The organism is Clostridium grantii DSM 8605 (assembly GCF_900129965.1).
Lineage (GTDB): Bacteria > Bacillota > Clostridia > Clostridiales > Clostridiaceae > Clostridium_AF > Clostridium_AF grantii.
The window spans coordinates 115,343-173,013 of record NZ_FQXM01000002.1 but is presented as its reverse complement, the minus strand read 5'-3'; the positions used below and the strand labels follow the sequence as shown (position 1 = coordinate 173,013).

The following is a 57,671-nucleotide window of genomic DNA, read 5'->3' as shown; positions in this document are numbered from 1 at the left end:
CACACCCTTTTTAGTTATAAATGAAATTAATAACCTTTATTATTGTCTTCGCCACCTTCTACAATTGCAATTGAAGAACTTGCCCCTATTCTACTAGCACCAGCAGTAATTACAGCCTCTGCATCTTCTCTAGTTCTAACTCCACCTGAAGCTTTAACTCCAATATTTACTCCAACAGTTTCTCTCATTAATTTAATATCTTCCACTGTTGCTCCACCTGTTGAAAATCCAGTAGAAGTTTTTACGAAATCTGCTCCAGCTTCTTTTGCTATTTCACTTGCTTTTACTTTCTCTTCATCTGTTAACAAACAAGTTTCAAGAATTACTTTTACTATTGCCTTTCCTTTAGCAGCATCAACAACAGCTTTTATATCCTCTCTCACAATATCATATTTTTTATCTTTCAAAGCCCCTACATTTATAACCATGTCAATTTCTTCTGCTCCATCTAAAATAGCTTTTTCAGTTTCAAAAGCCTTAACTTCTTTTATATTTGCACCAAGTGGGAACCCAACAACAACACATGTTTTTACATCGGTATCCTTTAGTCTTTCTCTTACAATTGAAGTATAAAAAGGATTTACGCATACTGAAGCAAATCCGAAAGTCTTAGCTTCGTCACAAATTTTCAAAACTTCTTCTTCAGTAGCTGCTGGTTTCAATATTGTATGATCTATAAATTTTGCTAAATTCATAAAAATCTCTCCCTTAAATTATATTATATTTTTTATATAATGGAATCGCTTCCATATTTATCATTTATTTTGCTTTTTTACATATTTTTCCGAACCTTTTAATACCAATTCTGGTATTAACGTTATTCTATTAAGATGTTTTTTTTCTTTATTTTCTAATCCATCTATTAACATTTCCATACCTATTTTCCCCATTTCTCTTGTAGGACCATTGATATAGCTAATATTCAGCCCTAAAGTATTTAATACATCTACTCTATCAAATCCTACTATGGCAACATCCTCTGGAATACTTAATTTTTCTTCAAAAATAGCTTTCAAACAACCTAAAGTCATCATGTTACTTGAAACAAAAATTGCTGTAGCTGGGTCATCCATTGATAGTATTTCCTTCGTTATTTCATAGGCTTTTTCCATTAAATAATCCCCATTAAAAATATATTTACTTTTTAACGGTAAATCGTACATATTTAATGCTTTTTCATACCCTGCTAACCTATCCTGTGCTGGTTTAGAGTTCATTCTCCCAGTTATTATAGCAATTTTTTTATGACCTGCTTTAATAAAGGCTTCCGTGCCTTCAAAAGCACCTTTAATATTATCTACAAACACTCCATCAAAATTGGTATAGCTCACATGTCCATCAACTAAAACTATAGGTGTCCCTAAATTTTCAATTATACGAAGATATTCACTATTAATTTCATCTTCTGATGAAGTAGGTACAATAATAAGTCCCTGAATTCTTTGCTCTTTTAGTAACTTCAAAGCTTTAATTTCTTTATTTAATTTTTCATCAGTATCAAAAAGAATCATATTCATATTATGCTCATCTACCACATCACTAATTCCCTTTATAACTTCCCCAAAAAAAGGATTATTTATGTCTGGAACTATTACGCCAATAGTATTTGTTTTATTCCTTGACAAGCTTCTTGCAATAGCATTAGGTGTGTAATTCAATTCTTTAATGACCTTTAAAACTTTCTCTTTTGTTTCAGTCTTAACATATCCTGAATCATTCAAAACTCTAGATATTGTTGCTTGTGAAACTCCAGCTACTCTAGCAATGTCACTTATGGTAATTGTCATATCAGTCCTCCTAAATAATCAGTAAGCGCTTCCACATGAGAAATAAAAAAAATAACCTCTGAAAATTATATCATAAGATTAAGCTAAATTACAAGCATGTGTTAGCGATTACATTTTTACTATACATCATTTCTAAAATTTATTCAAGAGTATTTCGGAAATTTAATTATTTACTAATCCTCTGAATTAATAGTTTAACAAGAAGATAGTATATTTCAATTAAAAACTTTTGCTATGTTAAAAGTTTTTAATTGAAATATATTTTCCAGTTTTCAGAATTATTGTTCAAAATTATTAATGTTAATGTTGAAATTCATGCATATTTTTTTTGATTGTCTCAATAAATTTTTTAGTCATTATGGGATCAAATTGAGTTCCACTACATCTTTTCAACTCTTCAATGGCTTCATCGTAAGTTTTTCTTTTGTTATAAGGTCTGTGTGATGTCATAGCATCAAAACTATCTACAATAGTAAGCACTCTTACAAGGAATGGAATGTTATCCCCTTTCATTTGATCTGGATATCCCATACCGTCATATCTCTCATGATGATGAAGAATTAAAGGAGCAATTTCTTGCAAAGAATTTACCGGTTTAATTATTTCTATACCATTTTCAGAATGCTGTTTTAAAATTTCCCATTCATCCTTTGTTAAAGGCATTTTCTTATTTAAAATTTCTTTTGAAATATTTATTTTCCCAATATCATGCATATAAGCGCCATAAACTAGATTTTTTTTATCCTCTTCACTTAAACATAATTCTTCTGCAAATAATCTGCTATAAGCAACAACTCTTTCCACATGTCCATAAGTATATTTATCTTTTGCATTTATCACACTTATTAAAGTTTTTATAGAGGTTATTAAATCAATATGTTCTTCTTCAATATCATTCTTTAATTCATCTAAAATTGAAGAATATATCTCCACTCTATTTTTATTAAAAAATTTAGCTCTATAAAGAGCATCGTCTGCACTCTTAATTAAATCAATATCACTTTTTGCTTTATCTGGATAAACAGAAATTCCTATGGACACTGTTACTTTACCATTTGGCTGATTTTCTTCTCCATGAAAATACGTTTTTTCAATACTTTTTCTTATTCTTTCACCAACTTCTGTTGCCTGTATTTCTGAATTATTAGGTAATAGAATTGCAAACTCTTCTCCACCATACCTAGCTACAATATCTTTTTCTCCAACGCTTTCTTTAAGAATACCTCCTACTGTTTTGAGAACTAAATCTCCCTTTTGATGTCCATTAAGATCATTATAATGTTTAAAATAATCTAAATCTATAAATACCATTGCAAGATATTCATTTTCTTTCTCTGCAATAGCGAACTTTTCTTTCATAGCCTCATAAAAATATCTATGATTATAAACACCGGTTAGTCCATCTTCATTAATTAAATCTTCTAGTCTTTTTATATGTTCCCCTTCGATTTTAACATAATAGCCTAGTGGCCAAGCTGTTAGAATAAATACTCCTGCTAAAACTAAATCATTTTGGAAATATTGATTAATTGTAATAGTTGGTACTAAAATCAAATCCATAGCCAATATTATGCTCGAAGCTGTTATTGCTACTATCATGCCATGTCTCATTCCATATTCAATTGTAGATGCTATTATAATAAATAAAAATAAAAATTTATAGTTACTTTGGTATGAACCTGTTACACATATAACTGCAATAAAAAAAATAACAAACAAACTACTATCGAATATTTTGAGTATATACTCGTACCTAACATCTATTTTATTAGAAGTAGAAAACACCCAAAATAAGTATGCTACCGCTAATAAGCCCATAGTTATAGTTACTAAATATGAAGCCAAAGTAGTAATTGCATATTTATTTGATAATTTTGATTCGAAAAAAAAGGTGAAAAATCCTATTATAGAAAATAATAATGATGTTATCTTAACAACTGAAATTATGTCTTGCACTTGGTTATTTCTTGAATTCTTCAAATTTCTCATAAAAAACCTCTTCCGAAAGTAAGTGTCATTAAAATAAGGGCGGAAATCCGTCCTTATTTTATTAGTCTCTTAATGATTTTGGTTCTTGAGGTTGGTAAGTAAAGAAATAGCACGCTGATGAAGCAGATGATACCGCTAATATTGTAAAAACTGTTGCTAAAAATTTAGGTAATGCTTTTTTGAATTTCATTATTGTTTACCCCCTTAATTTATTTATATTTTAAAGCTATCAAATAACTAAAAAACCTATCCACTTTTCCTACAGCAATGTGTCCAAGATTAGTCAATGTAAACACTTGCCATAGTACTCCTAATATAATACACCACGAATATATTAATAAATTTTTATTTAAAGTAAAATAATAACCTAAATAACTTAAAATGGTCAAAGATAAATATATATTTAATATACTAAAAGAAATTTTCTTTAATCTTTTACGTTTCTCAACTTTTTTTATTGGTTTAGATTGGCTATCTACTGGTGCTAGTTTAAAAATAAAATAATATGCCCATATAAATATTATTATTGATATACATATTATAAATTGCAAAGTTATTTGTGGCATAAGAAAATACTTGATTACCAATGCCTGGCTCATGCAAATTAAAGTTCCAATAAAAGTACATATACCCGGAGAACTAGCATGAACACCCCCTGAATATTTTCTCAACACACTAGTGGTTATTGTCAGAATTATAACTTCCTGAGTCACCTTAAAAGGAATACTAATCAATACAACAATAATTACAGAGAATATTGTTTGAACCAATATAAACGCCCCATATTCAACAATATCTCTATTTTCTTCTGTTAAACTTAATTCATTTGTTAACCTAATAGCTATATTTTTTGATATTCTATCCATTCTAATCATTTTTTTTACCTTTTTCTTTCAATACAATATAGAAAACACCATTAATAGCCATAAAAATCATTAGTGATGGTGCACCATATATTACTTTTGAAACCGGATTACCAAATACTGTATCCAAGTTTTTCCCGATAATATTTTCAACAACAAAAATATTAATCCATTCGCAAAAAAATTCGACTATAATTGTTATAAAAACACTTTTAATAATTTCAATTACTTTAGTATTATTGATTTTCACAACCAATCCAATAGCCACTATCATAGAAATTATTGTATTAACTCCAAAATTTATAGGTAATGTTCTAATAAAATACACCGCAGTAGCATAACTAAAACTAGTTAATACATATTTATTCTTTTCTATTTTGCTGTTTGAAAATAATAGGACAGCAAAAATAAATATAAATCCCTCTGGGATACCTCTAAAAAAAAACTCCACCGGTGACAATTTTAACATCTTATATTACCCCTTCTTCTCATGTTTGAAATATTAAAAACATTTCAATTTTAGTATATGCTTTTTTTCACTAATATTAAACTTTAAACTTGACAATATTTAAAAGTTATAAAGTTTCATTCAATGTTTTTATTGTACTTACTACCACAATAAAAACAAAAAATCTTATAAAAATATCGCCTAAGCTTAAAATCGAATATCCAACATCAAAAATATCAGATAAAAATTTTAGTTTCACACTACTGTCTCCAAAAATATGCAGCCCATCATTATAATTAGTTATTCCTTTTTTCACATAGCCTGTATAATAAGAAAAACTAGGGAACACAGGCATTTTGCCATTATTGGCATATATAACAAGCTTATTTAAAGCAGATCCAATTATTATAAATACTGCCCCAAAAGCACCTTGAAAATATCTTTTATATTTTATTATTAATATTAGATAAGCATAAAGATAAAGCAATTTAAATAATCCTGCATATTTAACAAAACTATAATTCCCCATAAAGGTGGAAATTTCTAAAATAATATAAACGCATTCCATAAATAATATGGGATAAAAAGCCCAAGATTTAAAAAGTGGTTTTAATTTATATCCTTTTATTTTACATACTAAAAGTGCCAACAATAAAGTTTCTGTCATTTAATCGCCCACCTTAAAAATCAATATATTTATAAATTCTACACCTGAAAAGGTTACATAATTAATATAAATATTCATATATTTAATTATACATATTTTGAGTAATTATTTCCATCTTTATTTGCTTAATTTTTGAATATATTTTTGAATATATTTTTGATTATATTTTTGAATATTTTTAAATTACATCTTAAGTTTGTATATATATGTAATTTTACTTTTCATTCAATTTATCTTCTAAAGCTTTAATAACTGTCTTCAATGCTTTTATCCGAGCATAGTACTTATCATTTGACTCAATTATTGTCCAAGGGGCATACTTTGTATTTGTTTTCACTAACATTTCACTTATTGCTTCTTCGTATAAATCATATTTTTCCCTGTTTCTCCAATCCTCATCAGTTATCTTCCATCTTTTTTCAGGATTGTTTTCTCTTTCTCTAAATCTTTCTAATTGTACATCCTTATCAATTTGAAGCCAAAATTTCACTACTACTGCTCCAAAATTCGAAAATTGTTTTTCCATTTCATTTATTTCTTTATATGCTCTTTTCCATTCTTCTTGGCTACATAACGCCTCTATTCTTTCAACCAAAACTCTTCCATACCAAGTTCTATCAAAAATTGTGATATGTCCACCTTTGGGAACTTCTTTCCAAAATCTCCAAAGATAATGATGTGCTAATTCTTCTTTAGAGGGTGCCGCTATAGGAACCACTTCATATCCCCTAGGATCCATTCTTTCTGTTAGTCTTTTTATGTTTCCGCCTTTTCCTGCTGCATCCCATCCTTCATAAGCAATAATTACCGGAATCCTTTTCATGTATATTTCATATTCTAACTCTCTAATCTTTTTTTGACAGATTTTCAATCGTTCTTTATACTCTTCTCTTGATAAGCTTTTAGTTAAATCTATATTAGACAATAAACTCGTTTTTACTTTATCTTTATTTGTTTCTTGTGCATTAAACTCTATATCTTTCTTATTTTTACTTTCTTTGAAATTAATTTTTTCTTCTAACACTTCAATTATTTTTGAAAATACTTTCACTGTTGCAAAATTACTATCAGTTGCCTCCACAGCAGTCCACGGTGCATATTCAAAACTGGTTTCTTCTATCATTTCTTCAATGATAGGAATATATTTTTCATATTCCTTATTGTGTTTCCAATCAGCTTCTGTAACTCGCCATTTGGTTGAATCATTCTTTTCCAAATCCTTAAATCTTTTTTTTTGTTCCTTTTTACTTATATGTAAATAAAATTTCAAAATAATGTTTCCATCATCCGCTAATTGTTTTTCAAAACTTCTTATATCATTAAATACACTATTTAATTCTTCACCCTCAATTCTATTATCCATTCTTTCAACTAAGGCTTTTCTATACCAACTTTTATCAAATATTGATATCATACCATCTTGGGGTGTTTTAGTCCAAAAGGTCCATAAAAAGGGTCTTAACTTTTCTTCTTCATTGAAATTATTTATTGTATAAACCTTAAAGAGTCTAGGATCTAATGGTAAAATAACTTTATTTATCAAAGTACCCTTTCCCGATGCTCCCCATCCTTCAAATACCAATATAACAGGGATTCCTAAATCCTTAACCTTTCTTACAAGAAATTCTAGTTTTTTTTCAAGATCATTCATAATTATTTTATAATTATTCTTTTCTATTTTTCTAGATAAATCAAGTTCATTCAACAAAATACCAACCCCAATTTAAATTTTTCTTTTATTTTTCTTTATTATAGCATAAGCAACATATTTTTCATATGAAGAAAAATATGTTGCTTAAATTATTGCCACTAAAAAATAGATTAAATTTACAATGTTTTTTAAAGAGATAAGTTTAATATTTTTTTTAATTAAATTCAAAAAAACTCTTCACAAACTTTGTTTGTACCTTTATAATATACTTATAATCAAAAATTATATTCTAAAATATAGATTTTATTTAATTGAAAAGGAGTGATACTATGTTAAAATACAGAAAAATATTTTTTACATTCTTTCTTATATTCTTTTTCCAAATATTCTTAAGTTCTTTTGCATATTCTGAGGAATATAACACTAAAAACAATACAACTACTTGGCTATGGGATACTTCACTTATAGTTAATTCTCAAGAATCTATCCTAAAATCTTTAAGTGATAATAATATTTCAGTAGTATATCTTCAAATAAACAAAAGAATTGACCTTAAATATTACAAAAGTTTTATTTCTGCTGCAACAGATTTAAACATTTCCGTATACGCTTTAGATGGTAGTCCTACTTTTATTAATCCAACTAATAAACAATACCAGTTATTTTTTGATTGGATTTCCAATTATCAATCTTCTGCACTTGATAAAGAGGAATTTCAAGGAATCCATTTAGATGTAGAACCTTACTTGCTTAAAAATTGGAGTAAAAACTCAAGATCTATATCATTAAAGTATCAAAACTTCATATTAGATTCAAAATATAAATCTGAACTTTTAGATTTACCTATTGGTTTTGATATTCCATTTTGGTTTGATTCAATTAGTTTTAATAATATTCATGGAAAAGGCAATCTAGCAGAATTTGTAATCAAAAATTCTGACGCCACCACTGTTATGGCTTATAGAAATATAGCTAAAGATATAATTGAAATCTCAAAAAGTGAAGTTGCTTTTGCAAATAAATATAATAAAAAGATAAATATAGCTATTGAAACACTTCCTTCCCAAGAAGGCTCATTTATAAGTTTTTACGGGTCTAGCTATTCATATATGGATGAACAATTAAATCTTGTAACTTCAACTTTTAGTTCTTCAAACTCCTTCAACGGCATGTCCATACATGATATTACTGGATTGATAAATATGAAAAAATAAAAAAAGGATGATTTCTGTTTTTTAAAGAAATCATCCCTTTTTATTTTTATATGTTACTGTATAATTGTATATTGTTTTATCTTTATTTCTTATTTTTTTACTTTACTTGTTTTTTTGTCTTGTTTCTTTTCTATTTTTTTATCTCCATTTTTAACATTCTTCTTGGTTGACCCACTTTTACTTTTCCCTTTATCTGGCATAATAAACCCTCCTCAATTAAGACTTGATTATTTATATGAAAAAGCAAATTTTATTATTACCTTTTTAGTGTTAATTTAAAAATAATTTTACCTTGAAATCAAATTCATTTATAATATAATTATACAACTATCTACTAATAAAACCACCTTATTAAAAATCGATTAAAAGGAGTATACATTATGCTTAAATACAAAAGAATATTTTTCATCTTGATGTTTTTGATTATTTCTCTATTATTTCTAGTTTCCTGCTCATACTCAACTAATAAATCAACTTCTATTAGTCAAAACACTTTATCAACTTGGTTATGGGATACTTCCTTAATTGAAAAGAAACCGGATTTAATTCTTGATTTTTTGAAAGAGGAAAAAATAACAGTATTATATCTTCAGATAGATAAAACCTTAGACAAGGAATATTATAGAAAATTCATCTCATCTGCAAAAGATTTAGATGTTTCTATTTATGCATTAGATGGACGCCCTGAATTTATTTATCCTCAAAAAAGTGAGTATCAATTATTTTTTGATTGGCTTGAAGAATATCAATCATCCGCATCAATTGATGAAATTTTTCAAGGAATTCATCTAGATGTGGAACCCTATTTACTAGAAAATTGGAAAACCAATATGACTTCAATAGTTCTAAATTATCAAACTTTTGTATTGAACTCTACCGAACAATCTCATTCTTTAAATTTAGATATTGGTTTTGATATGCCCTTTTGGTTTGACTCAATTGAGTATGATAACAAATATGGCCAAGGTAATTTAGCAGAGTTTGTAATAAAAAATTCAGAAGAAACAACACTAATGGCCTATAGAAATGTTTCTGATGAAATAATTGAGATCTCACAAAACGAAATTGAATTTGCAGATAACTACAAAAAAAAGGTGCATATAGGAATTGAAACCCTTCCTTCTGAAGAAGGAGATTTCATAACCTTTAATAAAGAAAGTTATGCTACTATGATTAAACAAATTGAAGAAGTCAAAGAATTTTTTAGCTCTTCAAAATCTTTCAACGGTATTGCTATTCATGAAATTACAGGTTGGATGAATCTCAAAACTAAATAATGCTTTATTTAATGAAAAATACCACATACATAATGTGGTATTTTTTTACTTTCAAATGAAAGTTTCACTTATTATCAATTATATTTTCCATATATTTCTTTCATTATATAATAGGATTGTTTTAATCTTTCATGTGTTATTGGCAATTCCCAATTTTCCCATGTATAAAAATAAGTTTGTTGACTTTTTAGTATATCTTTTTCTGGTTTTGGCAAAGAATCTGCTATATTTATATCTTCATTTCCATTAATAGCATTACTATTTTCATCTGGCTTATAAGTCACAACCGAAATATTAAATCCTTGAACAATTTCACTTCCTTCAATACCGCCATTCCATATATCTCCCATAATTTCTTTTGTACTAGGGTCTTTAAAGTTAAGCAAAGCCCAAGGAATTCGAATTTCAATTGTGTTGTTTTGTTCATCATAACAAAAATCTGACAAAGAATTATACTCTTTGCTTTCTGGATTACCGTTACCAAATAATAATTTTCCAGTTTCATAATCATCAAAAGGAATTATTTTGTTTTGATCTGGTATAAATAATTCTTTGTTAGTAGCTAATCTGATGGGATTGAAAATTCCGCTGTCTTTTACTGAAGCCGACTGATCTTTAGCTATAAACTGAAACTCTTCTGCATAATCATAATAGAAAGTGTCATAATATTTATCAACTAGAATTCTAGAGCTATCCTTTCCATTTAAATGAAGCATAAATTCACTACCTTCTTCTGTTTTAAGTTTCGTATTTAATGGAATGTTGGTATTTCCCTGATTCCCTTTTGTATTAAATAAAACTAAGGTATTCATCTTCGTCCAATCAATCACTCCACCAAAGTCTTTATAATTAATTTTCAAGTAAACATACTTGGCATCACTAGTTACATATAAATTCTTAATAGTTCTTCCATCATCATAACCATCATTAAATTTTTCCACTGGTTCTGTGTTGTCTTCATATGCAGCCTTTATATTTGCTTTTTCCCAATCTTCGCTTTTTCCGTCAATCCCTATAAGCAGCTTTTCTCCAGGGTCAAAACTTAAAAGCCCAAATTGTTGCTCATTTGTTTGATCATTTGACCAAAATGGTCTTCTATCAGGATTATCATAGTCCATAGTATTCCATGTTCTTTTAAACCATTCATCTTGCCATGAGAATACCATTCCACCAGCTAGACCTTCCTCCACAATGTTTTTAAATAACTTACTATCACTTTCTCCCTGTTGTTTTTCTGAATTAAATCCTTGATTTAAGTTATTAACATTTTCATGAGTTAATCCTCTTGATGCTGGCACTCCAAATTCTGCAACCAAAATAGGCATGTTGTGTGCTTTTTTTAAATCATTAATATATCCTGCATAACTACTATTCTCACCATCTTTATCAATATAATTAACATACTTTTCTTCATAATTCAAGAAATCAGGATAGTAAGGATAAATATGATAAGAAGCAAAAACACCTGCATAATTTTTTTCTGTTGAATAAATATGATTTGGATTTACTTCTACCATGTCTTCTTCAACTGAAGGTTCAGATGGATGTTCTAACAAGTCAGTAGTTACCCAATTTGTAAAACTCATAGGCCTTTGCCATTTATAATTTTCGTATTCATATTTCAATGTGAATTCCATATTTTCAGCTAACCATATTTCAAAAGGGGATGCATCTTTAGAATATATGTATTCTCCATTAAAATTTACTTTATCTTGGTTTTTTTCATTAGTGTTCATTACCATTTCCGGATCCCATTCTATTCCTATGATCCACCCTATAACATACTGAGATATATCATACTTATATATGCCACCCGCATGCCCTGTAACTTTTTCTATGTTTGCATTACCATTTATTATATCAATAGTGTCTTTAATGGCTTTCTGAAATTTTTCAGTATTACTTTCATCAAAAGCGTTTTGAGTAGATAAAAGATTTTCTTCCTCTGCCCATACCCCATGAAACAAGTATAATGGATTTTTAGCCTTTTGATTATATTCATAGAAAGCTTCATAGAAGGCTGGAGGGTGAATAGTATATATCCTAATAGAATTTGCATTCATTTCTCCTATATAATTGAACCATCTTAGATATTCTTCTTTTGTTATAGCCGCTTCACCTGGGAAATATCCCGGCTTTGCTATACCCATATTTACGCCTTTAATCAATAAATCATTCCATTGTCCATTCTTCAATATTTGAATTTCAGTTTTTCCTACCATGGCTGAAACTTTAAAATCTTCTATTTTTTTAACTTCTAATTCTTTTGGTTTTATCTTTTCACTTTCATCAAATAGGTCCAATAGAATTTTATCCATCATAGGCACATAGCATTTCCAATAAAAAGCTTCTGTATCTCCTTTAACATCTAAGCTAAATAATCTTTTTATTGATTTGATACCATATATTTTACTTATACCACTCACTTTATTATTATCAGCAAAATCTCCCGCAAAATAATAAGATTTATAAATATATTTATTATTTCTTATAACAGCTGGGAAGGTTATATTTATACCTATATCATTTAAAATTTTCTTTCCTTCATCATTAACATCCAATGTATAATTAGCTAAAACTTCAGCATTTTTTTCTGGTTCTAGTATTTCAAACCAATAATAATAGGGTATTCTATCATCAATACCAAATTCATTTTTATATTCATCATTAAATTCTAAAGTTAAATTTTTTTTACCTATGTGTTTATCTTTTTCCAAAACAACCACTTTATCTTCCTTAGAAATAAAAATAAATCCAGGTCCATTAAAATTCCATTTCAACTTGTACTGATTTTCATAATTCTCTATTATCCAATTGGGGATTTCTATTCCATTGGTCATATCATTATAATATCTTCCAATCCATCCTTTCCAATTAACTCCAAAAATTTCTTCAATCTGTTCTCTTTCTTCATCATTAGTTGGAGATGCCATTGTATTAAATTCACCTATTATAAGATTACCATCCCTCAAACTATTCTTAACTTCATCAAGTTCCTCTTGCTTAAATCCTCCATAAATTATTTGTGACCTTTCCCCTTTTAATTCTTCAGTAGAATAATCATCATAGTACACCCCGTAAGTATCAGCCAGATAAATCATTTTAGGAGTATTTACACCCTTTTCATATTCAACTGTTTCAAAATTATTTTTATCTTCTGGATAAAATCCATAATAATCTTTCTCATAGGAAAAAGGTTTCTTTGTTTTTATATTATCTATTTTATTATGATTTAATAACCAAATTAATCCTTTGTGCTCTCTATAGTCATCGTAAGGAACTGTTTTATCTATAATAACCGCCTCTATAAACTTTTCAGGGACTTTATTCCACCTCCAAAAAGGATAAATAATAATTGTAATTATAGAAAATATAATTAAAACAAAAACCACTCTCAATATAATTAATACTTGTTTGTTATTCAATATTATCACCTACTCACTTTTCAATTTGACCCGAAACCTTTTCTTTCTATTTTACCCCATGTGTTTTTCTTCTTCAAAGAATCTATATAAGCATAAAATCTCCATACGGAAGAAATTTGCCTAAATCCTAAATTTTCAATTATACAATAAAAAGCTAAAATAACAAACTCCTTTAACTTAAAATAACTCAACTCTTTTTCACTAAATATCAAGGAAAACATGGATAAAATTATTCCTTGAAACACTGTCACCGTGAACAATAAAATCAAAATTTGGCTATTCAACAAGCCTAAAAAAGCGGCTAAAAGAATCATAATATAACCTTGAATTTCTATTAACGGCCCCGCCATTTCAAATATAAAAAAATATGGCATGGTTATCATTCCTATCCTACCAAACTTAGGATTGAAAATCATATCTTTATGAAATAGCATAATTTCAATTAAACCTCTATGCCATCTATTTCTTTGGGTTTTTAAACTTTTGTATTGCTCAGGCACTTCCGTCCAACAATTAGCATTGAAACAAAAATCAATCTTATACTTTAATTTTTTCTCCCTCATATATTTAGATAATCTAACCACTAATTCCATATCTTCGCCCACAGTATCCTTGCTATAAATACCATTTTTAGTTAAATATCCTCCAACTTCTATTACTCTATCTTTCTTAAATACTCCAAAAGCTCCAGATATAATAAGTAAGCTATTAATATATGCCCAACCAATTCTCCCTACCATAAAAGCTCTCAAATACTCAATCATTTGAATCCGACCTAATATAGTTTTAGGTAAGTTAATTGAATTAATATGTCCATTATCTACTTCGCATCCATTTATAGGAAATACATTCCCTCCTACTGCTATAACTTCGTCATTACTTTCTGTTAGCATTGAAGCTATTTTAAGTAAGGATCCGTGTTCTAACAATGAATCCGCATCAATACCACAAAAATAATCCATACTTGATATATTTATCCCTACATTTAAAGTATCTGCCTTCCCACCGTTCTTTTTATCTACAACTATTAGTTTTGGAATATCTTTATTTAAGTATATACCAAATACTGGTTTTGTTGATATTTTGGTTTCCACCAGATAATCAACTTTATGGAGTTTAAAATTTTGAATTAATATATTCAGAGTATCATCCTTAGACCCATCATTTACTACTATTAATTCATACTCAGGGTAAGTTAAATTCAATAAAGAGGTTACACTGTCAATAATAGTTGCTTGTTCATTGTAAGCTGGAGCAATTATTGAAATTTTCGGAATAATTTGTTTCTTAAATAAAAATGTTTTCTTTTTCGATTTCCAATTCCGCATTTGTTTTCTTATACCAATATAAGAGAAAATCAATAAAATCATGTAAACTGTATTTATCATAGCCGTATAAAAAATCAAATAATAATTAAAATCAAAAATATATTGCTTTAAATGCTCAATATAACTTTTATCTTTCAAAACATCAAAGTATTTAATAAAAAATACAATTGGGAACATTAACACTGTAAGAATAAGCAGTAAGTATAGTAGCACTTCCTTGTTTTGCTCTTTTATTCCTTGTTTGTTATTTAACATCTCATAATTATAGTTTATTTTGTTTAAAATTCTACTATCTAGATAATAATAATATTCTTTAAAAACTTCTTTATTTTCCAGAAGTGCTTCTTCCAGAATAAAAATAATTTCATTTTCTAACTCTAAATTTATATTTTTATTCATAAAAGCAATAATTGCACTATTATAATTTAATATCATAATATTTTTAATAATTTGGGAAATTTGTTTTTTTTCATAGGATAAAAGTTTTAGCAATAAATATTCAATGTGATTAGCCATTACACTACATATACCATTTTTTACAGCTATATTTTCTTCCTCATAGAATTTTCCTATAAGAAATTTCAAATAACTTTTATCTCCTGTTATCATACTATTAATAGCATTACTTATTCCAGCATCCATATCAGTTCCATTAAATAAATTAATTAATTTTAGTACATTATCTCTAGAGTTTTCTTTTGCCAAAGATTTAAGCAAGTATTTTCTAATAAGTTTATTTTCACTTAAATAGTACTTATCCTCTTCAAATTCTTCGTTGTAAAATTGTAGAACATTACTTAAAGCTTCTTCTAATAAATATTCATTATACCCTTGGTTTTTATCATTAATTAAAATATCGATGTTTTTCAATAAATACTTCTTCAAATCTTCACTATAGTACAAACTTCCAAAATAAAATAATACCTCTTTTATTTCTATTTCTTCTCTATTATAGTATTTATGAATTACATATAAAAACTCATTTCCAAACTCTGATATTAATACTTTAATTTTATTTCTATACCAAATTGGTGCACCAATTACTGATTCGGTCATAATGTAAATAGCTGCCCTATAATTTATTTGACATAAAGAAGAAGCTATGTATAATTTTACTTTATAATCTTTTTCCTTGATAAATGCTCCTTTTAAAATTTTCCCAATCTCATTATCTTCAGTATGCCCTAAGTATATTGCTGCTGAAATCCTTTTATATTTAAAAATAGATTTAAGATTTTTTATTTGTCTTGTATATAATTTATTTGATTTAAAATAGATACTTATTTCTTTCTTTGTTTCAACAGGAAGGTCATAGACTTCTCGTAATTCTGAATAATCTTCAACAAGGTTTTTATTGTAAACTTTTAAATATTTTTCTTTTTGCTGTACAGTAATTTTTTTTTCTACAAAAGTATCTATTAAAAATTCTATATTACTGTTTTTCTTAGTATTTCTTATTAAATTCTTCATCCTGTTAATGGAAAAAGATAACATAAGCAGCACAAAAAGTATTAAGTATGCTATTATTAGTGGTAAAATGAAATCAATGCTACCTATCATTAGACCTAGCTCCTTTAAAAATTTTTTTTACCATTCCAACTATCTCTGCTAATAATAATGGTTTTTCAAAATAATAATCTACTTCCAAACCCATTGCTCTTACTACTAAATTATTATGTTTATTATGAGACATTACCATAAATGGGGTGGATTTAAACTTTGTATTCTTATTTAACTGTTCTTTTAATGTTAAACCATCCAATTTTGGTATCATTATCTCACAAATGATTAAGTCTGGATTATTATCTTCTATAATTTTCAAAGCTTCTTTTCCATCTAAAGCATTTAAAATTTCAAAACCTTCATTGATTAAACTTTTATTAAGAATACTAAGATTTATTGCATCATTATCCGCAATAAGGATTTTACCCTTTGAATCTCTAATAGCTGCTATATTAGATTCACTTACAACTTTATTCATTCCTGATTTCTTTGAAATATTCATTCTAAATTCTACTATTGAAGTAAAAATTTCAATTAAATCTTCTAATTTTTGTTTTTTTTCTACATATATTTCATTAAAAGTTGCAACCCCAATAGAAACCGTAATTTTTTCTATAAAACTCTCTGAACTTTCTACTTTATTGCGAATATTTTCAGCTAGCTCAACTACCTCACCTTTTTCTAAATCAGTTCCATAATAAGCAAATCCTGGTGATTTTCTTTTAAAAATTATATGTTTTTCACTTTTTATTTCTGAAAGAAGATAGGCTAAGTTTTTTATACTTTCATCCCCAATATTGCTACCATGCTTAATATTGATTTTATTTATATCATCAATATCTAAATAAATAAGGAATGCATTTTGATTTTCTTTTGCTATCATCGTTTCTAAATCATAATTTAAATATTTGTAAAACACATTTTCATTAAAAAATCCAGTTATTGGACATCTTATTCTCTTTTCGCTCATACTATCAATACATATTCTAATCTTTTCATCCATGATAATTTTATCTTTATCCTTTTGAATTTTTTCTTTATACTCTTCAATTTCATAAAAGTCTACTAAAATTTTTGGATTTTTTACCCCAAATTCTTTGGTCAATTTCACTATAAGTGGATCTATTAAAGTTATCCACCTAATGCCTTTTTTCCTATATACAGTTTGAAAAAATAATTCCCATAATTGTTCCCCGCTAACATTAAATTCATTAATATTCATAGTTTCATCATCAATATTCATATGAGACTCATTGAATACTTTTAATACTTCATCTTTACCAAAAACCCCTTCATATCTTTTTATAATTTCGTTTAGTAAAGCCACATACCCACCATAATTAGATAAACCTCTTTTTATTGGACTGCTATAAATTCCACATTGTAATCTTTTTAATTCATCAATATAGTAACCAATTTTATCAATGATAATAGAACCATGTTGTGGTGCTATATAATAAATTTCTAATAATGATATTTTTTCCAATGAAAATCTTATAATTTCATTACTAGGTGTATAATGCTCATGATAAGTTTTTATATTGTAAATATAATTTTGGGGAGCATATAAACTCCATTTTTTTGATATTCCCCCGAACATTTCTCCACTAAATAATGTATATGTTTTTGTATCATAGGTTGAAATTGAACCTGCTGAATTTAAATAAGGAGTATGAATAAACTTAAATTTTCTCCCAGATTTCATTTTTAATTCATACTTATTTTCATTTACTATATAATGTTTTAAATTAATTCCATAAAAATCGATTAAAGTAGCGGTTCTCCAGTGAGTGGCGATTTTTGCATTTACCCCCTTTTTTTCAAGTAAAGGAATACTAGCACAAACATCTATTGATTCATGGCTTATCACTATATATTTTATTTTGTCAATAGAAATCAATTCAATAATATTATTATACATATCTTCAAAAAATATTGCTGGACCTGGATCTATCAAAACAGCTTCTTCTTCATCAATAACTAAATATGAATTACAATATAGCCCTTTAACTGTTGATGAACTACCAATCCAATATACCTTTTCTGAAATTTCATGATAAGTTTTTTTTTCTTCCATCAAGACACTCACCTTTTCAAGTCATAAGTTTTTTCAGTAAATTTATCTTACCTAAATACCTTTATCTACTTTGTTTTCTGAAAAAAAGCCTTTTCTTTCCATCTTGCCCCAACCTTTTGGTTTTCTAAGTGAACTTATATAACCAGATAATCTCCACATACTTGCTAATTGTCTAAAACCAAAATTCTCAATAATAGAGTAAGCAATTAAGATAAAAAGTTCTTTTGTACTTATATAATTTATATTTTTTTCTGCAATAAGAATTGATGCAATTGAAATAAAAACTCCCATCAAAACCGTGGATAAAAAAAGTAAGAGAGCTATTTTTATATTTAAAAGCCCTAAAATTGCCGCAAGTATAACCATCACATATCCTTGAATTTCTACTAAAGGGCCCATCATTTCAAAAATAAAGAAATATGGCATCGAAACCATCCCAACTCTTCCGTATTTTGGATTAAACATCATTTTTTTATGAAATGTCAAAATATCTATTAATCCTCTATGCCATCTATCCCTTTGATGATGAAGAACTTTTAAATTTTCTGGAACTTCTGTCCAACAATTTGCATTAAAACTATAATTAATTTTATATTTCAAATTATTTTCTCTCATATACTTTGCTAGTCTCACCACTAGCTCCATATCTTCACCAACAGTATCTTTATTAAATTTACCGCTACTAGTCAAGTATCCTCCAATTTCTATAACTCTATTTTTCTTGAACACTCCAAAAGCACCCGAAATAATAAGTAAGCTATTTACTTCCGCCCACCCTATTCTTCCTGCCATAAAGGCTCTTAAATATTCTATCATTTGGAATTTACCCAGCGCCGAATTTGGCATTTTCACATTAGTTATATGCCCTTTATCCACATTGCATCCATTGATGGGAAATATATTTCCACCTAGCGCAACATTTTCTTTTCCTTCATCAATAACCAAAGAACTTATTTTTAATAAAGCATCCGGTTCTAACAGTGAATCCGCATCTATTCCACAAAAATACTCTTTAACAGATAAATTTATACCTGTATTTAAAGTATCTGCTTTTCCTCCATTTATTTTATCAACTACAGTAAGTTTTGGATAAGACTTATTTTTATAAACTGCCAAAACTGGTTTTGTTTTGATTTTGTAGTCCACAATGTAGTCTTTTTTTTCTAATTTAAAATAATTTATTAATGTGTTAAGAGTTTCGTCTTTTGAACCATCATTTACTACAATCAATTCGTAATCAGGATAAGTCAAGTTTAGCAAAGAATTAACACTTTCTATAATAGTCATTTCTTCATTATAAGCTGGTGCTATAATAGAAATTGTAGGAAGCATGTTTTTCTTAAATAAAAAAACCAATTTCTTAATATTCCAATATTTCATTTGCTTAGATACACCAACAAAAGATAATAATAAGAGAACAAAATAAATTACATTTATTATAATTGAATAATATATTAAATAGTAGTTAAAATCAATTATATATATCTTTAATTGATAAACAATAGAAGTAGAGAAAATAATATCATAATGCCTTATAATATAAATTATAGGAAATATCAATATAGAAATAATTAATAAAAAAGATAGTAATTTAACCTTAGCTTTTTCTGTTTTCTGTGGTTTCCCTTCACCAACACCACAATATTTTTCTTTCTTAAGCTTATTTAGTAGTCTTTCATCTAAATACATGCAATACTCATTGTAAATATTTGAATTTATCTCACCTGCACTTTTAACCAATGCAATAATTTCATTTTCTAATTCCATATTTTTATTTTTATTTAAAAAAGTTATAATACTACTATTCCTATCTTCAATTATAATTTCCTTTATAATTCCTTTAAATATCTTTATATCATTAGATAGAAGTTTTAATAATAAATAATCCACATTATAAGATAAACAAACTGCAATTCCTTTCTTTGTAGATATTTTAGATGTTTCGTTATATAAATTAACTAAAAGATTTATATATCTTCTTTCCGCATTAACCATTTCGTTTATTGCTTCCACTACAGTTTTTTCAACCTGCTTATCATCTAATAACTTAATAAGTTTCATTAAGTTTTCTTCATTCTTTTCCTTAGCTAATGATTTAATTGCTATTTTTCTCACATCTAAATTTTTGCTGTTAAGATATATATCATTATTTAACTCCTTATAATGAAATACACTAAGAGCTTGTACTGCTTGAACTATTAATACTTCATCATTATAATTATCTTCATTTCTTTCAGAGGTTAAAAAGTTAACATTTTCAATTAAAAACAGTTTTAAATCTTCCGCTACATATACTGATGAAAAATAAAATAGCAATTCCTTAATTTCTACTTCTTTTCTTACCTTTAATTCTTCAAAATATTTATAAAACTTTTGTCCAAATTCCGATACCAATACATTAACTCTTTTTTTATACCATTCTGGCGCCCCAATCAAAGAATCAACTATTCTATATATAGATTTTTCATCTTTTAATTTGCAAAGTGAAAATACTATATACAATTTAACTACGTAATCCTTCTCTTTTTTTAATGATTTTTTTAACAACTTGATACTATCTTTATTTTCAATATACCCTAAGTAAACTGCCGCTTGAATTCTTTTAAACTTAAAAAATGAAGATATGTTTTTTTTCAAAAGTATATTAAATCTATTATTATCAATTAGTTTATTAATATCTTCATGAATATTTTTGTTAAAAAGAAAATTCTGCTTTATAGCTAAATATTCTTGTAGAAGTCTTTTATCATTAACTTTAAACTTACTTTTATTATTTTCTTTATTATTTTCTTTATTATTTTCTTTATTATTTTCTTTATTATTTTCTTTATTATTTTCTTTATTATTAAAAAATTTCTTAATATAATTATCTAATAAAAATCTAGTAGTTTTTTTATTATCAATTTCATTTTCGTTGATTTTCACTTTATTTATTAAAATTTCTACTAGCAAAAGTATATTCATTGTCATTATTATAAAAATCAATACCAATACTAAATCAATCGTTATTCCCATTAACTGTCACCCCTTTGATTATTTTCTTTACCACCCCAATCATTTCCGATAACAAAAAAGGTTTTTGAAAATAATAATCAACTTCCAGGGCCATAGCTCTTATTACAGAATCTTCATTTTTTTGATGAGACATAACAATAAAGGGAATGCTTTTTTCTTTTGAATCTTCAATCATTTTTTCTCTTAATATAAAACCCTCCATTTTAGGTAGCATTATCTCCGATATGATTAAGTCCGGAGATTCTTTTTCAATAACTTTCAATGCCTCATACCCATTTTCTGCAGTTAAAACGTGGAAATTTTCATATTTAAAAGCGGTTTTCAATACATCCATATTCGTATAGTCTTTATCAACAATAAGTATCTTTCCTATTGTTTCTTTGTAATTTTTAAAATCAGAGTTTCCTACCACCATATTCATACCTAATCTTTTGGCTGCAATTAATCTATATTGAGTAGCCTTCATAATTTCTTTTAACAATTTTTCCTTATTTTCCTCAAAACCATCATATATCTCATCAAAACTAATCAATCCGATAGAAACTGTAATACTTTCGATAAATATTTCTGACTTTTCAACTTTATTTCTAATAGTCTCAGCCAATTCAATAGCTTCACTCTTACTGATTCCGGTTATAAAATAAGCAAATCCTGGCGCCTTTCGTTTGAAAATTAGATGTGTTTCTTCTTTCATAGAATTTAAAATATATGCTAGATTTTTTATAGTTTCATCACCAATGGCATTACCATAAATATTATTTATTTTATTAATATTATCAATATCAATATATAAAAGTGCTCTCTTACTTTTAAATTTTTCTTGCACTAATATATTCAATTCCTTACTTAAATATCCCGCGAAAAATTCTTCATTATAAAAATTAGTGATAGGACATTTCATAATACTATCACTTGTTTCCTTAATATTTTTATTTAACTGACTTATCCTATCAGTTAATTTTTTATTTTTATCCCTTAATTCTATCAATAAATTCTCTGATTCCATCATTTTTGATCTGAAAATTTCTGGCATCACAGTTTCATACTCAATTATCAAATTTGTGACCATAGGTTGGATAACTGTTATCCACCTAGCTCCTTTTATTGTATAAATAATTTCAAAAAAATTTTCCCAAAGTTCCAACTCTGTACAATAGAAATTGGTAATATTTAATGTGTCTTTGTTTAATTCTATATCTGTGCCCTCAAAACATTTTAGTATATCTTTTTCTTTAAAAGTTGCTTTCAACCTATCCAATATTTTGTTACACAAAAAAGTGTACCCCCCACTTTTCATAAGTTCTTTCTTAATTGGATTTAACAAAACACCACACTGAAGGTCTCTTAATTCCATTATATAATTCTTAACATTTTCTTTAATTATTGACCCATGTTGGGAAGCAATCATTGAAATATCCATTTTTAGAAACACTTCCATAACAGGTCTTAAAATTTGATTACCTGGCATATAGTGTTCATGAAAAGTTTTCATAACTTCCATATAACTCTCATCCGCATATAAACTCCATTTAGTTGATATTGCTCCAAACAAATCAGAGCTAAAAAGAATTTTACTTTCAGCATCATAGGTAACAATAGCTCCTGGAAAATGTAAATATGGAGTTGGTATAAACTTTAATTTCCTGCCTGACTTTAATGTTATTTCATATCTATTTTCATTAACTATATATTTTTTAGATTTTATTCCATAATGATCCGCTATAGTGCCTGTTCTCCAATGAGTAATTATTTTTGCGTTTACTCCCTTTTTTTCAAACAAAGGAGTACTAGAACAAATATCTGGGTCTTGATGGCTTAATACTATATATTTCAATTTTTCTATATCAATCAAACTAGTAACATTTTTATAAACAATTTCAAAATCAATCACAGACCCCGGATCAATTAATATAGCCTCATCCCCATCAATAATTAAATAAGGATTACAGTGAAGTCCATTCAACTTATCATAGGATCCTACCCAATAAATATTTTCATATATTTCTTCACAACCGTATTTTATATCCATACTATCCCCTTCATTACAACTGATGATTCGTTTTTATTTTTACTTTTATACCTAATTATGTGTTTAATTTAACACTAAAAATAAGCATAATTTAAATAAATATTATAATACTTATTCTATCAATTATTTTCATTTAGGGAAAGAAGTTTTTTTAGAATTTAATATTAATTATTCTTAAGCTAAAGAGGAGCCTCTAAAATATTAGGATAAACTTACTTTGAGGCTAAAAATTTTACTGTTCAGGGAATAATCAAATTTCCATTATTACCGGAAGTATTATAGGTCTTCTTTTTGTTTTATCAAACAAATATCTTTCTGTGGATTTTTTAATATTTGACTTTAATACACACCACTCTATGATTTTTTTATCTAAACACCTTTGTAATTCTTCATTAACTATTACTTTCACTTCTCTAATTAGTTCTTCCGATTCTTTCACAAAGATAAATCCCCTAGTTATAATATCAGGGCCCGCAATAATTGAATAAGATTCTCTCTCTATAGTAACTACAATTGTAACCATCCCATCTTGTGCTAAATGTTTTCTATCTCGTAGAACTATGTTTCCTACATCTCCTATTCCCAAACCATCCACAAAAATTGAACCTGATTTTACACTGCCACAAAATTCAGCGTGATTTTCACTTACAGATAAAATTTTTCCAATATCTCCAATAAAGATATTTTCTTTTTTCATGCCTAAATTTTGTGCTAATTGGCTATGATGTACTAAGTGTCTATATTCTCCATGCACTGGCATAAAATACTTAGGATGCACCAATGTATGTATAAGTTTAAGTTCCTCTTTATATGCATGCCCAGAAACATGTACTTCTTCTAGATCTTCATAAATCACATCTATACCCTTTCGAAATAGCTGATTTATCACTCTTGAAATAAGTTTTTCATTTCCTGGTATTGGAGATGCCGAAATAATAAATAAATCATCTGATTCAATTCGTATTTTTCTATGACTTGAAAAAGCAATTCTAGCCAGCGCCGCCATAGGTTCTCCTTGACTTCCCGTAGTTATTATAGTTATTTCATGATTAGAATAAGTTTGCATGTCATCCAAACTTATTAAAAATTCATTTGGTATATGAAGATAGCCTAACTCCATGGCAACTTTGGATACATTTTCCATACTTCTGCCACTAAAAACAACCTTTCTTTTATATTTTATAGATGCATCAACTATTTGTTGCATTCTATGAATATTAGAAGCAAAGGTTGCCACTATTACTCTTCCCACAGCACCAGAAAAAATCCTATTCAATGCTTCACCTATACTTTTTTCTGAAATAGTATGCCCTTCCCTTTCTACATTTGTACTATCCGCCATTAATAAAAGAACTCCATTTTTACCCAAAGTTGAAAAACGTTCTAAATTCATAATTTTCCCGTCTATTGGTGTATAATCAATTTTAAAATCTCCAGTATGTAACAAAACCCCCACTGGAGTATGAATAGCTATTGCACAAGAATCCGCTATACTATGTGTCACTCTAATAAACTCTATTTTCAAATTTTCTAGCTGAACAATTTCTTCAGCTGATATGATATTTAATTTACTACTAGAAAGCATATCATGCTCTCTTAATTTATTTTCAATTAATCCAATTGTCAATTTTGTTCCATAAATTGGAACATTAATTTCTTTTAGTATATAAGGAATACCACCTATATGGTCTTCATGTCCATGAGTAAGATAAATTCCTTTTATTTTTTCTTTATTTCTTTTCAAATAATCAATATCCGAAATAACTAAGTCTACCCCATACATTTCTTCATCTGGAAAAGCTATTCCACAATCAATTACTACAATTTCATTTAAATATTCAATTACCGTAATATTTTTACCTATTTCCCCTAATCCACCTAGTGGTATTATTTTAACAAAATTATTATCCATCCTGTTTCCTCCTCAATCTAAAAAAACACTATTAATATTTTACCTATTATAAGTAAAATTAATACAGATTATTTTAAATTCAGGTTTCTATTTAAATCTATTGCTATGAATTACCATTGAAGTCTATCTAAAAATTATGTACACTTTACAGTAGGGGGTGTATTTTAATGAATAAAATTTTTAATCATATTAAAATAATATCAATATTGTTATTGATTTTGTTTATCTCACCATTGACCATTAAACAAGTAAATAGTTTTTCTATCTTTGAGGAACACAAAAGTATTTCCACACTAAAATCTTGGTCAATTAATTTTGACTCTGAAGTTGATTTCAATTCCATAAATGCCGAATCTGTAAAAGTCACTGACAACAACAACCTAACAGTTCCAGTAAATATTTCTTTAAGCAAAAACAAAAAAACGTTAATTGTAGATCCCCCAATAGATAGTTATAGTCCTTTAAAGGAATACTATGTAACTATCTCTAATAATTTGAAGTCTGTTACTGGTAAAGCATTAGGCAATCCATTGGTAATGAAATTTACAACTAAAGGTAAATACGAAGACAGCTCCAATTTTTCTAGCTTCCCTAATATTAAAACTATTAAATATTCGCAGCAACCAATCATCAAAAACCAGAAAATTGATATACTTATAAATTCAAATTCTGAAGATTATGTTCAATATAGAGTTTTTATCTATAAATACTCTAATGACATCTTTGATGCAACTTATAAATATGGTACACCTAATTATACAGAGATAACAAAAGGCTTTTCTCCTTCAATAAAGGGTACAAGCACTTATGCTATATCTATTAATGAAGGCCTATCAAATGGAAAATATAGAGTATTAGTGTATATAAAAAATTCTAATGACACTGGAAAACATACTAGTGTTCATACTGATTACGATAACTTCACCACAAGCTATTTTAATGTATTAGATAAAGATATAACTGAAAATCCTTCTCTTAATGAAAGTTACACTTTTACAAATTATAATAAAACCTTGGATGAAATAGTCTCAAATGAATACTCAAATGGTGCTCCTGTACAAGACCATGACAAAGGTATCATCTGGCTTAATGCAACTTCAAATATAATCTCATATTATATGAATCCAAAAAACTTTTTGGATGATTACGGGAAATATATGTTTCTTGATTTACGTTATATGGAAGGTGTTTTATCAAGTGATTTAGACAATTTACTTAAAGGAAAAGGTGTTTTAGAAGGCAAAGGCCAAATTTTTCTAACTGCTGCTAAAACAGCAAACATAAACCCGCTTTACTTATTATCTCATAGTTTACTTGAAACAGCCCACGGAAAATCTATCCTAGCCAAAGGAGTCTTAGTTACTTCTGTCAATGGACAAGCCGTTGTTCCTAGAATAGTGTACAATCTTTTTGCTGTGGGGGCTTATGATAGTGATCCTGATAAATTAGGTTCTGAATTTGCTTATCAAAAAGGTTGGTTTTCAGTTGAAGAAGCTTTATTAGGTGGAGCATCTTATATTGGAAGTAGTTATATTAACAGCACAAAATACAAACAAAACACCTTATATAAAATGAGATATAATGTGAATGTGAGTTGGCATCAATATAGCACAGATATTGGATGGGCATATAAACAAATAAAAAATATAAAATATCTATTTGATAACGTAACTGGTGCTAAACCTTCTTTTGAAATACCTGTTTATAATTAGGTTTAACAAAACATTAATTAGCTCACAGAACTTTAGTTTCTGTGAGCTAATTAAATACATTTATTTTTAATAATTTGATTAAAGTTCTTTTCTTCTTTTAACACGTAAAACTTCAATTAAATTTTCAAATTTCTTAGATTCAGCTTTTGGATAGACTTTAAAAAATCTAGAGTAATGAACTGTTCTTTCCAATTCCCCATTGAAACGTCTCAAAAGAACATTTTGAGTTTCTGTTAATTTAACACCACTTTTTCCCTTCAAATAAATAATTTGCTCAATGACTTTTTCTTTATTACTTCCAACACTATCCTTAAAAGCCTCTTTACGACCCTCAAACGCTTCAGAAAATTCTCCTCTTTTTTGTTCTAAAGTCTCTTTAATCTGTTCTTTTCGGATTTCTATTTCTCCTGATAGTGATTCTATACTATAAACAACTTTACCAGATAACTCTTTAGAAATCATATGTAACTTAACCATTGCTTTTCTCAATGAAATAAGCTCTTTAACCGTTAAAAGTATATCAATTATTAAAGCCCCGTAAACTATACCTAAAACTGTTGACCCTATTTCGTAAGGTATAATTTTTATAAGTTTTTCTACCAGAGGGTTGATAAAATACCATATTAAAAAACCACCTATACTCCATCCAAATGAAATTCCTAAAGCTACACGACCATTTAAATTATATCTACGACCACTATAATCCCACCATCTAGTACTAAAAATCATTTCCAATAAATAAGAAACAGTATATTCCCACAAAGTACATACAAAACCTATATAAATAATACACGTTATAATTCTAATCCAATTTATAGTTGGCAACAATGATTGAATAGATTCTACTGACAACAAAATAGTGATTATTGAGCAAGCATAAATAGGTATAATAGGCCCATGTAAAAATCCTCTATTAATAACCTTCTTTTGCTTAAAAGAAACATAAGAAGATTCCCATATCCAACCAACATATCCGTAAATCAAAAATTGAAATAACAAACTATAAATACTCATTTTTTCCTCCTATTGATAGTAAATTAAATAAAAATTATTATATAATTTCATAGATTTTTTATAAATTACCCATTAATTATACCATATTTTTTTATAGTTAACTTATAGCGATAAATTTTTAGTTGTTCAATAATCATTATTCTTTGATAATTATTGTTTACTTTTAATGTTTTATATGTTATTATTACTTTACTACTAATTTAAAGGAGTGATTTTATGAAAAAACTAAATAAATCTAATGATTTTATATATGGACCTAAAGAAAGAAATTATTTAAACGCTTCACCTCAAACTATTTTATCTTGCTCTTTAAATGATTGTATAATTCTACCTGACCCTTTTACTGATCCCATTGTAACAAATGATATATCAACTTCCGAATTTGATTACACATTTAACGGCGGAGATTTAGTTGAGGATAAAGTATTTTAAAACAAAGAAAATGTATAGACCCAATGTAATCTTTGCTTGGTTTCTATACATTTCTTAATTTAAGTTTTATTTAAAATTCTTTATACATTTCTATTCCATTAACACATTCTTCAACCAATTTATCAATATCTAATAAAGCTTCTTCTTTTCTTATATTCTCTAAACGTGGTTTTGTTTTAGGATGTTTTGGCAAGAAAATCGTACAACAATCTTCATAAGGTAAAATAGATGTTTCATAAGTATCAATTTCTCTTGAAATAGCCATAATATCCTCTTTATCCATTGCAATCAGCGGTCTAAATACTGGCCTATCCGCCACATCATTACTTACAATAAGTCCTTCCATTGTTTGACTAGCCACTTGGCCAATACTTTCTCCTGTGGATACAGAATCAATATTATACTTTTTAGCTACGGCACAAGATACCCTCATCATAAATCTTCTCATTAAAATTGTGAGTTCATCTTCTCTGCATTTTTCTTTTATAGAAAGTTGTATATCCGTAAAAGGTGCAACAAAAAGAGTTAATTTTCCTGTATATCCTTTTAAAATTTTTGCTAATTCTTTAACTTTTTCTTTCGCTCTTTCACTTGTATATGGATGACTATGGAAATAAAGACATTTTAACTCTACCCCTCTTCTAGCCATTAAATACCCTGCTACTGGTGAATCTATTCCTCCTGAAAGCATAAGCATTGTACTCCCATTAATGCCATAAGGCAATCCCCCAATAGCTTTTATTCTTTCCGAATAAACATAAGCTTTCTTTCTTATTTCTACATAAACTCTACATTCCGGATTATGTACATCTACCTTTATTTCTGGTAGATTATCTAAAACATAAGCACCAATATCTCTACTTAGTTCCATTGAATTTAATGGGAATGTTTTATTTGCTCTATTTCCTTCTATTTTAAATGTTTTTCCTCCATCTTTTAAAGCTAAATCCACTGCCAACTTTCCTATTTGGTCCATATCAGCCTCAACTTCATATACTATACATAACTGTGACACCCCAAAAACTTTCTTAACTTTTCCAATTAAGCTTTCCACATCTTCTGAATAAATAAACCAACGCCCCATATCTTCTACTATTTCATAATCCATTCCTTTTAAAACTGCTTTTATATTATCTTTCAATTTTTTTTCAAATTTATTTCTATTCAAACCCTTTAAAAATATTTCAGATGCAATTTTTACTAACAATAACTTTCTCATATTATACTCTCCTTAAAAATTCTAAACTTTTTTTCAATATTTCCATGACATAATCCACTTCATCTTTTGTATTTTCACTATTAAAGCTAAATCTTATTGTTCCTTCAATTTCCTTTGAATTCAATCCTATACTCTCCAATACGTGGCTCACAGCTTTATTTTTAGAAGAACAAGCAGAACCAGTAGACACATAAATATTTTCTTCTTCTAATAAATGAATTAAAACTTCACCCCTAACCCCAATAAAAGAAACACTTACTATATAAGGAGAAAATTCCTCACCAATACTACTATTAATCTTAATATGCTCAAAACTAGACAATTTATCTATAAAATATTTTTGAAGTTCACTAATTTTTTTATAATTATTTGATATATCCTGACATATTTTTTCACTAGCAACTGCCAAGCCTACAATTCCTGGAAGGTTTATAGTTCCAGCTCTCAATTTTCTTTCATGGGAACCACCTATCATAAAAGATTTAGGTATCAATCCTTTTCTTACATAAACAAAGCCTACACCTTTAGGTCCATGAATTTTATGTCCACTAACTGAAAGCATATCAATATTAGCTTTTTTTACATCAATATTTAATTTACCATAACTTTGAACAGCATCTACATGAAATTTAGCTTTTTTACTTTTGCTTTTAAGAATCCCACCTATTTCTTCTATGTTTTGAATAGTTCCAATTTCATTATTAACATGCATTATACTCAAAAGCACTGTATCATTACAAATACTTTCTTTTAATTCATTTAAATCAATAAAACCTTTTTCATCCACTTTCAAATAAGTTACCCTGTAACCCTCTTTTTCTAATTGTTGAAATGTTTTAAGCACACTTGGATGTTCTATTTCATCAGTAATTATATGGGCTCCTTCTCTAAGAAATCCTTTTACCGAAAAATTATTTGCTTCAGTCCCTCCAGAGGTAAAAACTATTTCATCTTTCGAACAACTAAGCGTTTTAGCAATCTTTTCTCTACTCTCACTTAATTCTTGTTCAGCTTTCATTCCCAATTTATGAGCAGATGACGTATTTCCATAATTATTCCTCATAGCATCAACTACAGCCTCTATAACAACTTCATATGGTTTTGTTGTTGCACTATTATCAAAATATGCTTCCATTTTATCACTCCTCTTATATATACCATTCACTATATTTAACCAACCTAAATTTTTCACCATAAATATCATCAAATTTTATAATATTCCTTTAAACATTATAAAATGACTTATTTATTATACTCTTGCAGCAAATATAAAATTATTTTAGATGCTTACCTATTGTACCATAAAAATATAAAATAATCTAAATCATATGATAATATTTAAAAAAGAGCAACTTTCCTTTTTAGAAAAGTTGCTCTTTTTTATTTATATCTTCTTGCAGTATAATAATCGCTTCTTGATGATAATAATGAAATTTTAACCACATCACCAGTTTGTGGAGCATGAATAAAAGAATCATTACCTATGTATATACCTACATGATGAACTACTCCATTTGAATAAGCAAAGAACACTAAATCACCCGCTTGTAAATCTGTTTTTGCTACATATGTACCTGCACGTGCTTGATCTCTTGAAACCCTTGGAATATTAATTCCAAAATGCTTATAAACATATTGTGTTAAACCCGAGCAATCAAAATAATTAGGCCCAGTAGCTCCCCAAACATAATCACGCCCCAAAAAATTTGAAGCATATGCCACTATAGCATTAGAAGATATACTTGGTGTAGTTGAAGCAGCTACGGTTTCTTTTTCCACTTCATTTGTTGATCCACTGGAAGTATTTGTTGATGTTTTTTCTGATGTTGATTTCTGCGCTTCCGCAAGTGCCTTAGCTTCCGCAGCCTTTTTTTCTGCTTCAATTCTAGCTGTTTCCTCTGCTTTTTTCTTTTCTTCTTCCTCTTTAGCTTTTGCCTTAGCTAATTCAATTAAATCCATTGTTTCATTTATTTTATCTTTATTCTCACTAAATTCACTTTCATACAAAGAAACTTGCGCTCTTGCCTCCACTATGTAACCTTTCTGTTCTTCTTGGTCAGCTGTCAATTTGCTCATCTTGTTATTTACTTCAATTTTATCTGCTGCTAATTGTTCTTTTTCATTTTGTAGTAATATCTTAGCTTCTTCTATTTCCTTTATTTTTTCCGTTAAGGATGAAATAATTTCTTTGTCCAAATTTGTTAAAGTTATAATAGTTTGTACTTTAGAGTATAAATCATTTAAATTTTCAGCTCCTAATAAAACTCCTAAGTAGCCTGAATTTCCACTAATATACATAGCTACCATTCTATCATTATATAACTTTATTTCTTCATCAATTTCATTTTCTGTTTCCACTATTTTATCTTCTGCATTCTTAATATTTTTTTCTGTTTCTGTTATTTTTGTATTTAAATCCTCAATTTCATACATAGTTGTTTCAATTTGATAATCTAACATTTCTATTTTAGAATTAATTTTATTTACCAAACTTTGGGCGTCACTTAAATTGCTCTGTGTTTCTTTTAAATCTTTGTTTTGTTGCTCTAATTGTTTTTGTAATGTATCAGCAACAACATCTATATAAGAATTTGTAGAAAATAATATACTAATAGTCAAAATAATTGTAAATATCCTTTTTTTCAAGAAAACTCCCCCTTGTACCCATTAATATATTTATTATACCATGAAACTCTATATTATTAAGACTTTTTTAATGATTTTTATTATGATTTATGATATATTTATGATTTTTTTAATATGAAATTAATTCCAATTAAATTCACTATATAATTTTTATATAATTTGCATTATTAAATTAGAATACTTATTAATTCTCAGCTAATACTAATATTTAAAAGTATGATTGAAATATTTTCTCATGATAGTCTATTATGGTAAAATATAAAATAATTTATACTAATGTGAACTTGTTTTCTATGGTAAAATGTACTATAAACATAGTTTATAAAAATAATTTAATTCGGGAGTGTGGTTTTTTTGGTACCAGGTAGTACGGTGCAATTAATAATTTTGATAGTTCTCTTGTTTTTGTCCTCATTTTTCTCCGCATCTGAAACTGCTTTAATGACATTAAGCAAAATTAGAATAAGACATATGGTTGAATCTGGAGTTAAAGATGCAGATAAAGTTAATAACCTTTTACAAAATCCAAGTAAATTATTAGCAACAATTCTAGTAGGAAACAATATTGTGAATATTGGTGCTTCTTCTTTAGCCACTGCCCTTGCAATTAAGTTTTTTGGAGTTAGCGGTGTTGGCTTATCCACTTTAATAATGACAGTTTTGGTTTTAATATTTGGCGAAATCACCCCTAAATCATTAGCTGCACAAAATTCTGAAAAAGTTTCATTAAAAGTTGCAGGTTTCATTGGATTTTTGATAATTATTTTCAAACCCATTGTTTTTATATCAACTTTTATAGCCAATAAAATAATAGTTCTATTAGGCGGAAAAATTAATAGAAATCAACCCTTTATTACAGAAGCAGAGTTAAGAACAATGGTTGATGTAAGTGAAGAAGAAGGTGTCTTAGAGATTGAAGAAAAAGAAATGATTCACAACGTTTTTGACTTCGGAGAATTACAAGTTAAAGATATAATGGTTCAACGTGTTGATATTGCTGCTATGGAAATGAATACTCAATTTCCAGACGTTCTAACTTTCATCAAAAATGAGCAATTTTCAAGAATACCCATTTATAATGACACTGTTGATGATATTATAGGTATATTAAACGTAAAAGATTTAGTTATGCTTTATGGCACTATAGATGATTTTTCTTTAAGTAAATATATCAGAAAACCTTTTTTTACCTTTGAATTTATAAAAATAACAGATTTATTTCGAGAAATGAAAAAAGAAAGAAATCATATTGCTATAGTTTTAGATGAATATGGTGGAACAGTTGGAATTATAACCTTAGAGGACGTTGTTGAAGAAATTGTAGGAGATATTCCAGATGAATATGATAATGATGAAGATGATATTTTTATTGTGAAAGAAGATGAATTCATTGTATCTGGAAGTTTAAAAATCGAAGAAACAAATGATTTATTAGGTACCTCTATAGAATCTTCAGAATATGATACCATCGGCGGTTTTATAATCGGTAATTTAGGTAGACTGCCTGAACTACATGAAGAGATTTTCTATAATAATGTTACTTTAAAAATTGAAAATATTGATAAGAATAGAATAATGAAAGTAAGAATTCTAACATAAAAATCCTCCATAAGGAGGCTTTTTATGTTATTTTACCATCATAAGTTGCTATTGTATTATACAATTCAGGACGTCTATCTCTAAATATACCCCATTCTAACCTTTGTTCTTCTAAAGCATCTAAATCAAACTCAGTTAAAATTATAGTTTCTTCCTCTCTATCCGCTTCTTTTATTATTTTCCCTGTAGGACCTGCAATAAAAGATGACCCATAGAAAGTAATCTTTGACTTATCATCTTCTTCTACTCCCACTCTATTGGATGCAATAACTGGAACTAGGTTGCAAGCTGCATGACCCAACATACAATTTTGCCAATGTTCTTTGGAATCTACAGATGAATCTTCTGGTTCTGACCCAATAGCTGTTGGATAAAAAATCAATTCTGCTCCCATCAGTGCCATACACCTAGCTGCTTCTGGAAACCATTGATCCCAACAAATACCCACTCCAATTTTACCAAACTTAGTATTCCAAACTTTGAATCCAGTATCTCCTGGATTGAAATAAAATTTTTCTTCGTACCCTGGACCATCTGGAATATGACTCTTCCTGTATTTACCAATCACTTCTCCATCTGCATCAATTATCGCTATAGAATTAAATAAAGCTAAATTACTTTTTTCGTAAAAACTGATTGGAAGAACAACCTTAAGTTCTTTTGCAATATTCTTAAAATGATTTATTGCTTTGTTGTTCTCTAACTCAGTAGCAAATCTATAATACTCAGCTTTCTCCTTTTGACAAAAATAAGGAGTTTCAAATAATTCTTGTAGTAATATTATTTGCGCACCTTGGCTTGCTGCTTTTCTCACTAACTTTTCAGCCTTCAATATATTATCATCAATATTTAAAGAGCAACTCATTTGAGTGGCAGCAACCGTAACTTTTCTCATTCTAATCCCCTTTTCTTTAATTTCTATTTTTTTCGAACTAGTTAATTTATAATATAATTGTTAAATCTCACAGTATTCTATCCAATTTTAGGCATTTGCTGTGTTGTACAATGAACATTTCCGCCTTCTTTTATAATAGTCATTCCATTGATTTTTCGGATTTTTCTATCAGGAAAAGTATTTATCAATATTTCTTCTGCTTTTTTATCTGTTTCACTAGCATCTCCACCAAAAACCGGTAATATAATACCCTTGTTTACAAAGTAAAAATTCAAATAACTCAAAGTTAGTCTATTTTCATCATAGTATTTCTTAGGAGGTTGAGGAATTTTAATTATTTCAAATTTTCTTCCTTTAGCATCAAGAGAATTTTCTAGTATAGTTAAATTTTCCTCTGCTATCTTATAATTTTCATCCTCAGTATCTTCACAAACTTGAATTATAATCTTTCCAGGAGCGGCAAAACATGCTATATTGTCTACATGCCCATCCGTTTCATCTCCAAACAAGCCTTTTTTTAACCAGATTACTTTTTCAACATTTAAATATTCTTTTAGATAATCTTCAATTCCATCTTTATTCAAATGAGGATTTCTTGTTTTGTTAAGCAAACACTCTTCTGTAGTAATTACAGTTCCCTCACCATCAACATGTATAGAACCACCTTCCATAACAATAGGAGCATTAAATATATCTATCCCTAAATTTTCAAGAATAGCCGGAGCTACTTTGTTATCTAAATCCCAAGGAGTATATTTTCCTCCCCAAGCATTAAATTCCCAATTTACACCCGCTACTTTTCCTTCACTATCTTTCACAAATGTAGGACCATTATCTCTTAACCAAGCATCATTGTGGTCTATTTCTAAAAAATCAACCTTTTCATTATTTATAATAGATTTTACTTTTGTTTTCTCACCATTATTTACTATCACAGTTACTTTTTCAAATTCACTTATCACTTTTGCAAGTTCTTTATAATAATTCTCACAAACAAATTCATAATCCTCTGGATAACACATTGAATCTTTTACTGGCCAAGACATAAACGTTCTTTCATGTTCTTCCCATTCTGGTGGCATTTTATAATTTAATTTCTTAGGATTCATAATAACCTCACCTTTATTTGTAATATTTTATAGGGCTCACAATGTGAAACTTAATTAATACTTATTGCAAAAACTCTATATTTTAGAATTTTTAAAGCATGTATGAATTAATAGTTGAATTGGGATACCTATATTAATGACTAAAGTATTCTAACATAATTAAACCACCAAAAGTTAGCAAATACTATGCTTAAATCTTTCCGTGGTCTAAAAATAAGATATCACAATAAAAAAAAAATGTCAAAATAAATTTAAACTAATCAAATATAAAATAAAAGAATAAAGCTATTTACCTTAAATAACCTTACTCTTTATCCGTTTAATTTGATTTATCTAATAAAACTCATTAAATTATTTTAATTACCATTTACCTTTTTGTACATGTTTTTCTAATTCTGCTTTTGAAACTTGTTTTATTTGCCATGCTAAATTTTTGGATATCTCAAACGCCCTAACACAAGTAGGGTCCAAATTTTCTTCAATTCCATCTTCGCACAACTCAATTAAACTAGCTGCTAAAGTTATAATATCCATGTGTATGTCGTTAGTCACATCTGAGTTATAAACTTTATCTTTTGCTTCCTGGTCTAATTCCATCATTTTATCTCTAGGTGCTCCACAAACTGGACATTTATCATATATTTCTTCACTTTCGTAAACATAACCACATACTGAACACTTATATGTATTCATAATTAAAACCTCCTAGGTATATTTTTAACTATAAGTTAATTATTTTAATTATAGTTACTATTTTATTATACCATTAACAAAATAAAATAACAATTTTTATCTTATGATAATTGTTATTTCCTATAATCCAATTCTATTGCTTTAAAAAACAACCTAATTAAGAATCAATTGGGTTGTTTTTTTATATACTTTTATTATCTTCAATATAAATATTAATTTTTATTTAAATTATTTAAAAATTATTAAACCAATCCAAATATCATATTTATAAAAGTTGCTATAATAGCAACTGGTGCAACCCATCTAATAAAAACTTTAAATGCACTATACCATGCTACTTCTATTTCTCCTGAATTGCTTATTTCATCTTTTACGTCATTATCTTTCATTACAAATCCTACAAATATTGCTATAAAGAAACCACCTATTGGTAACATAAGGTCAGAAATTTCAATCATCCAATCTAACAAAGCAAAGGAATGCCACTTTCCTCCTTTAAATAAAGGAAGATCAAACTTTATAATGCTGTAAGTTAAGGATTCAAAAGAACCTAACAAAGCTATTGTTGATGCAGCAACCAAAGTAGCTTTCTTTCTTGACATTTTCAAGTTCTCATTGAAGTATGCAACAACAACTTCTAAAAGAGATATTGAAGAAGTTAGTGCAGCTACTGCTAATAAAACAAAGAATAAAATTCCGAAAAAGTACCCTGCTGGCATTTTATTAAAAACATTAGGAAGAGTAAGAAATACTAATCCTGGTCCTGAAGTTGGCTCAACCCCAAATGCAAAAACTGCCGGAAAAATAGCCAATCCAGCTAATAAGGCTATTACCGTATCTGCTAAAGTTACTTGTAATGTTGTAATTCCAAGATTTTCTTTTTTGCCAATATATGAGCCATAAGTAACCATTGCTGCCATTCCTAAAGAAAGAGAAAAGAATGCATGCCCTAAAGCTGACATAATTGCAGTAGCATTTAATTTAGAAAAATCTGGTTTAAATAAAAATTCCAATCCTTCTTTAGCACCTGGTAATGTAATGGCTCTAATATCTAAAATTATTATAATTATCAACAATAAAGGCATTAATATTTTAGCATACTTTTCTATGCCATCTTTAACTCCACCTAGAATTACTCCTGCAGTTAAAACCATGAATATTAATTGCCACGCTACTGGTTGCCACGGATTAGTTATTAAAGTTGTAAAAATATTATTTAATTGTTCTGGTGATTGATTTTTAAATCCATTTGTAATAGCAAGAAATACATAATGCAACGTCCATCCAGCGATTACTCCATAAAAAGATAAAATAATATACCCTGTAACTAAGCCAAATGCACCTGTTAAATACCAAGGAGTATTAGGAGATAATTCTTGAAAGGATGCTACTGCATTTTTTCTAGCTCTACGTCCAATTACAAATTCCGCTAACATAACTGGCAAACCTATTAATACTATACAAATTAAATAAACAAGTATAAATGCTGCCCCACCATAAATACCTGTAATATAAGGAAATTTCCATATATTACCCAACCCAATTGCCAACCCTGCTGCCGCAGCTATTACGGCAAACTTTGAGGAAAATACCTCTCTTTGTCCATTGTTCTTTTCCATAATAATCCCCCTAAAATATTGTTTTTAATAAGCAAAACAAATTAAATTGCTTTAACTTATTTGGAAAGATTATAAACTATTTAAAGAACTTTGGCAATGTCAATTAATTGAATCTTCTTGCTGTATAGTAATCTGATCTGCTAGATAAAGTGGATATTTTTACAACATCCCCCGTTTGAGGAGCATGTATATAAGAATTATTGCCCACATAAATACCTACATGATGAACTGCTTTTCCTGCTTTAGCAAAAAATACCAAATCTCCTGGTTGTAAATCAGATTTTTCTACATAAGATCCAGCTTTAGCTTGGTCTCTTGATACTCGTGGTATAGAAATTCCAAAATGAGCCATTACATACTGAGTTAAACCAGAACAATCAAAACTACTTGGTCCAGTGGCTCCCCAAACATATGGTCTTCCAAGAAAATTAGAAGCATAAGCAACTAAAGCATTAGAAGAAATATCTACGCTTCCTCTTGAAGGTGTATACTCTGGAGTTTTTACTCTAGCTGCTTCTATAAGTTGTTCAGTTTCTTCAATAGCTTCTTTATCTTCGTTTACTGCATTTGCATAAGCTGTTGCTTGTTCTTTTGCCTCATTTATATATTGCTGTTGTTCTTCTTGATCTAATTTAAGCTTGTCCATTTTATCTGTATAATTTTTCATAGCTAAAGAAAAATTAGAATTCTCTTTTTCCATAGCTTGTTTACTTTTTTCAATCTCAGCTTTTTTCTCATTTAAGCTTTCAATTATTTCATTGTCTAATTCAGTAATGGTTCTTATTATTTCAATTCTTTTAAATAAATCACTTAAATTTTCAGAACCCATTAAAATTTCTAAATATCCCGTATTTCCGTTAATGTATAATGCAGCCATTCTAGAATCATATAATTCCTTTTCTGCCTCCATTTCATTCTCAGCCTTTTCTATGTCCATTGTTGCATTTTCTATTGATATTTCTATGTCTTTAATTTTTTCTTGAACTTCTGTTATCTCATATAAAGTATTTTCAATCTCATAATCCATCTCTTCAATTTTTGAATTTATTTCTTCTACGATTTTCTGTGCATCACTTAATTGATTTTTAGAAACATTTAATTCTTCATTTTGTTTTTCCAGTAATTCCTGTAAAGTTTCGCCATAAACTACCACTGAAGAAATATTTGATAATAGTATACATGCTGTCAAAACTGTAGCTGCTAATCTTTTTTTCACCAAATCACTCCTTAAAATTAATACAGTATTTATTATATCATTTAATTCAACACTTTTCATCTTTTTTCGACATTGTTATTATTTTGTTTAAATTTGCTTTAATTTTATTCATAAAAATGGTATTAAAGAAATTATTTACTACGCATTTTAGTAAATAATTTCTTTTTATAGAAATCATTCTATGATAAATTAATCTTAGCCAATGATTAATTTGCTAATTTTAACCAAAATTGCATAATTACTTTGACAATTCATTCATTATTATATATATTATTAGTATATTAAAGTTAAAAAAAGGGGGTTTTACTTTTGAAATCAATTAATTTTTACATCGAAAGTGGCGACAAAAAAATTTCTACTAATGAAATAATTCTTGAATTAAAAGAACAGTGGAAAAACACAGGGAAAAGAATCAAAGATATGAAATCCGTAAATATTTATTTTAACACAGATGAAACTTGTGCTTACTGTTTAATAAACGATAGTGAGACTATCAAAATTCAAAAGTAATAAAAATGTGGACAAAGGGCGTCCACATTTTTATTTATTTACTTTTTTATTGCCTTGTTAATATGTAAATTCAAATTTTTCACCCTTAAGAAATCTCTTGCATAACAACTTCCCCTTACAATCGAAACAAAATCGACTAGCTTTATCACTTTCATAAATTATTTTGCTGAGTTTAGATTCATGATTATCCCTAATCCTGTGATTTTTAATAGCATTTTTTATCAACTTTATCTCTTGTTTTGTGAAATTTTCTTTACAAAGTATCTCTTCACATAAATCAGAACTAATCACTGCATGATCCTCACCAGACTCGTACTCTTTCCAACGCCCTATATCATGTAGCAAAGCCGTTGCATAGATTAAGTCTTTGGCTATGTCTAGATTTTCTTCTAAAGACATAATATAAGCAATTCTAGCCACATCTAGCAAGTGATTTAAATCATGGTGGCAAAAAACTCTGTCTTTTTCTGCAATCATATTTTTGTTTATAAACATATTAAATTGTTCATTTCTAAGAATTTTATTTATTCTGTCCATAGTAAAATACTCCTACTTAATTTTTCTAACCTGTTTGTCATTAAGATTATCAACTATATCTTTAATTTTAGCCTGATTTATTATTAAATCTGGGTTTATTTCATATAAAGGAATCATAACAAAAGCTCTTTCAAACATACTTTTATGAGGAACAGTTAATTTTTCGCTTTGAGAAGAAAACTCTTCATATAATAAAATATCTATATCAATTGTTCTTGGCCCCCACCTTATAATTCTCTCCCTTTTCAACTCTTTTTCAACATAATTGCAATAATCTAATAAATCTATAGGCATCAAAGTTGTTTTTATCTCTACTGCAACATTCAAAAACCATTCCTGTTCAGTATATCCTACTGGTTCAGTTTCATAGTAAGAAGATACTTGGGTTACCTGAATTTCTTTGTGTTTATTAAGAAATTCCATTGCCTCAATAATATTTTTTCTTTTATCTCCAACATTTCCACCTAAGCTTAAATATGCTTTACTCATATTTTTTTCTCCTTATATCTACACCAAAATAATCAAATATACCTCTTACAGGAGCTTCAGGTTTTTTTATAACAACTCTTATTTCTTCTACTAAATCAAATTTATCAATAACATTTTGAGCAATACTTTCTCCTAATGCTTCAATCAAGCTAAATCTTTCATTTTCTACAATATTTTTAACTAATTCATAAACCTGTCCGTAGTGAACTGTATCTACAACAGAATCAGATTTTCCCGCCTTTTGTAAGTCAACATATAATTCTATGTCCACAAAGAATTTTTGTCCAAGGACATTTTCTTCCTTCAACGCTCCATGATAACCGAAAAAACCCAAATTTTTCATTAATATTCTATCCACGGCTTTGCTCCTCTCACTATAGTATCCGCCACTTTTACAGCCCTATAATTTTCTTTTACATCATGAACTCTTATAATATCAGCCCCTAGCATAACCCCAATTACTGATGTACTTACAGTTCCTTCAACTCTTTCTGATGCCTCTAAATCTAAAATTTTGCCTATCATAGATTTTCTTGATGTTCCTAAAAGAACTGGAAATCCTAATTCATTCAATTCATTCAACCTACTCATAACCAGAATATTTTGTTCTGGAGTTTTTCCAAAACCTATACCTGGGTCTAAAATTATTTTATCTTTTTCAATTCCTGCAGATAAAGCGATATCTATGGATACTCTAAAAAATTCTTTTATTTCCTCCATAATATCATTTCTATATTCATTACCGTTTTTATTATGCATAATAACTACCGGAACTTTGTACTTAGCAACTACCTTAGCCATTCTTTCATCCTTTTGAAGTCCCCATATATCATTGATAATATGAGCACCTAATTCTAAAACTTTTTCAGCCACTTGCCACTTATAAGTATCCACAGAAATAGGTACAGCTACTTCTTTTAATAATTTTTTCACCGCTGGAACTACTCGATTCAATTCTTCTTCTATAGTAACTTCTTCTGCGCCGGGTCTTGTGGATTCCCCTCCTATGTCGATAATAGAGGCTCCTTCTTCTATCATTTGCTTTCCTTGTTTAAGAATATCTTCTAGCGCTTCATATTTCCCTCCATCAGAAAAAGAATCAGGAGTTACATTTAGAATACCCATAATATGAGTTTTTTCACCTAATTTCAGGGTGAAGTCACCACATTTTAAATTTTTACCTTTATTATCTCTACTTATATATTCCCTCATTTTAATCCTCCAAATTTTTCATCAGCGTTTTGGTGATATAATTAATTTTTAAAGACAATTCTTTATTTTCCAACCTTGAAACTGGCATAATTTCCATCAAAGAATTTGTGATAAAAATTTCGTCTGCTGATAGCAAGTCATTTCCCTCAATTTCTTTAATTATTAATTCTATTCTAAGTTCTCTAGCTAAATTAATAACTTTTTCTCTAATAATCCCTTCTAGTAAACCGCACTCTCTAGATGGAGTATAAATAATACTATTTTTCACAAAAAATATATTTGTGAAAGTTCCCTCACAAACTTTATTATTCACATTTAAAAAAATTCCTTCATCATACCCTTTTGCTTGAATTCTCTTTTTATTAAAAATATTATCTAAATAATTATTAGTTTTTAAATATACAAGTGGAGAGTAAGGATTTTTTTTATAATCACAAAAACACAATTTAAAACCCTTCTCATAACATTCTCTATTGTAAACTATATCTTTCCAGATTATAATTAAATTATTACCCTTAATATTTTTACAGTATATTATTTTTAATGCACCATTAATTACACCATTTCTTTTTATAAGTTCTGAGGCAAAATTCTCAATATCATTATAATTCCACTCAATATCCAAATCCAAAATAATGCATCCTTTTAAAAGTCTTTTTACATGTTCCTTCATAAATATTGTTTTATTATTTTGGATTTTAACAGTTTCAAATAATCCATATCCATACATGAAATCTTCTCCTAATGGAAATATTTTCATATCTTTTTCTTCAATTAATTCACCATTCAAAGATAAGAACATCTTACTCACCACCATTAAGTGTTTTTATTAAAGCTTTGGCTTTATGAAGGCTTTCTTCATACTCTAACTCACTATCAGAATCCCAAACTATACCTCCACCTACTCCAAAACTAGCTTTATTACCTTTACACACTATTGTTCTAATAACAATATTAAGATCTACATCTCCATTAAAACCAATATACCCAATAGACCCCGTGTATATATTTCTAGTATTTGGTTCTATTTCATCTATAATTTCCATAGCTCTTATTTTAGGTGCTCCTGTAATTGATCCTCCTGGAAAAGTTGCTTTTAAACAATCAACCACATCATACTCATCTTTTATTTCTCCTTTAATTGTAGAAACAAGATGATACACTGTTGCGTATTTTTCTAAGTGAAATAGCTCAGTAACTTTTACCGTACCCGTTTTACATATCTTACCTAAATCATTTCTTTCTAAATCAACTATCATTAACAATTCAGCCTTATCTTTTTCACTATTTAATAATATCTCTTTGTTTTTATTATCTTCCTCTTGGGTCTTTCCTCGAGGAATAGTTCCCTTTATTGGTCTAGTTTCTATTACTTTATCTTGTATTTTAATAAATCGTTCAGGAGAACTGCTAACAATTTGCCCTTCTTTAAAATCAAAATAGCTAGCAAATGGGGCAGGATTGATTTTTCTTAATCTTTTATATATGTCAAAAGAGGTTTCATTTATATGGCATTGAAATCTTTGAGTTAAGTTAACTTGATATACATCTCCTTCTTCAATATAATTTTTAACTTTCTTTAAGCACGTGATATAATCTTTTTTATTCAAATTAGATTGTAAATATATTTCTTCAGTTAAGCCTTTATCAATAATACTTTGAGTTTCCTTCATTATTTTATCAGTATTTATATTTATTCGATTATTAATTGTATCTAACACTTTGTCACAATCTTCTTCCATACCTAGTGCTGCAATAAATACTTTATTTTCCAAATGATCCACTATAATGACTCCATCATAAACACCTAATACACAATCTGGAATATTCATATCATCAATAGCTGTGGTATTAATATTTTCTAAATGGTGATACATATCATATCCAAAATAACCAACCACTCCCCCAATAAAAGGAAATGGTGTTTTATATGATAATGTATATTTTTTTAAAATTTCTTTCAATTTTTCAAAAGGATTTTCAAAAAAAATATTTTCCTGATCTTTTTTAGTAATTTTTATTTCATTTCCTTTGCTTTTAAACACCAAAAGAGGATTTGAACTTATAAAAGAGTACCTTCCTAATTTGTCATGATCCATCCCACTATCTAGGAAAAAAACATATTCATCATTCTTAAAAATCTCAAATAATTGAAAACTAGTAAGTTTAGTTTCAATTTCCTTTATCTTTATCTTCATTTTCCATGCCTCTTTTCCATAGCTTGCTTTAAAAAGTTATGTAGAATTTCCATGCCACATTCGGTTAAAATGGCTTCTGGATGGAATTGAACTCCTTCAATAATATATTTTTTATGACTAATACCCATAATTTCTCCATCATTTGTTTCAGCTGTTATCTCAAGACATTTAGGTAAAGTTTCCTTTTCAATAACTAAAGAATGATATCTAGTAACATTTAAAGGATTTTTTAAATCTTTAAAAACACCTATGTTTCTATGTTTAATAGAATGAACTTTACCATGAACTGGTTCTCTAGCTTTTATTATATTAGCTCCAAAAACCTTACCTATGGTTTGATGTCCCAAACATATTCCTAAAATAGGGATTTTCCCTTTAAATTCTTCTATAACTTTTTTACAAATACCTGTTTCTTCTGGAGTACAAGGGCCTGGAGAAATAACAATAATACTAGGATTTAAATTTATTATCTCTTTTAAATCTATTGAATCATTTCTATATACTAAAACTTCTTCCTTCAATTCTTCCAAATACTGAACTAAGTTGAAAGTAAAAGAATCATAATTATCAATCATTAATATCAAAGAAAACTTCCTTTCTATTCTTTAGTAATGTAGCTTTATTATTAAATACATTATACATCATTATTTACTTTATGTTAAAATAAAATATTATGTTTTAGTTCAAAAAACTAAAAACCCTAGAGATAAATCTCTAGGGTTGAAAAGTCTAATTATTAGATAACTGTAATGTTCTCAGCTTGAGGACCTTTAGCGCCTTTAACAACTTCAAAGTTAACTTTTTGTCCTTCTTCTAAAGTTTTGAATCCTTCTTTGTTGATTTGAGAAAAGTGAGCGAAAACGTCATTTCCTTCTTCTGTAGTGATAAATCCAAATCCTTTTTCTGAGTTAAACCATTTAACTGTTCCTGTCATTTTTCGTACCTCCGAAATTTTTATTCCTTTAATTCTTGTGAAAATAAACAATCAATAAAAACTTCGAAATCTATATATTTAAGTAATCTTAATTTTATATAATTCGAAAATAGTTCATATACCAATTTATTTACTTCTGAATCAAGGTTCTACATAATAATACTACCAATAGATAAATAAATCAAGTGTTTTTTATAAATATTTGTTATTTTTTTTAAAATTCCTCAAATTCTATACGTTTACTTTCGAATATAAAGCTTTTTTATTAATAAATCATTTATAAATTTCTTAATTTTTGTTATACTTAATCTGCTTGAGAAAGCAATAAAGAAAAGAGGTAAAATAAATGTTTAATTTTAAAAATCTAGGAATAAACGAAAAACTTGTATCAATATTAGAAAGGGACGGTATTATTATCCCTACTCCTATTCAAGAAAAATCTATCCCATTAATAATTAATAATAATGACATAATAGCTGAAGCACAAACTGGAACTGGAAAAACTCTTGCTTTTCTACTCCCTATGTTTGAAAATATTGATGAAAATTCTTCCGTTACACAAGGATTAATCTTAACTCCTACCAGGGAACTAGCAATCCAAATTACAGAAGAAGCAAAAAAGCTTGCAGAAGGTAAAGCTCTTAATATTTTGGCTGCTTACGGTGGTAAAGATATTGGCTCTCAATTAAAGAAATTAAAAAATGGCGTTCACATAATTGTTGCAACCCCCGGAAGACTGCTAGATCACCTTAAAAGAGGAACAATAAACCTAGAAGCTTTAAACACATTAGTTTTAGACGAAGCTGATCAGATGCTTTTTATGGGTTTCAAAAATGAAGTTGAAGCTATAATAAAATATACAAAGAAAGACAGGCAAACTCTTTGTTTTTCTGCCACTTTAAATTCTGCAGTAAAAAAACTTTCTTATAGATATATGATAAATCCTACTGAAGTTTTAATAGAAAAAGAATCTGAAACCTTAGAAAACATCAAACAATTCTTAATTGAAACAACTGATAGAAAAAAACAAGACGCATTATGTTCAGTTTTAGACAAAGAAAATCCTTTTATGGCTATAATATTCTGTAGAACTAAAAGAAGAGCGGATGATTTAGAAGAAGGTCTTTATAAAAGAGGCTATGATTGCAAAAAAATTCACTCAGATATTCCTCAACCTAAAAGAGAGAGAATAATGAAAGATTTTAAAAATTGCAAGTTTCAATATTTAATTGCCACTGATGTTGCTGCCAGAGGACTAGATATAAGTGCCGTATCTCATATTTATAACTATGACATCCCCGAAAATGCCGAAGCCTATATCCATAGAATAGGTCGTACTGGAAGAGCGGGACAAGAAGGATATACATATCTTTTTGTTGCCCCTAAAGATATGGAGATTTTGAAAAGAATAGAAAGTGAAATAGATTTAGAAATACCTAGAATGGTTTTATAATTGCAAAGCAAAATCATTATTTATTTTTTTAATTCTCCCTTCTCCATTGTCCATTAAGAAAAATTGCGATACGCTAGTACGCAATTTTTCTCTATTCCCTTTTATTATTTCTTATTGCATAAATTTCAGCTCCTATATAAATAATAATAGGTAGTATAACTTGGAATGGGAAAGCATAATAAGGCCATACTTCAATAGCCCAACTACTCATATCCATTATACTTTCATAGATAAAGGTTCCCATAATAAACATAGTAATTCCCATAGGGGTTACTGAAAATTTATAATTCTTTGAATTAAATATTTTTGATACTCCTCTACAAGTGGCAAATAAACATATACTTATTTTTATTATCCCTCCTATCAAAAACATTAAAGATGCAAATATCTCTATCCTTTGAATAAAATTACCTAAGTCAATCCTTCTAACAACTGTATAAGCAGTGAAGTAATACATGCCTGCACCATCCGCTCCTATGACTAACACATCTGTAAGAGAAGTCAAAACTAGCATTGATCCCCCAAGAAGCATTCCAATAATATAAATTCTAGGCTTTTCTTTTTCCCGAAAAGAAGTGAACACCATAGTAAATATAATTATTTCTCCAAATGGAAAAGAAAAAGTAGAAAAAGCGCCTCTCAAAACTGGTTTTATTCCGTCATATAAAATTGGTTGTATATTTTCAATATGCATAGATGGTATCAAAAGTATAACAATCATAGATATAAATATAACTAATAAAATAGCTGCCATTTCTCCCCATCGCCCTACTACACCTATTCCATACTTAACAGACATTATACATAGAAAACTTATAATAATAGCTGGGATAATTATTGGCGTTTCATTTAAACTAATTATATTAATGAAATATATAAAATTATTAATAACCAATGCTCCTAAATGTAATGAAAACCAAATATATACCAGCGAAATTACTCTTCCTAAAATAGGCCCAAAAACAATATCAATAATATCATATAAATCCTTTCCTTTAAAAATATAAAGTAGCCTCTGAAATAAAATTAAAATAGGAGTAATAGCTACCATTGAAATTAGTGTGGCAATCCACACATCTTTTTTTGCAGCTATACCTGGGGTAATAATAGTAGAACTCCCAGAAATAAACAACACTATTAAACTTATTGCTTGTTTATAGGTTAATTTTTCTTCTCCCACTTTTATCTCTCCTCACTTTATAAAAACAAAAACTATTTTTTCGATAAATTTTGCAGGGCTAGCAACCTTTACTCCCAATATAAGCAATGAAGCTAGTATCATAGAAAACCCCATCATTGTTCCATAAATTATTAGTTCCTTCACTTCATTATTCTTTAATAGTATTTTGCCCTCAATAAATCCTACTAACCAATATAAAATTACTACTATAATTACTTTCATTGTCTACTCTCCTAATTTTATAGGCTTTGAAATCAACCCACTATCTCTTATGTTTATATTTACATCCACATCTATTTCTAAACTTTTAAAATACTCTCTCCATTTTGGTTGAATAGTGCTTTTCCATTCCTTAGGCATTTTTCTCATTATAATGCCTGAAAATCCAAAAATATCATTGCAAAACCCCTGCTGTGTTTTCTTTACTACATTCTCAATTTGCTTTTTTAGATAAATTTCTGCTTTTTCTTGCAATATGTCTCGCCCTTTTTTTTCAATAAAATCAAATTCCCCTCCTAATTGATCTATACTTGTTTCCATGTTTACTTGAATCATAAGTTTAATTTTGTTTTCATCAAACAAAGGTAAAATCTTGGTTTTAGATTTTATTATTCCCAATGTATTTACATATGTTTTATTATCTATATTACAATTAACTACAATTAAACCACCCTTTAATTTATCTTGTAGAATAAGTATAGCTTTAGATTCTTCTTCATCAAACCATTGAACATTCTTACCTCCTTGAAAGCTGACACTTCCCGTCAAGTTAAAAGTATTTTCCCCTTTATTAGAAATAAGTTCTATTCCAGGTGCTATAGGCGATACTCCCTGTTCAAAAAGGATTTCTGTAAATTCCCATACATCTACAGCTGCAAAATTAGAAACATTATCTCTGTTTATAATAGCATTATTTATGCTAAATGATGCTATTCCTGATTCCTCTTTATGTACCTTATTTAAAACCTCACCTGCTGTTTTCTCAAGCGAAACAATTAATTTCATATCTCCTCTCATCTCAGTGGACCTGTTGACACTATCAATAATTGATATTAAATCTTCTTCATCAATATCTTTACTTAAAATTAGAATTTTGGAATGAGAATAATATGCTTTCTTACCTGATATCTGAATTATTTCTAAAAAAGCTTCATCTACAGTTTTTCCAGAGGCTTCTACTATTTTTGAAGCCATTCCCGTTGTTTCTTTACTGCTTAAGGGATCTATTAACTCTACAGTTATTTTATACATACCATTTGATTTATCTTTGTCAATGGCAATTCCTGCAACTATAGACATATCATCAATTTCCCTATAATTCCAGCAAGACGAAAGAAACATAGAATTTATAATAAACAAAAGTATTATAACAATATTTTTCATATGCTTCATCTTAATATCATCCTTTTAATCTTATTGATTTTTATCCCCAATAATAAATTTTTTCTTTTTCTTTAGGTTTTCCCATGATGCCCTAACATAAACGTCTTTAAGGTCTTTTAAGCCTATTCTCCCGTAACTATACATATAATCTACTCCAAAAGATTTCATGGAAAATAAATAAAGTGAAATTCCGATTGCTTCAAATATATATCCATATAACCCCAAAAAAGAAGAGGCAAATAAAATCGTAAATCTTATTACTAGTATAGAAGTAACCATTTTAGGAAGAGCAAATCCACTAATTGCTGTGATTGCTACTACAATAACCATAGGGGCACTAACAAAATTTGCATTAACAGCGGCATCTCCCAACACTAGTGCTCCTACTATACTAATTGCCTGCCCTATATTTTTGGGCATTCTCGTTCCTGCCTCTCTTAATAATTCAAAAGCAACCATCATTAATAACGCTTCTACCACAGTTGGAAAAGGAACCCCTTTTTCTGCAGCTGCAACTCCTAAAACTAAAGGTGTTGGTATTAATTCTTGGTGAAATGTTGTTAATGCCACATATAAAGCAGGTACGCTGGTAGCAAATAAAAATGCTAACATTCTCAGCATTCTATTTAAAGTGCCATAAATAAAATTACTATAATAATCTTCGTTAACTTGAAAGTATTCTTCAAATAAAAAAGGTATAGTCATAACAAAAGGGGTTCCATCACACAATATAGCAATTCTGCCTTCTAACAGCTTACCTGCTATTGTATCTGGTCTTTCTGTGGTTCCTACAGTTTCAAAAATAGAATAAGGATGATCTTTTATTGATTCTTCAATATAACTAGATTCCAAAACCCCATCAATCTGAATTTTATCTATCCTACTCTTTAAATCATCTAATATTTCTTGTGATGCTAGCCCTTCAATATAACATAAACTTATTTTTGTTTTAGTAACACTTCCCAATTCACTATAATTGAATTTTAACTTTGGAGATGTTATTTTTCTTCTTATTAAGGTTGTATTAATATTAATAGATTCCGTAAAAGCTTCTTTTGGCCCTCTTACTACAGCTTCTCCTTCAGACTCCTTGACACTTCTTTTACTCCATCCTTTAGTATTTACAAATATTATTCTATTTAAATTTTCAATGAATAATAATGTATCTCCGTATAGTACTTTTGTAACAGCTAAATTAATATCCTGGGTTTCTTGATTTTCATCTGTTCTAAGTACATTTTCCATAATATAATATGCAATATCTTTATTTGTATCAATATTATCCCTTATTATTGGATCAATTATATTTTCATTTATAACAGTAGTTCTACTCATACCATCTATAAATATAAGGCAAAATTTTATTCCACTTGCTTTATTTGTTATATATCTATATATAATTGAATCATCATTATTAAAAATATTACTTTGAAACATTTTTATATTCTCATCAAGAGAATTAGTTAATACATATTCGGTGCTATAGTCTTTTTGTTCAATGGGTTTCTTATATATTTCTTTACTCATAGTTACACCTCCTAAATAAATATTTATAATTTATAACTTTAAATATTTATTCATTAAATATATTATCTACAATAAGCCTTACAAATATTACAATGAAATTAGAATATAACAATAAAAAACCTCGTTAATTATATTAAATTAACGAGGCTTCTTTGGTATTTATCGAATTTGAAATAGCTTTATTTAATTCATTCATTTCTTTCGAAGTTAAATATCTCCATTTTCCTTTTGGTAATCCTTCCAATGTTATATTCATAATTCTAACTCTTTTAAGTTTTACAACTCTATATCCTAAATATTTACACATTCTTCTTATTTGTCTATTTAATCCTTGAGTTAAAATAATTGTAAATGTAAATTGATCTTCTTTTTTAACAAAACATTTCTTTGTTATAGTATCTAATATAGGAACCCCATTTGCCATTTTCTTAATAAATTCTTGAGTTATAGGCTTATCAACTGTTACTATATATTCTTTATCATGATTGTTTCCTGCACGAAGAATTTTGTTCACTATATCCCCATCATTAGTCAAAAATATTAATCCTTGAGAGGCTTTATCCAATCTGCCAATAGGGAATATTCTTTTAGGGTAATTAATATAATCAATTATATTATCTTTAATCTTACTTTCTGTGGTACAAGTTATACCTGTGGGTTTATTAAAAGCAATATAAACACTTTTTTCTTTGTTTTTTAAAGGAACTCCTTCCACTTCTATGCTGTCCCCCTCTGAAACCTTAGTACCCTTTTCTGCTAAACTTCCATTAATCGTTACTTTACCCGTTTCAATAAGTCTATCTGCTTCTCTTCTAGAACATATACCTGTTCCGCTAATAAATTTATTTAATCTTATTCCTTCACTATTTTCTAATACTTCTTCTGTTTCTTTAGATTCTAAAGACATATTTTTATTTACTATTGATTTATTATTGTGACTACTTAAGCCTTGTTTTTTCTCCTTATTAATACTTTTATGTTTTTCTATGGAGATATTTTCTTTTGTACTTAAGTTTTTTTTATTCTTCATTCCTTACCGTCCTTTATTTATTTAATTAAATTTATCTAGTTTTCTTACACGTCATTTTATTATACAACAAAAATAAAGATTTGAAACTAAATTAGTTTCAAATCTTTTAATCAATCTACATGAGTATAAGCCAAATTTCCCATTTTCATCATTTGAAAAATTGCATCAATAGTTGGATAACCCATTTCTTTTATCAATTGATCCACTGTGTTTTTAGAATTTTTTATCCCAGCCAAGGTAGCTAATACAACCAAATGGGCTAGTATTATTCCAAATACCCTGTTTGATTTTTTATTACCTTTAATTAAAGATTGTTTAAACTTTATCTGGAAGAAAAAATCATTATAAATATTTTGTACTTTCTTTCTTGGATAACTTAGATTAATAGTTTGTATCATATCGTATCCTCAAAATATTATTATTACTATATATATTGTTATTTTACTTAATATATGAATTTTTATTTTCCTTTATTCTTAAAGATACTAATTAAGTGGATTTATTGTAAATGAATATTCATAAGTCTGGTTTGCATAGATAGTGAAATCAGCATGGGTTTTAGCTTGCCAACTATCATCTCCTCCAACTCCCATTTGTTTATGATTGATTCTAACTACCACTTTTTCTTTTTTAGGAAGTTTATAAGGATGATCATAACTTTCTAGTTCATGAGGAGTATAAGGTAATACATTAACCTCCATAGTAGGCTCTCCTTTAAATATTAATCCTTTATTATTATCATCTTTCACTTCCATATATCTTACATCTGTTTTATTTCCACATTCTTGGGGTGCTAAATAAGGTACAAATTGATCTTCTACTTTTCCTTGGTAAATGCCAAGTTTTGCACTAGTTTTTTTGTCCCAATAGTTTTCATGAGGGCCTCTTCCATACCACTTTAAGTTTGAATAAGCTTTATCCATAACAAAAATCATCCCTATCTCAGGTATTTCCGGCTGATTCTTACCTGGTGTGAAAGTAAATGAAACTTTTATTGTTCCATTTATTTTTATGTGATATTTAATTGAAATATAAGAATTAGTTTTACTTAAATAATATTGATTTATCACTCTAACTTCTTCTCCACCATCCTCAATTACCATGGACAGAAGTTCTCTATTTTCGCCTTCATTTCTCCAAATACCACATCTTTCTGGTAGCTGATTTCCTTTATCATTATCAATGGATGCTCTCCAGAAATTCACTTTTGAAGGTTCTTTCATTAGCTCTCTACTATCAACAAAATAGCTTTCCAAATTACCAGTACTACTATTAAACTTAATAGTAAAATTTTCTCCACTTACTATTACATTTTCACTTTCTTTTACTACCACCAATAATCTATCTTCTATATTATCTATTTCTTCATTTTGTATTTCAGCAACTGTAGTTTTAGTAGGTATCATAAATTGTTCAAAAGCTACTTCATGACCTTTTTCTGCCCATTTTGTACTTTTTTTAGTATAAGCAGTTATTGTCAAAGCAAACTCTTCACTGAATTTAACATCTTTTATAGCTTCATAAGATATTTCAATTTCTTTACTACTTAAAGGGTCTAATTCAATAAAAAGTTCTTTTTCATCAATTTTAACTCCATTTTTCTCTATAATATATTTGAAATAAAATTCGTTCAAATTAGTAAATAGAAACTTATTAATAACTTGGATTTTTCCATTTTTTATGTCTAAAACTTTAAAATCTATATTTTGATAACACTTTTTGACTTCATAAATTTTCGGCGAAACATTTCTATCTGCAAAAATCAGTCCATTTCCACAAAAATTTCCATCATTAGGGGTATCACCAAAATCTCCACCATAAGCCATATACTCTATGCCATCTTCTGTTTTAGTTTTTATAGATTGATCTATCCAGTCCCAAATAAAACCACCTTGAAGAATAGGATATTTATCAAACTGCTCAGTATATTTGTACAGATTTCCACAAGAATTTCCCATAGCATGAGCATACTCACATAGTATAAAAGGTTTCTTAGGATTATTTAATGCATATTTTTCATTATATTCCGGTGTAGTATACATTGTACTTTCCATATCCGATGCTGCTTCTGACTCTCTATAATGGAATAATCCTTCATAATGAACTAATCTAGAAGTATCTTTTGATTTTATAAAATCGTACATTTTAATAAAATTACTTCCCCCAAAACTTTCATTTCCTAAGGACCATATAACAATAGAAGGGTGATTTTTATCTCTTTCCACCATAGAATTACATCTATCAATCAAAGCAGGTGTCCATTCTTCTTTATCTCCAGGAACAGTTTCACCAATTCCAACTTGCCCATATACCCATGACCCGTGAGTTTCTAAATTATTTTCATCAATTACATATAATCCATATTCATCACATAAATCATACCAAAGAGTATTATTTGGATAATGGGATGTTCTCACAGAATTAATATTGTATTTCTTCATTAATAGTATATCTTCAATCATTTCTTCATAGCCAATAGCTCTTCCTTTTGTGCAAGAAAATTCATGTCTATTAACACCTTTAAATACTATTCGTTTACCATTTATAAGCATCAATCCATCTTTTAATTCAAACTTTCTAAAACCTACTCTAGAGCTTATAGCTTCAATTATTTCGCCCTTTTCTTTTAAAGTAAGAACCAACTTATATAAATTTGGATTCTCAGCACTCCATTTATTAGGATTTTGGATTTCAGCACTTAAGTTAATTGAAGAAGATTTTTTTCCATTTAAATCCAACTCAATTTTTAAAGATGTTTCAAATACTTTTTGATTTTCTTCATCATAAAGTTCTGCTTCAAATATTAAATCTTCATTATTTTTACCAAAATAGTTAGTTACCTCAGCTTTAATATTTAATAATCCATTCTCATAGTTTTCATCCAAATCAGCAAGTACAAAATAATCATATATATGAATTTCTGGTGTGCAGTAAAGATATACATCCCTAAAAATTCCACTCATTCTCCAAAAATCTTGATCTTCAAGCCAACTAGCATCACTCCACCTATAAACTTCAACAGCTAATTTATTTTCGCCTTTTTTTAAATAAGGTGTCAAATCATATTCAGAAGGAGTAAAACTATCTTGACCAAATCCTACTAATTCCCCGTTAATCCATAGATAAAAAGCTGATTCTACTCCCTGAAAACTTATATGAATAGGTTTACCCTCCCAATCACCAGGTACCTCAAAGCTTGTAATATATTGTCCAACAGGATTATATTTTGTAGGAGCAAAAGGTGGTTTTAAATCTTCATGCCCTACCCATGGATAAGTCACATTAGTGTATTGTGGAAAATCATATCCTTCCAACTGCCAATGAGCTGGAACATTTATTTCTTTCCATTCACTACAATCATACTTTTCATCATGAAATTCTTTGTTTCTTTTATCAGCATTTTCTGCAAAATTAAATTTCCATTTTCCATTTAAAGACTTATAGTGCTTAGATTCTTTAGCATTACCTATTAAAGCTTCTTCTACTGAATCAAATGGCATCAATGTAGCATGAGCCTTCATTCTATTTAATTGAAAAATCTCAGGATTATTATTCCATTCCGGATATTTATTTGATGGTGATGTATACTTAAATTTTTCTTTCATATAAAATTCCCCCTGAACCTTATTATTTATTAAATACTATATTTCTTACTTTATATAAACATACCCTTTTGCCTTTAATTTATGCACAAAGTTTGTTTATACATAATAATCAAAATATAATTATATTATAAATATTCTAAAAATAACAGTCTATATAAATATTTTGGGTAAAACATAACTATACTAATCAATTTATTCAATAATTAAGCTTTATTTGGATTAAAGCACAAAAAAACACGCCTGCTACAGCAGGAGTGTTTTTTATGATACGCTTTCTACATTATTTAATTCTAGTTTAAAATTATCTTTTATAACGTCAAGATAAAGCGCTTTTAATTTAAGTTGCTCGCATCTTTCTTCTTCTGATAAAATAGTTTCTTTCCCTTTGTGATATAAAAAATCAATACGCTCCATAACTTTTTTAAATTCCATTACTACATCCCCTTAGTTCTAGATAATATTTTAAAAACCCTTAAAAAGAATTATATCACAAAAGTTCATAATTAGCTAAAAAGTTTTTTTAAAAAGCTGGAACTATACTTCCTTTATAATTTTCTTCAATGAATTTTTTAACTTCATCAGAGTTTAAAGCCTCAACTAAAGCCTTAATTTCTTCGCTTTCTGCATTGTCTGGTCTTACAGTTAAGATATTTGCATAAGGTGAATCAGCATTTTCTATAAATAATGCATCTTTAGTAGGGTTCAAATCTGCTTCTAATGCAAAATTTGTATTAATTATAGCAAAATCTACATCTTGAAGAACTCTAGGTAGTTGAGCAGCTTCTAATTCTTGGAATTTTAAATTTTTTGGATTTTCCACAATGTCTAATGGTGTTTGAGTTAATCCTGTTGCATCTTTCAACTTAATAATTCCTTGTTCTTGAAGAAGTATCAACGCTCTGCCTTCATTTGTAGCATCATTTGGTATAGCAACTGTAGCGCCTTCAACTATTTCTTCTATTGATTTAAGTTTATCAGAATATGCTCCAAGTGGTTCAACGTGAACTTTTGCTACAGACACTAATTCCATATTATTATTAGCTGCAAACTCTTCCATATAAGGTACATGTTGAAAAAAGTTTGCATCTAATTCTTTGTCATTTAAAGCAATGTTAGGTGTAACATAATCAGTAAATTCTTTTATTTCTAACTCATATCCTTTTTCCTGTAAAATAGGCTTAACTACATTTAATATTTCTACATGGGGTACTGGTGTTGCACCTACTACTATTTTTTTAAGTTCATTATTACTTTGTTCTGTTGATGAACTATCAATATTATTTACTGTTGAACATCCTACAAGAACTGATGCTGTTACCATTAATGTTGTTAAAACCAAGCTTAATTTTTTCATTTTTCTTTCCTCCGTTATCTTTTGTCTAATTTTTTTGATATTTTATTTCCTGAAGATTGAATTACTTGTACTATTATTATTAAAACTATAATTGTCCAAATCAACACATCAGTTTGAAATCTTTGATACCCATATCTTATAGCTAAATCTCCTAACCCTCCTCCTCCAATAGCTCCTGCCATTGCAGAATATCCAATTAAATTAATAATTGTAAGGGTAAGGCCCATAATCAATGATGGTAAAGCTTCTGGTATTAAAACTCTAAAGATTATTTCTTTTGTAGTTGCTCCCATAGCTAAAGATGCCTCAACTATTCCCCATGGAACCTCTTTTAAAGATGATTCCACAATTCTAGCAACAAAAGGAGTAGCCGCTATAGATAATGGTACAATGGCTGCAGTTGAACCAATTGCAGTCCCTACTATTATTCTTGATAAAGGAAATATAGCAATTATTAATATAATAAAAGGTAGCGACCTCATAATATTAACTATATAACCTAATACCCCATTAAGCATCTTATGCTCCCATACATGATTCTTCTCACTAATAACTAAAACAACACCCAATGGAAGTCCCAAAATCACAGAAAACAAAGTGGAGAAAAATACCATATATAATGTTTCGAAAAGTGAAGGTTGTAGCAAACTATATAAATGATTGAAATTTTCCACCAATTAAATCACCTCCATAATCAAATCATTTTTGCTTAAATAATCAATTGCATCATTGATTGCGTCTTTTTCACCAGAAATTTTAACAATAAGATGACCTAAATTTGTATTCTGAATATTTTCGATATTACCAGCTAAAATACTAATATCTACATTATAATGCTTAACCATATCTGAAATAATTGGTGATTTTGATTTATCTCCTATAAAGGATATTTTTAAAATTTCTTGATGTATATTATTATC

General features: G+C 28.1%; 49 protein-coding genes (1 of these 49 cut by a window edge). 7 read left to right on the top strand and 42 right to left on the bottom strand.

All coding sequences use genetic code 11. From position 1 onward, the window contains the following. Window positions 1–26: 26 nt before the first annotated feature. From deoC to pap, 8 genes are all read right to left on the bottom strand, one after another. Window positions 27–695: a deoxyribose-phosphate aldolase gene (deoC, locus tag BUB83_RS00735; RefSeq protein ID WP_073335972.1), complete on the bottom strand. Its 669-nt coding sequence runs from the start codon at window positions 693–695 to the stop codon at window positions 27–29. Window positions 696–755: 60 nt separating this feature from the next. Continuing rightward, on the bottom strand, window positions 756–1,787 hold the full coding sequence (locus BUB83_RS00730) for a LacI family DNA-binding transcriptional regulator (RefSeq protein ID WP_073335969.1): 1,032 nt from the start codon (window positions 1,785–1,787) through the stop codon (window positions 756–758). 300 nt (window positions 1,788–2,087) lie between these two features. Beyond that, window positions 2,088–3,776: a diguanylate cyclase gene (locus BUB83_RS00725; RefSeq protein ID WP_073335967.1), complete on the bottom strand. Its 1,689-nt coding sequence runs from the start codon at window positions 3,774–3,776 to the stop codon at window positions 2,088–2,090. Between the two features lie 61 nt (window positions 3,777–3,837). Beyond that, window positions 3,838–3,966 (bottom strand): cyclic lactone autoinducer peptide, encoded by a 129-nt coding sequence (locus BUB83_RS00720; protein WP_073335965.1) that lies wholly within the window; start codon window positions 3,964–3,966, stop codon window positions 3,838–3,840. 19 nt (window positions 3,967–3,985) lie between these two features. Further along, window positions 3,986–4,651, bottom strand: a complete 666-nt coding sequence (locus tag BUB83_RS00715) for an accessory gene regulator ArgB-like protein (RefSeq protein WP_073335963.1) — start codon at window positions 4,649–4,651, stop codon at window positions 3,986–3,988. Then, window positions 4,644–5,108, bottom strand: a complete 465-nt coding sequence (locus BUB83_RS00710) for a hypothetical protein (RefSeq protein WP_073335961.1) — start codon at window positions 5,106–5,108, stop codon at window positions 4,644–4,646. Before BUB83_RS00710 ends, BUB83_RS00715 begins: the two co-directional genes overlap by 8 nt. A gap of 106 nt (window positions 5,109–5,214) precedes the next feature. Then, entirely contained in the window at window positions 5,215–5,754 is a 540-nt protein-coding gene (locus BUB83_RS00705; protein ID WP_073335959.1) for a DUF5317 family protein, read from the bottom strand. Between the two features lie 214 nt (window positions 5,755–5,968). Then, window positions 5,969–7,462 carry a polyphosphate:AMP phosphotransferase gene (gene pap, locus BUB83_RS00700; protein ID WP_073335957.1) on the bottom strand — a complete coding sequence of 498 codons (1,494 nt, stop codon included), beginning with the start codon at window positions 7,460–7,462 and terminating at the stop codon, window positions 5,969–5,971. A gap of 272 nt (window positions 7,463–7,734) precedes the next feature. On the opposite strand from pap, the gene BUB83_RS00695 reads away from it, so the two are divergent. Both BUB83_RS00695 and BUB83_RS00690 read left to right on the top strand, forming a co-directional pair. Then, a complete protein-coding gene (locus BUB83_RS00695; RefSeq protein WP_073335955.1) occupies window positions 7,735–8,619 on the top strand; it encodes a hypothetical protein in 885 nt (294 codons plus the stop codon). A gap of 380 nt (window positions 8,620–8,999) precedes the next feature. Further along, window positions 9,000–9,896 (top strand): hypothetical protein, encoded by an 897-nt coding sequence (locus BUB83_RS00690; RefSeq protein WP_073335953.1) that lies wholly within the window; start codon window positions 9,000–9,002, stop codon window positions 9,894–9,896. Window positions 9,897–9,970: 74 nt separating this feature from the next. Here BUB83_RS00690 and BUB83_RS00685 read toward each other — a convergent pair whose 3' ends face one another. The 6 genes from BUB83_RS00685 to BUB83_RS00660 form a co-directional block, all read right to left on the bottom strand. Further along, entirely contained in the window at window positions 9,971–13,321 is a 3,351-nt protein-coding gene (locus tag BUB83_RS00685; RefSeq protein WP_073335952.1) for a hypothetical protein, read from the bottom strand. A gap of 20 nt (window positions 13,322–13,341) precedes the next feature. Continuing rightward, the gene (locus tag BUB83_RS21180) at window positions 13,342–16,209 is read right to left on the bottom strand and encodes a glycosyltransferase family 2 protein (RefSeq protein WP_084133336.1); all 2,868 of its coding nucleotides are present in this window, start codon (window positions 16,207–16,209) and stop codon (window positions 13,342–13,344) included. Continuing rightward, window positions 16,199–18,229: an oxygen-binding di-iron domain-containing protein gene (locus tag BUB83_RS00675; protein ID WP_073335951.1), complete on the bottom strand. Its 2,031-nt coding sequence runs from the start codon at window positions 18,227–18,229 to the stop codon at window positions 16,199–16,201. The genes BUB83_RS21180 and BUB83_RS00675 overlap by 11 nt, the downstream gene beginning before the upstream one ends. A gap of 51 nt (window positions 18,230–18,280) precedes the next feature. Further along, window positions 18,281–21,244: a glycosyltransferase gene (locus BUB83_RS21175; protein ID WP_084133335.1), complete on the bottom strand. Its 2,964-nt coding sequence runs from the start codon at window positions 21,242–21,244 to the stop codon at window positions 18,281–18,283. Continuing rightward, window positions 21,228–23,273, bottom strand: a complete 2,046-nt coding sequence (locus BUB83_RS00665) for an oxygen-binding di-iron domain-containing protein (RefSeq protein WP_073335950.1) — start codon at window positions 23,271–23,273, stop codon at window positions 21,228–21,230. The genes BUB83_RS21175 and BUB83_RS00665 overlap by 17 nt, the downstream gene beginning before the upstream one ends. Before the next feature lie 250 nt (window positions 23,274–23,523). Next, window positions 23,524–25,185, bottom strand: a complete 1,662-nt coding sequence (locus tag BUB83_RS00660; protein ID WP_073335949.1) for a ribonuclease J — start codon at window positions 25,183–25,185, stop codon at window positions 23,524–23,526. A 167-nt stretch (window positions 25,186–25,352) separates the two neighbouring features. Between BUB83_RS00660 and BUB83_RS00655 the strand changes: the two genes are divergently transcribed. After that, window positions 25,353–26,897 carry an N-acetylglucosaminidase gene (locus tag BUB83_RS00655; protein ID WP_073335948.1) on the top strand — a complete coding sequence of 515 codons (1,545 nt, stop codon included), beginning with the start codon at window positions 25,353–25,355 and terminating at the stop codon, window positions 26,895–26,897. Between the two features lie 78 nt (window positions 26,898–26,975). Here the strand turns inward: BUB83_RS00655 and BUB83_RS00650 are convergent, their stop codons facing one another. Next, window positions 26,976–27,911, bottom strand: a complete 936-nt coding sequence (locus BUB83_RS00650) for a putative ABC transporter permease (RefSeq protein WP_073335947.1) — start codon at window positions 27,909–27,911, stop codon at window positions 26,976–26,978. 216 nt (window positions 27,912–28,127) lie between these two features. On the opposite strand from BUB83_RS00650, the gene BUB83_RS00645 reads away from it, so the two are divergent. Further along, window positions 28,128–28,343 carry a hypothetical protein gene (locus BUB83_RS00645; RefSeq protein ID WP_073335946.1) on the top strand — a complete coding sequence of 72 codons (216 nt, stop codon included), beginning with the start codon at window positions 28,128–28,130 and terminating at the stop codon, window positions 28,341–28,343. A 70-nt stretch (window positions 28,344–28,413) separates the two neighbouring features. Here the strand turns inward: BUB83_RS00645 and thiI are convergent, their stop codons facing one another. The 3 genes from thiI to BUB83_RS00630 all read right to left on the bottom strand — a co-directional run bounded on the left by thiI (window position 28,414) and on the right by BUB83_RS00630 (window position 32,208). Then, window positions 28,414–29,562 (bottom strand): tRNA uracil 4-sulfurtransferase ThiI, encoded by a 1,149-nt coding sequence (gene thiI, locus BUB83_RS00640; RefSeq protein ID WP_073335945.1) that lies wholly within the window; start codon window positions 29,560–29,562, stop codon window positions 28,414–28,416. A gap of 1 nt (window position 29,563) precedes the next feature. After that, a complete protein-coding gene (locus tag BUB83_RS00635; RefSeq protein ID WP_073335943.1) occupies window positions 29,564–30,697 on the bottom strand; it encodes a cysteine desulfurase family protein in 1,134 nt (377 codons plus the stop codon). Window positions 30,698–30,942: 245 nt separating this feature from the next. Beyond that, a complete protein-coding gene (locus BUB83_RS00630; RefSeq protein WP_073335941.1) occupies window positions 30,943–32,208 on the bottom strand; it encodes a C40 family peptidase in 1,266 nt (421 codons plus the stop codon). Window positions 32,209–32,562: 354 nt separating this feature from the next. On the opposite strand from BUB83_RS00630, the gene BUB83_RS00625 reads away from it, so the two are divergent. Beyond that, window positions 32,563–33,807 carry an HlyC/CorC family transporter gene (locus tag BUB83_RS00625; RefSeq protein WP_073335939.1) on the top strand — a complete coding sequence of 415 codons (1,245 nt, stop codon included), beginning with the start codon at window positions 32,563–32,565 and terminating at the stop codon, window positions 33,805–33,807. 22 nt (window positions 33,808–33,829) lie between these two features. Here the strand turns inward: BUB83_RS00625 and aguB are convergent, their stop codons facing one another. The 5 genes from aguB to BUB83_RS00600 form a co-directional block, all read right to left on the bottom strand. Continuing rightward, window positions 33,830–34,702 (bottom strand): N-carbamoylputrescine amidase, encoded by an 873-nt coding sequence (aguB, locus tag BUB83_RS00620; protein ID WP_073335937.1) that lies wholly within the window; start codon window positions 34,700–34,702, stop codon window positions 33,830–33,832. A 77-nt stretch (window positions 34,703–34,779) separates the two neighbouring features. After that, the gene (locus BUB83_RS00615; RefSeq protein WP_073335935.1) at window positions 34,780–35,811 is read right to left on the bottom strand and encodes an agmatine deiminase family protein; all 1,032 of its coding nucleotides are present in this window, start codon (window positions 35,809–35,811) and stop codon (window positions 34,780–34,782) included. Window positions 35,812–36,171: 360 nt separating this feature from the next. Beyond that, complete coding sequence (locus BUB83_RS00610) at window positions 36,172–36,504, bottom strand: rubredoxin-like domain-containing protein (protein WP_073335933.1); 333 nt, start codon at window positions 36,502–36,504, stop codon at window positions 36,172–36,174. Between the two features lie 242 nt (window positions 36,505–36,746). Continuing rightward, on the bottom strand, window positions 36,747–38,123 hold the full coding sequence (locus tag BUB83_RS00605; protein WP_073335931.1) for a sodium-dependent transporter: 1,377 nt from the start codon (window positions 38,121–38,123) through the stop codon (window positions 36,747–36,749). A gap of 103 nt (window positions 38,124–38,226) precedes the next feature. After that, on the bottom strand, window positions 38,227–39,339 hold the full coding sequence (locus BUB83_RS00600) for a C40 family peptidase (RefSeq protein WP_073335928.1): 1,113 nt from the start codon (window positions 39,337–39,339) through the stop codon (window positions 38,227–38,229). Between the two features lie 309 nt (window positions 39,340–39,648). Between BUB83_RS00600 and BUB83_RS00595 the strand changes: the two genes are divergently transcribed. Continuing rightward, complete coding sequence (locus BUB83_RS00595; RefSeq protein ID WP_073335926.1) at window positions 39,649–39,849, top strand: DUF6465 family protein; 201 nt, start codon at window positions 39,649–39,651, stop codon at window positions 39,847–39,849. Between the two features lie 57 nt (window positions 39,850–39,906). On the opposite strand, the gene BUB83_RS00590 is transcribed toward BUB83_RS00595, so the two are convergent. From BUB83_RS00590 to BUB83_RS00555, 8 genes are all read right to left on the bottom strand, one after another. Next, a complete protein-coding gene (locus BUB83_RS00590) occupies window positions 39,907–40,386 on the bottom strand; it encodes an HD domain-containing protein (RefSeq protein ID WP_073335924.1) in 480 nt (159 codons plus the stop codon). Between the two features lie 12 nt (window positions 40,387–40,398). Further along, window positions 40,399–40,875 carry a 2-amino-4-hydroxy-6-hydroxymethyldihydropteridine diphosphokinase gene (folK, locus tag BUB83_RS00585; protein WP_073335922.1) on the bottom strand — a complete coding sequence of 159 codons (477 nt, stop codon included), beginning with the start codon at window positions 40,873–40,875 and terminating at the stop codon, window positions 40,399–40,401. After that, window positions 40,868–41,233, bottom strand: a complete 366-nt coding sequence (gene folB, locus BUB83_RS00580; RefSeq protein WP_073335920.1) for a dihydroneopterin aldolase — start codon at window positions 41,231–41,233, stop codon at window positions 40,868–40,870. The genes folK and folB overlap by 8 nt, the downstream gene beginning before the upstream one ends. Next, window positions 41,218–42,087, bottom strand: coding sequence for a dihydropteroate synthase (folP, locus tag BUB83_RS00575; protein ID WP_084133333.1), 870 nt, complete (start codon window positions 42,085–42,087; stop codon window positions 41,218–41,220). Before folP ends, folB begins: the two co-directional genes overlap by 16 nt. Before the next feature lies 1 nt (window position 42,088). Then, window positions 42,089–42,889, bottom strand: coding sequence for an aminotransferase class IV (locus BUB83_RS00570; protein WP_073335918.1), 801 nt, complete (start codon window positions 42,887–42,889; stop codon window positions 42,089–42,091). A 1-nt stretch (window position 42,890) separates the two neighbouring features. Further along, a complete protein-coding gene (gene pabB / locus BUB83_RS00565; RefSeq protein WP_073335916.1) occupies window positions 42,891–44,285 on the bottom strand; it encodes an aminodeoxychorismate synthase component I in 1,395 nt (464 codons plus the stop codon). Continuing rightward, the gene (locus BUB83_RS00560) at window positions 44,282–44,869 is read right to left on the bottom strand and encodes an anthranilate synthase component II (RefSeq protein WP_073335914.1); all 588 of its coding nucleotides are present in this window, start codon (window positions 44,867–44,869) and stop codon (window positions 44,282–44,284) included. The genes pabB and BUB83_RS00560 overlap by 4 nt, the downstream gene beginning before the upstream one ends. Before the next feature lie 152 nt (window positions 44,870–45,021). Beyond that, on the bottom strand, window positions 45,022–45,219 hold the full coding sequence (locus tag BUB83_RS00555; RefSeq protein WP_073335912.1) for a cold-shock protein: 198 nt from the start codon (window positions 45,217–45,219) through the stop codon (window positions 45,022–45,024). 346 nt (window positions 45,220–45,565) lie between these two features. Here BUB83_RS00555 and BUB83_RS00550 point away from each other — a divergent pair, with 346 nt between their 5' ends. Then, complete coding sequence (locus BUB83_RS00550) at window positions 45,566–46,672, top strand: DEAD/DEAH box helicase (protein ID WP_073335910.1); 1,107 nt, start codon at window positions 45,566–45,568, stop codon at window positions 46,670–46,672. A gap of 91 nt (window positions 46,673–46,763) precedes the next feature. On the opposite strand, the gene BUB83_RS00545 is transcribed toward BUB83_RS00550, so the two are convergent. The 11 genes from BUB83_RS00545 to BUB83_RS00495 all read right to left on the bottom strand — a co-directional run. After that, entirely contained in the window at window positions 46,764–47,852 is a 1,089-nt protein-coding gene (locus tag BUB83_RS00545) for a GerAB/ArcD/ProY family transporter (protein ID WP_073335908.1), read from the bottom strand. Between the two features lie 12 nt (window positions 47,853–47,864). After that, window positions 47,865–48,074: a hypothetical protein gene (locus tag BUB83_RS00540; protein ID WP_073335906.1), complete on the bottom strand. Its 210-nt coding sequence runs from the start codon at window positions 48,072–48,074 to the stop codon at window positions 47,865–47,867. A gap of 3 nt (window positions 48,075–48,077) precedes the next feature. Further along, on the bottom strand, window positions 48,078–49,244 hold the full coding sequence (locus BUB83_RS00535; protein ID WP_073335904.1) for a Ger(x)C family spore germination protein: 1,167 nt from the start codon (window positions 49,242–49,244) through the stop codon (window positions 48,078–48,080). Between the two features lie 21 nt (window positions 49,245–49,265). Then, the gene (locus tag BUB83_RS00530) at window positions 49,266–50,762 is read right to left on the bottom strand and encodes a spore germination protein (RefSeq protein WP_073335902.1); all 1,497 of its coding nucleotides are present in this window, start codon (window positions 50,760–50,762) and stop codon (window positions 49,266–49,268) included. A gap of 133 nt (window positions 50,763–50,895) precedes the next feature. After that, window positions 50,896–51,792: a 23S rRNA pseudouridine(2604) synthase RluF gene (rluF, locus tag BUB83_RS00525; RefSeq protein ID WP_073335899.1), complete on the bottom strand. Its 897-nt coding sequence runs from the start codon at window positions 51,790–51,792 to the stop codon at window positions 50,896–50,898. A gap of 110 nt (window positions 51,793–51,902) precedes the next feature. Next, window positions 51,903–52,190: a hypothetical protein gene (locus tag BUB83_RS00520; RefSeq protein ID WP_073335897.1), complete on the bottom strand. Its 288-nt coding sequence runs from the start codon at window positions 52,188–52,190 to the stop codon at window positions 51,903–51,905. Between the two features lie 87 nt (window positions 52,191–52,277). After that, window positions 52,278–55,397, bottom strand: coding sequence for a beta-galactosidase, LacZ type (gene lacZ, locus BUB83_RS00515; RefSeq protein WP_073335895.1), 3,120 nt, complete (start codon window positions 55,395–55,397; stop codon window positions 52,278–52,280). A 261-nt stretch (window positions 55,398–55,658) separates the two neighbouring features. Beyond that, window positions 55,659–55,829, bottom strand: a complete 171-nt coding sequence (locus tag BUB83_RS00510) for a DUF896 domain-containing protein (protein WP_073335893.1) — start codon at window positions 55,827–55,829, stop codon at window positions 55,659–55,661. Between the two features lie 88 nt (window positions 55,830–55,917). After that, entirely contained in the window at window positions 55,918–56,751 is an 834-nt protein-coding gene (locus BUB83_RS00505; protein WP_073335891.1) for a MetQ/NlpA family ABC transporter substrate-binding protein, read from the bottom strand. Window positions 56,752–56,765: 14 nt separating this feature from the next. Continuing rightward, on the bottom strand, window positions 56,766–57,428 hold the full coding sequence (locus BUB83_RS00500; RefSeq protein ID WP_073335889.1) for a methionine ABC transporter permease: 663 nt from the start codon (window positions 57,426–57,428) through the stop codon (window positions 56,766–56,768). After that, on the bottom strand, window positions 57,429–57,671 hold the end of the coding sequence (locus tag BUB83_RS00495) for a methionine ABC transporter ATP-binding protein (protein WP_073335887.1). 771 nt of this gene lie beyond the right edge of the window; the window shows 243 of its 1,014 coding nt (coding positions 772–1,014); the start codon falls outside the window, past its right edge; its stop codon occupies window positions 57,429–57,431.

Bases quoted from the DNA above. Each gene is read 5' to 3' on its own strand.
- rluF (WP_073335899.1), bottom strand. From the start codon at position 51,792: ATGAAGAATAAAAAAAACTTAAGTACAAAAGAAAATATCTCCATAGAA.
- BUB83_RS00570 (WP_073335918.1), bottom strand. From the start codon at position 42,889: ATGTTCTTATCTTTGAATGGTGAATTAATTGAAGAAAAAGATATGAAA.
- BUB83_RS21180 (WP_084133336.1), bottom strand. From the start codon at position 16,209: ATGATAGGTAGCATTGATTTCATTTTACCACTAATAATAGCATACTTA.
- deoC (WP_073335972.1), bottom strand. From the start codon at position 695: ATGAATTTAGCAAAATTTATAGATCATACAATATTGAAACCAGCAGCT.
- BUB83_RS00635 (WP_073335943.1), bottom strand. From the start codon at position 30,697: ATGGAAGCATATTTTGATAATAGTGCAACAACAAAACCATATGAAGTT.
- BUB83_RS00730 (WP_073335969.1), bottom strand. From the start codon at position 1,787: ATGACAATTACCATAAGTGACATTGCTAGAGTAGCTGGAGTTTCACAA.
- thiI (WP_073335945.1), bottom strand. From the start codon at position 29,562: ATGAGAAAGTTATTGTTAGTAAAAATTGCATCTGAAATATTTTTAAAG.
- BUB83_RS00615 (WP_073335935.1), bottom strand. From the start codon at position 35,811: ATGAATCCTAAGAAATTAAATTATAAAATGCCACCAGAATGGGAAGAA.
- BUB83_RS00665 (WP_073335950.1), bottom strand. From the start codon at position 23,273: ATGGATATAAAATACGGTTGTGAAGAAATATATGAAAATATTTATTGG.
- BUB83_RS00610 (WP_073335933.1), bottom strand. From the start codon at position 36,504: ATGAATACATATAAGTGTTCAGTATGTGGTTATGTTTACGAAAGTGAA.
- BUB83_RS00590 (WP_073335924.1), bottom strand. From the start codon at position 40,386: ATGGACAGAATAAATAAAATTCTTAGAAATGAACAATTTAATATGTTT.
- folK (WP_073335922.1), bottom strand. From the start codon at position 40,875: ATGAGTAAAGCATATTTAAGCTTAGGTGGAAATGTTGGAGATAAAAGA.
- BUB83_RS00555 (WP_073335912.1), bottom strand. From the start codon at position 45,219: ATGACAGGAACAGTTAAATGGTTTAACTCAGAAAAAGGATTTGGATTT.
- aguB (WP_073335937.1), bottom strand. From the start codon at position 34,702: ATGAGAAAAGTTACGGTTGCTGCCACTCAAATGAGTTGCTCTTTAAAT.
- BUB83_RS00505 (WP_073335891.1), bottom strand. From the start codon at position 56,751: ATGAAAAAATTAAGCTTGGTTTTAACAACATTAATGGTAACAGCATCA.
- BUB83_RS00550 (WP_073335910.1), top strand. From the start codon at position 45,566: ATGTTTAATTTTAAAAATCTAGGAATAAACGAAAAACTTGTATCAATA.
- BUB83_RS00510 (WP_073335893.1), bottom strand. From the start codon at position 55,829: ATGGAATTTAAAAAAGTTATGGAGCGTATTGATTTTTTATATCACAAA.
- BUB83_RS00715 (WP_073335963.1), bottom strand. From the start codon at position 4,651: ATGATTAGAATGGATAGAATATCAAAAAATATAGCTATTAGGTTAACA.
- BUB83_RS00650 (WP_073335947.1), bottom strand. From the start codon at position 27,911: ATGAGTATTTATAGTTTGTTATTTCAATTTTTGATTTACGGATATGTT.
- BUB83_RS00605 (WP_073335931.1), bottom strand. From the start codon at position 38,123: ATGGAAAAGAACAATGGACAAAGAGAGGTATTTTCCTCAAAGTTTGCC.
- BUB83_RS00675 (WP_073335951.1), bottom strand. From the start codon at position 18,229: ATGGAAGAAAAAAAAACTTATCATGAAATTTCAGAAAAGGTATATTGG.
- BUB83_RS00655 (WP_073335948.1), top strand. From the start codon at position 25,353: ATGAATAAAATTTTTAATCATATTAAAATAATATCAATATTGTTATTG.
- pabB (WP_073335916.1), bottom strand. From the start codon at position 44,285: ATGAAGATAAAGATAAAGGAAATTGAAACTAAACTTACTAGTTTTCAA.
- BUB83_RS00645 (WP_073335946.1), top strand. From the start codon at position 28,128: ATGAAAAAACTAAATAAATCTAATGATTTTATATATGGACCTAAAGAA.
- lacZ (WP_073335895.1), bottom strand. From the start codon at position 55,397: ATGAAAGAAAAATTTAAGTATACATCACCATCAAATAAATATCCGGAA.
- BUB83_RS00530 (WP_073335902.1), bottom strand. From the start codon at position 50,762: ATGAGTAAAGAAATATATAAGAAACCCATTGAACAAAAAGACTATAGC.
- BUB83_RS00720 (WP_073335965.1), bottom strand. From the start codon at position 3,966: ATGAAATTCAAAAAAGCATTACCTAAATTTTTAGCAACAGTTTTTACA.
- BUB83_RS00725 (WP_073335967.1), bottom strand. From the start codon at position 3,776: ATGAGAAATTTGAAGAATTCAAGAAATAACCAAGTGCAAGACATAATT.
- BUB83_RS00535 (WP_073335904.1), bottom strand. From the start codon at position 49,244: ATGAAGCATATGAAAAATATTGTTATAATACTTTTGTTTATTATAAAT.
- BUB83_RS00695 (WP_073335955.1), top strand. From the start codon at position 7,735: ATGTTAAAATACAGAAAAATATTTTTTACATTCTTTCTTATATTCTTT.
- BUB83_RS00710 (WP_073335961.1), bottom strand. From the start codon at position 5,108: ATGTTAAAATTGTCACCGGTGGAGTTTTTTTTTAGAGGTATCCCAGAG.
- folP (WP_084133333.1), bottom strand. From the start codon at position 42,087: ATGAGGGAATATATAAGTAGAGATAATAAAGGTAAAAATTTAAAATGT.
- BUB83_RS00520 (WP_073335897.1), bottom strand. From the start codon at position 52,190: ATGATACAAACTATTAATCTAAGTTATCCAAGAAAGAAAGTACAAAAT.
- BUB83_RS21175 (WP_084133335.1), bottom strand. From the start codon at position 21,244: ATGGGAATAACGATTGATTTAGTATTGGTATTGATTTTTATAATAATG.
- BUB83_RS00690 (WP_073335953.1), top strand. From the start codon at position 9,000: ATGCTTAAATACAAAAGAATATTTTTCATCTTGATGTTTTTGATTATT.
- BUB83_RS00705 (WP_073335959.1), bottom strand. From the start codon at position 5,754: ATGACAGAAACTTTATTGTTGGCACTTTTAGTATGTAAAATAAAAGGA.
- BUB83_RS00540 (WP_073335906.1), bottom strand. From the start codon at position 48,074: ATGAAAGTAATTATAGTAGTAATTTTATATTGGTTAGTAGGATTTATT.
- BUB83_RS00660 (WP_073335949.1), bottom strand. From the start codon at position 25,185: ATGGATAATAATTTTGTTAAAATAATACCACTAGGTGGATTAGGGGAA.